Annotated in this window: 44 protein-coding genes (1 of these 44 running past the window's edge); 28 read left to right on the forward strand and 16 right to left on the reverse strand. The window is 61.9% G+C overall.

Annotated features, from left to right (window positions below):
- On the forward strand, positions 1-244 hold a 244-nt coding region (locus ACTJJ6_RS16650; RefSeq protein WP_440827413.1), incomplete at its 5' end, for a TetR/AcrR family transcriptional regulator C-terminal domain-containing protein.
- Here the strand turns inward: ACTJJ6_RS16650 and ACTJJ6_RS16655 are convergent.
- Positions 234-659, reverse strand: a complete 426-nt coding sequence (locus ACTJJ6_RS16655) for a GNAT family N-acetyltransferase (protein ID WP_049299312.1) — start codon at positions 657-659, stop codon at positions 234-236. The genes ACTJJ6_RS16650 and ACTJJ6_RS16655 overlap by 11 nt on opposite strands.
- A gap of 47 nt (positions 660-706) precedes the next feature.
- Complete coding sequence (locus tag ACTJJ6_RS16660) at positions 707-2,437, reverse strand: ABC-F family ATP-binding cassette domain-containing protein (RefSeq protein ID WP_440802397.1); 1,731 nt, start codon at positions 2,435-2,437, stop codon at positions 707-709.
- 448 nt (positions 2,438-2,885) lie between these two features.
- On the opposite strand from ACTJJ6_RS16660, the gene ACTJJ6_RS16665 reads away from it, so the two are divergent.
- Positions 2,886-5,315, forward strand: a complete 2,430-nt coding sequence (locus ACTJJ6_RS16665; RefSeq protein ID WP_049299428.1) for a DUF3772 domain-containing protein — start codon at positions 2,886-2,888, stop codon at positions 5,313-5,315.
- A gap of 48 nt (positions 5,316-5,363) precedes the next feature.
- On the opposite strand, the gene ACTJJ6_RS16670 is transcribed toward ACTJJ6_RS16665, so the two are convergent.
- Positions 5,364-5,528, reverse strand: coding sequence for a hypothetical protein (locus tag ACTJJ6_RS16670; RefSeq protein ID WP_228009709.1), 165 nt, complete (start codon positions 5,526-5,528; stop codon positions 5,364-5,366).
- Positions 5,529-5,657: 129 nt separating this feature from the next.
- On the opposite strand from ACTJJ6_RS16670, the gene ACTJJ6_RS16675 reads away from it, so the two are divergent.
- On the forward strand, positions 5,658-6,473 hold the full coding sequence (locus ACTJJ6_RS16675; protein ID WP_079449743.1) for an alpha/beta fold hydrolase: 816 nt from the start codon (positions 5,658-5,660) through the stop codon (positions 6,471-6,473).
- A 50-nt stretch (positions 6,474-6,523) separates the two neighbouring features.
- On the opposite strand, the gene ACTJJ6_RS16680 is transcribed toward ACTJJ6_RS16675, so the two are convergent.
- Positions 6,524-8,584, reverse strand: coding sequence for a TonB-dependent siderophore receptor (locus tag ACTJJ6_RS16680; protein ID WP_440802393.1), 2,061 nt, complete (start codon positions 8,582-8,584; stop codon positions 6,524-6,526).
- 465 nt (positions 8,585-9,049) lie between these two features.
- Between ACTJJ6_RS16680 and ACTJJ6_RS16685 the strand changes: the two genes are divergently transcribed.
- The 5 genes from ACTJJ6_RS16685 to ACTJJ6_RS16705 all read left to right on the forward strand — a co-directional run bounded on the left by ACTJJ6_RS16685 (position 9,050) and on the right by ACTJJ6_RS16705 (position 13,595).
- Positions 9,050-10,492: a GGDEF domain-containing protein gene (locus tag ACTJJ6_RS16685; protein ID WP_176063126.1), complete on the forward strand. Its 1,443-nt coding sequence runs from the start codon at positions 9,050-9,052 to the stop codon at positions 10,490-10,492.
- Positions 10,493-10,596: 104 nt separating this feature from the next.
- Entirely contained in the window at positions 10,597-10,947 is a 351-nt protein-coding gene (locus ACTJJ6_RS16690; protein ID WP_025302905.1) for a DUF1428 domain-containing protein, read from the forward strand.
- Positions 10,948-10,958: 11 nt separating this feature from the next.
- Positions 10,959-11,432, forward strand: coding sequence for a VOC family protein (locus ACTJJ6_RS16695; RefSeq protein WP_015377932.1), 474 nt, complete (start codon positions 10,959-10,961; stop codon positions 11,430-11,432).
- A gap of 26 nt (positions 11,433-11,458) precedes the next feature.
- Entirely contained in the window at positions 11,459-12,148 is a 690-nt protein-coding gene (locus tag ACTJJ6_RS16700) for a VIT1/CCC1 transporter family protein (protein ID WP_016927654.1), read from the forward strand.
- Between the two features lie 109 nt (positions 12,149-12,257).
- Positions 12,258-13,595, forward strand: coding sequence for a D-serine ammonia-lyase (locus ACTJJ6_RS16705; RefSeq protein ID WP_440802387.1), 1,338 nt, complete (start codon positions 12,258-12,260; stop codon positions 13,593-13,595).
- A gap of 48 nt (positions 13,596-13,643) precedes the next feature.
- Here the strand turns inward: ACTJJ6_RS16705 and ACTJJ6_RS16710 are convergent, their stop codons facing one another.
- The 4 genes from ACTJJ6_RS16710 to tet(41) all read right to left on the reverse strand — a co-directional run bounded on the left by ACTJJ6_RS16710 (position 13,644) and on the right by tet(41) (position 18,550).
- Positions 13,644-15,080, reverse strand: a complete 1,437-nt coding sequence (locus tag ACTJJ6_RS16710) for a 6-phospho-beta-glucosidase (protein ID WP_139375584.1) — start codon at positions 15,078-15,080, stop codon at positions 13,644-13,646.
- A gap of 128 nt (positions 15,081-15,208) precedes the next feature.
- Positions 15,209-15,943, reverse strand: a complete 735-nt coding sequence (locus ACTJJ6_RS16715) for a MurR/RpiR family transcriptional regulator (protein ID WP_016927659.1) — start codon at positions 15,941-15,943, stop codon at positions 15,209-15,211.
- A 259-nt stretch (positions 15,944-16,202) separates the two neighbouring features.
- Positions 16,203-17,177: a sulfonate ABC transporter substrate-binding protein gene (locus ACTJJ6_RS16720; protein ID WP_206194731.1), complete on the reverse strand. Its 975-nt coding sequence runs from the start codon at positions 17,175-17,177 to the stop codon at positions 16,203-16,205.
- 194 nt (positions 17,178-17,371) lie between these two features.
- Positions 17,372-18,550, reverse strand: coding sequence for a tetracycline efflux MFS transporter Tet(41) (tet(41), locus tag ACTJJ6_RS16725; protein ID WP_071525934.1), 1,179 nt, complete (start codon positions 18,548-18,550; stop codon positions 17,372-17,374).
- Between the two features lie 64 nt (positions 18,551-18,614).
- Between tet(41) and tetR the strand changes: the two genes are divergently transcribed.
- The 5 genes from tetR to ACTJJ6_RS16750 all read left to right on the forward strand — a co-directional run bounded on the left by tetR (position 18,615) and on the right by ACTJJ6_RS16750 (position 24,162).
- A complete protein-coding gene (gene tetR, locus ACTJJ6_RS16730; RefSeq protein WP_049299297.1) occupies positions 18,615-19,256 on the forward strand; it encodes a tetracycline resistance transcriptional repressor TetR in 642 nt (213 codons plus the stop codon).
- A 175-nt stretch (positions 19,257-19,431) separates the two neighbouring features.
- Complete coding sequence (locus ACTJJ6_RS16735) at positions 19,432-19,905, forward strand: (2Fe-2S)-binding protein (protein WP_049299295.1); 474 nt, start codon at positions 19,432-19,434, stop codon at positions 19,903-19,905.
- Positions 19,902-22,160: a molybdopterin cofactor-binding domain-containing protein gene (locus tag ACTJJ6_RS16740; RefSeq protein ID WP_440802380.1), complete on the forward strand. Its 2,259-nt coding sequence runs from the start codon at positions 19,902-19,904 to the stop codon at positions 22,158-22,160. Before ACTJJ6_RS16735 ends, ACTJJ6_RS16740 begins: the two co-directional genes overlap by 4 nt.
- 28 nt (positions 22,161-22,188) lie before the next feature.
- Positions 22,189-23,487, forward strand: a complete 1,299-nt coding sequence (locus ACTJJ6_RS16745; RefSeq protein WP_337055299.1) for a c-type cytochrome — start codon at positions 22,189-22,191, stop codon at positions 23,485-23,487.
- A gap of 69 nt (positions 23,488-23,556) precedes the next feature.
- Complete coding sequence (locus ACTJJ6_RS16750) at positions 23,557-24,162, forward strand: nitroreductase family protein (protein WP_016927666.1); 606 nt, start codon at positions 23,557-23,559, stop codon at positions 24,160-24,162.
- Between the two features lie 210 nt (positions 24,163-24,372).
- Here ACTJJ6_RS16750 and ACTJJ6_RS16755 read toward each other — a convergent pair whose 3' ends face one another.
- Positions 24,373-25,269, reverse strand: coding sequence for a DMT family transporter (locus ACTJJ6_RS16755; RefSeq protein ID WP_440802377.1), 897 nt, complete (start codon positions 25,267-25,269; stop codon positions 24,373-24,375).
- Between the two features lie 129 nt (positions 25,270-25,398).
- Between ACTJJ6_RS16755 and ACTJJ6_RS16760 the strand changes: the two genes are divergently transcribed.
- Complete coding sequence (locus ACTJJ6_RS16760) at positions 25,399-25,968, forward strand: helix-turn-helix domain-containing protein (protein WP_176063136.1); 570 nt, start codon at positions 25,399-25,401, stop codon at positions 25,966-25,968.
- 122 nt (positions 25,969-26,090) lie between these two features.
- Positions 26,091-28,016 (forward strand): DUF3857 domain-containing protein, encoded by a 1,926-nt coding sequence (locus tag ACTJJ6_RS16765; RefSeq protein ID WP_049299288.1) that lies wholly within the window; start codon positions 26,091-26,093, stop codon positions 28,014-28,016.
- A 67-nt stretch (positions 28,017-28,083) separates the two neighbouring features.
- On the opposite strand, the gene ACTJJ6_RS16770 is transcribed toward ACTJJ6_RS16765, so the two are convergent.
- The 3 genes from ACTJJ6_RS16770 to ACTJJ6_RS16780 all read right to left on the reverse strand — a co-directional run bounded on the left by ACTJJ6_RS16770 (position 28,084) and on the right by ACTJJ6_RS16780 (position 33,282).
- Positions 28,084-30,381, reverse strand: a complete 2,298-nt coding sequence (locus ACTJJ6_RS16770) for an FdhF/YdeP family oxidoreductase (RefSeq protein ID WP_197834884.1) — start codon at positions 30,379-30,381, stop codon at positions 28,084-28,086.
- Between the two features lie 202 nt (positions 30,382-30,583).
- The gene (gene ggt, locus ACTJJ6_RS16775; RefSeq protein ID WP_016927671.1) at positions 30,584-32,257 is read right to left on the reverse strand and encodes a gamma-glutamyltransferase; all 1,674 of its coding nucleotides are present in this window, start codon (positions 32,255-32,257) and stop codon (positions 30,584-30,586) included.
- A 161-nt stretch (positions 32,258-32,418) separates the two neighbouring features.
- Positions 32,419-33,282 carry a LysR substrate-binding domain-containing protein gene (locus ACTJJ6_RS16780; protein WP_016927672.1) on the reverse strand — a complete coding sequence of 288 codons (864 nt, stop codon included), beginning with the start codon at positions 33,280-33,282 and terminating at the stop codon, positions 32,419-32,421.
- A 143-nt stretch (positions 33,283-33,425) separates the two neighbouring features.
- Here ACTJJ6_RS16780 and ACTJJ6_RS16785 point away from each other — a divergent pair, with 143 nt between their 5' ends.
- Together ACTJJ6_RS16785 and ACTJJ6_RS16790 are read left to right on the forward strand one after the other, a co-directional pair.
- On the forward strand, positions 33,426-34,565 hold the full coding sequence (locus ACTJJ6_RS16785) for an agmatine deiminase family protein (RefSeq protein ID WP_049299284.1): 1,140 nt from the start codon (positions 33,426-33,428) through the stop codon (positions 34,563-34,565).
- 76 nt (positions 34,566-34,641) lie between these two features.
- Entirely contained in the window at positions 34,642-35,337 is a 696-nt protein-coding gene (locus ACTJJ6_RS16790; protein WP_048797238.1) for a class I SAM-dependent methyltransferase, read from the forward strand.
- Here the strand turns inward: ACTJJ6_RS16790 and ACTJJ6_RS16795 are convergent.
- Complete coding sequence (locus tag ACTJJ6_RS16795; protein ID WP_228009708.1) at positions 35,334-36,002, reverse strand: TetR/AcrR family transcriptional regulator; 669 nt, start codon at positions 36,000-36,002, stop codon at positions 35,334-35,336. The two genes, ACTJJ6_RS16790 and ACTJJ6_RS16795, sit on opposite strands and share 4 nt — an antisense overlap.
- A gap of 82 nt (positions 36,003-36,084) precedes the next feature.
- On the opposite strand from ACTJJ6_RS16795, the gene ACTJJ6_RS16800 reads away from it, so the two are divergent.
- The 5 genes from ACTJJ6_RS16800 to ACTJJ6_RS16820 all read left to right on the forward strand — a co-directional run bounded on the left by ACTJJ6_RS16800 (position 36,085) and on the right by ACTJJ6_RS16820 (position 43,954).
- The gene (locus ACTJJ6_RS16800; protein ID WP_049299281.1) at positions 36,085-37,599 is read left to right on the forward strand and encodes an MDR family MFS transporter; all 1,515 of its coding nucleotides are present in this window, start codon (positions 36,085-36,087) and stop codon (positions 37,597-37,599) included.
- 120 nt (positions 37,600-37,719) lie between these two features.
- Positions 37,720-38,862 (forward strand): efflux RND transporter periplasmic adaptor subunit, encoded by a 1,143-nt coding sequence (locus ACTJJ6_RS16805; RefSeq protein WP_197834865.1) that lies wholly within the window; start codon positions 37,720-37,722, stop codon positions 38,860-38,862.
- 1 nt (position 38,863) lies between these two features.
- Positions 38,864-42,001: an efflux RND transporter permease subunit gene (locus ACTJJ6_RS16810; protein ID WP_079449725.1), complete on the forward strand. Its 3,138-nt coding sequence runs from the start codon at positions 38,864-38,866 to the stop codon at positions 41,999-42,001.
- Between the two features lies 1 nt (position 42,002).
- Positions 42,003-43,445, forward strand: a complete 1,443-nt coding sequence (locus ACTJJ6_RS16815) for an efflux transporter outer membrane subunit (protein WP_440802371.1) — start codon at positions 42,003-42,005, stop codon at positions 43,443-43,445.
- 155 nt (positions 43,446-43,600) lie between these two features.
- Complete coding sequence (locus ACTJJ6_RS16820) at positions 43,601-43,954, forward strand: DUF1493 family protein (RefSeq protein WP_004937980.1); 354 nt, start codon at positions 43,601-43,603, stop codon at positions 43,952-43,954.
- Between the two features lie 7 nt (positions 43,955-43,961).
- Here the strand turns inward: ACTJJ6_RS16820 and ACTJJ6_RS16825 are convergent, their stop codons facing one another.
- Positions 43,962-44,531: a DJ-1/PfpI family protein gene (locus ACTJJ6_RS16825; protein WP_004937978.1), complete on the reverse strand. Its 570-nt coding sequence runs from the start codon at positions 44,529-44,531 to the stop codon at positions 43,962-43,964.
- 135 nt (positions 44,532-44,666) lie between these two features.
- Here ACTJJ6_RS16825 and ACTJJ6_RS16830 point away from each other — a divergent pair, with 135 nt between their 5' ends.
- A complete protein-coding gene (locus tag ACTJJ6_RS16830) occupies positions 44,667-46,205 on the forward strand; it encodes a long-chain-fatty-acid--CoA ligase (protein ID WP_197834864.1) in 1,539 nt (512 codons plus the stop codon).
- Positions 46,206-46,244: 39 nt separating this feature from the next.
- Here ACTJJ6_RS16830 and ACTJJ6_RS16835 read toward each other — a convergent pair whose 3' ends face one another.
- Positions 46,245-47,519, reverse strand: coding sequence for a Glu/Leu/Phe/Val family dehydrogenase (locus ACTJJ6_RS16835; RefSeq protein ID WP_004937972.1), 1,275 nt, complete (start codon positions 47,517-47,519; stop codon positions 46,245-46,247).
- Positions 47,520-48,137: 618 nt separating this feature from the next.
- Here ACTJJ6_RS16835 and ACTJJ6_RS16840 point away from each other — a divergent pair.
- Together ACTJJ6_RS16840 and ACTJJ6_RS16845 are read left to right on the forward strand one after the other, a co-directional pair.
- Complete coding sequence (locus ACTJJ6_RS16840) at positions 48,138-49,595, forward strand: amino acid permease (protein WP_033640271.1); 1,458 nt, start codon at positions 48,138-48,140, stop codon at positions 49,593-49,595.
- A gap of 111 nt (positions 49,596-49,706) precedes the next feature.
- Positions 49,707-50,327 (forward strand): helix-turn-helix transcriptional regulator, encoded by a 621-nt coding sequence (locus tag ACTJJ6_RS16845; protein ID WP_049299274.1) that lies wholly within the window; start codon positions 49,707-49,709, stop codon positions 50,325-50,327.
- 50 nt (positions 50,328-50,377) lie between these two features.
- On the opposite strand, the gene ACTJJ6_RS16850 is transcribed toward ACTJJ6_RS16845, so the two are convergent.
- Positions 50,378-52,567 carry a TonB-dependent siderophore receptor gene (locus ACTJJ6_RS16850; RefSeq protein ID WP_049299273.1) on the reverse strand — a complete coding sequence of 730 codons (2,190 nt, stop codon included), beginning with the start codon at positions 52,565-52,567 and terminating at the stop codon, positions 50,378-50,380.
- A gap of 200 nt (positions 52,568-52,767) precedes the next feature.
- Between ACTJJ6_RS16850 and fes the strand changes: the two genes are divergently transcribed.
- The 3 genes in view from fes to ACTJJ6_RS16865 are tightly spaced (at most 50 nt apart) and all read left to right on the forward strand, a layout consistent with a single transcriptional unit that may run on beyond the window.
- Entirely contained in the window at positions 52,768-54,075 is a 1,308-nt protein-coding gene (gene fes / locus ACTJJ6_RS16855; RefSeq protein ID WP_239505747.1) for an enterochelin esterase, read from the forward strand.
- 29 nt (positions 54,076-54,104) lie between these two features.
- Entirely contained in the window at positions 54,105-54,329 is a 225-nt protein-coding gene (locus ACTJJ6_RS16860; protein WP_033633649.1) for an MbtH family protein, read from the forward strand.
- Positions 54,330-54,379: 50 nt separating this feature from the next.
- Positions 54,380-57,671, forward strand: the 5' portion of a protein-coding gene (locus tag ACTJJ6_RS16865) for an amino acid adenylation domain-containing protein (protein WP_440802364.1). It continues 5,219 nt past the right edge of the window; only the first 3,292 of its 8,511 coding nucleotides appear in the window; it begins with the start codon at positions 54,380-54,382; its stop codon lies beyond the right edge, outside the window.

Here is a 57,671-nt window from a genome sequence, read left to right on the forward strand (position 1 = left end):
CGGGCGGGTGCTTCAGGCGTTAGTGAGGATATTGGAACAGGCGCGGCAGCATGGGCAAATCCAATTTGTCCATGCGCAGCCGCAGGCGATGGCATTTCTGGGCGCGGTTATGGGGTATCCGTTGCCCGCGGTTTTGCTATCCGACCAGTGGCCGACGCCGGAACAATTGCAACACATGACCGAAGCGGCTATCACCGCGTTTCTTTTGGCCTGGCAATATTCGCCGTCTGCCATTACCGAATAACGAAAGAGAACGTGAGCCTGGTGCTTTGTTGCATATGTAGAGCCTCGGCTGGTATCGCCGCCCGCCAAAACGCCAGCCCGCGCGGATTATCCTGGCTGACTGACAGCGACCAACCGCCGGGATGCCGAGCGAACAAGGCGCGGGCAGCCCGTTGCCCCATCCCGTTGCGTCGCCATTCGGGCTTGATGTAGAACTCCGCCATTTCGACGGTGGCGCTATCGAGACGCCTGACCAACGCGAACCCGGCCGTTTGCCGATCGCTCAACATCAAATAGGGGTAGCGGCCGGCCTCGCGCCAGTAGAGCGGCAAATAGGGGTAATCCCCATCGACGCCCAGCTCGCGAAGGCAATCGGACAGCATGGCCGCCAGCAGCGGCCGCTGCGCGAGCGAGGCTTGCTCAAGGGAAAATGCCATGTCGCACTCCGTCAAAAAACAGGCCGCCGGATGGCGGCCTGTCAAGGTTAGCCCAGATTCAACCGGGCGGTGATGTCGGCAATCTCGCGGCGCCAGCGCGCCTGAAGCTCCGGTTTCTGGTGCTTCGGCTTGCGCGCCAGATCGGCCTCCAGTTTGCTTTCGAGGGCAAACAGGGCGGTCAACAGCGCTTCTTCGCCTTTCAATCGCTCGTCCGGCGTTGGGGTATCTGCATCGGCCTTGCCCGCCGTCGGCAGAGCCGGCGTTTCGCCCGCCAGGCGCTGATACACCGGCGCCAGATCGTGCCACTCCTCCAATTTTTGCTGGTCGATCAGCCAAAAGCGGTTGCAGCTCTGTTCGATCAGCATCCGATCGTGGGTGACCAGCATGACGGCGCCGGGGAACTGACGCAACGTTTCCGCCAGCTCCTCTTTGCCGGCCATATCCAGGTGGTTGGTGGGCTCGTCCAGCAGCAGCAACGAATGGTTGGCCAGCGTCAGGCCGACAAACAGCAACCGTGAACGCTCGCCGCCGCTCAACGAACGGATCTGCTGATGGTGGCGCAGGTAAGGGAACCCGGCGCCGATCAGCGCCATTTTCCGCTGTTCCTCGGTCAGCGGCGCGAACTGCGCCAGCGCTTCGCTCAACGTGTCTTCATCGCGCAGCTGCTGCAGGCTCTGATCGTAATAGCCGATGCGCACCCGCGGATGGAACAGCGCCGGACGCTGCGTTTGTTGCTGATACTCGCGCCACAGCAGACGCAGCAGCGACGATTTGCCGCAGCCGTTGCGCCCAACGATGGCGATGCGATCGCCGCTTTTCACGCGCAGATGTTCGAGGTTGAACAGCACCGGCGCATCCGGCGCCGGGCGCACCGCCCAGTGCGGCAGCGCCAGCAGACGATCGGCGTCCAGCGCTTCTCCCTGCAGCCGCAGCCGCCACGGGCTGCCGGCGGTCAGGGTGGTCTGTTCTTCCTTCAACCGATCGACGCGCTTTTCCATTTGCTTGGCCTTGCGCGCCAGATCTTCGTTGTCGTAGACCTTGCCCCAGACCGCCAGCCGTTTAGCGCTTTTTTCCACCCGGTCGATCTCTTTTTGCTCGGCGTGGCGCCGCTGTTCGTCCGCGGCGTCCTGTTCCGCCAGCGCGGTGCGCGCCGCAGAGCAGGGCAACCGGAAGAACTGCAGCGTTTTGTCGCGCAGGATCCAGGTGCAGTTGGTCACCTGATCGAGCAGATGGCGGTCGTGTGACACCAGCACGAAACTGCCGTTCCAGCTTCGCAAGAACTGTTCCAGCCACAGCAGTGTGGGCAGGTCCAGGTGGTTGCTGGGTTCGTCGAGCAGCAGCAGGTCGGGCTGGCGGATCAGCGCACGCGCCAACAACAGCCGCGTATGTTGGCCGCCGCTGAGGGTGCTGGCGGTCAATGTCCAGCTCTCTGATTCAAATCCCAGCTCCGCCAGTAAGGCTTCGCAGCGCCAGCGCTCGCTGAGGTGTTGGCCCGCAGGCAACTGCGCCAGCACGGCATCCAGCAGGGAGCAGGCGTGCAGTTCAGGCGGCAGGTGCTGTTCGATGCGCGCCATCAGACATTGATGTGACAATGTCACTGTTCCGGTGTGCGCAGGCAGGGCGCCGCTGAGGATTTGCAGCAGGGTGCTTTTGCCGCAGCCGTTATCGCCGATCAAACCGATGCGGTCGCCTTTTTTCAGGCTGAAGGATATCTCGCTCAGCAGGACGCCGAACGCGTTGTCGTAACCGACAGATTGTGCAGACAGTAATGTGCTCATTGCTTACTCAAGAGTTACAGGCATGGCAATGCCTATCGTCAAACATCGCTGACGACAACCCGGTAAGCCGGAGGGAAGATCCTGGATTTTAGTAAGCTTCGCTCAAGCTGGGTTATCGCAGCACGATACCGGTAATGCTTGAGCGGCGACGATTACCAAAGAAGTGTGAGTGAAAAACCAATTCACACGTCAGCATAGTAAGTCTCCTTTTATTGGTTGCAGGTTAATCGGTGGCAGGAGTATAGAGCGCTTTACGCCGCGCCGCCAGTAAAAGCGCCTGAATAATCAGCAAGCTAAGGAGAGCGCGGGCGCGTGGCACACAATGGGAATAATTACGGTATTTCGGCCGACATTAAGCAGCTATTATAATTAGCGTTTATGGTTAAGCGACGGTTCATCCGCCGCCTGTTCGTCTGTCTATCAGATAATGATGCTGAGCACTGAATTTATGTTAAAGCCTCGCCCGTTCCTCCTGTTGTTATTATTGCTGTTGGGTTTGCAGCTGACGCCGTTCGGCGCCGTCGCCGCCACTCAGGACGATCCCGCCGCTGAAAGCGCGCCCGATCCCGCTACGCAGCTGAAAGCCGCGCAAAAGCAGTTGGACAGCATGAAGCAGCTGGTTTCCAAAGCGACGACCGACACCCAGCTCAGCAAGCTGCGGTTGGCGACGGACGATCTGGTCGCCAGCATGGACAAACTCGCTACCGATCTGCAGCCGCTGCAGGAAAAACTGCAGGCGCAGCTGGACGTGCTGGGGCCGGCCCCGGCGGCGGGCGCGCTGCCGGAAACCCCGGCCGTCGCCCAGCAGCGCAATGCGCTGAACAACAGCAAGAAGCAGTTGGACGATGCGGTAAAACGCGCGCAGGCCATCAAGACCAGCGCCTTCGACCTGGGCCAGCAGATCAGCGATCTGCGCCGGGTGGCGTTCAAAACCCAGCTGGCGCTGAACACCGGCAGCATTTTGGGCGTCAAATTCTGGACGCCGGTGGTGCAGCCGTCAGCGGATGATGTGCAGCGGCTGGACCAGTTCAATGCCGAGATGAAAGCGGCCTGGGACGCCAGTTGGCAGGATGAATGGCGTTACGGCACGCTGGCGCTGCTGGCGCTGGCGGTGATCGTCTGGTCCTGGGGGCGCTATTTGTCCGAGCGTTTTCTTGCCTGGGTCAGCATTCGCTTCCTGCCGGACGGGCGCCTGCGCCGCAGCTTTATGGCGATCATCACCGTGGCAGTGACGGTATTCACTACCTCGATCGCGCTGAACCTGCTGTATTACGTCTTTATCCGCGTGCAGCCGCTGCCGGTGATGCTGGAAGACTTCGCCGAAGGCTTTAACCGTCTGGGGATTTTCTGCGCGCTGATCGCCGGGTTGGGGCGTGCGGCGCTGTCGCTGAATCGTCCGTCGTGGCGTCTGGCTTCGCTGGACAATGAAGTGGCCGCCGGGCTGCGTTACTTCTCGCCGCTGCTGGCCGGTCTGGCGCTGGCGTTCGGCACCGTGGAGCTGATCAACAACGTCGTCAGCGCCTCATTGGCCACCACCATCTTCGGCAATGGCCTGGTGGCGGGGCTGATCGGCATGGTGCTGCTGGCGGCGCCGCTGCGCGGCCAGCGCATTCGTCGCCGTCTGGAGCAGCAGGGCGCGCACCTGGAAAAACGCACGCTGGTCGGCGGGCTGGTGCACATCGTCACCCTGGTCTGTTCGGTGGTGATCCTGCTTTCCCTGCTCATCGGCTACATTGCCTTTGCCCGTTTCCTGACCTACCAGCTGATCTGGGTGGTGCTGGTGCTGATGGCGTTCTACTTCATGGTGCTGTTCGCCACTGACCTGTGCGCCGCGCTGTTTTCGCCGCAGACCGTCAGCGGCAAGATGCTGAAGAAAACGCTCAGCTTCAAGGACCGCCACCTGGAACAGATGTCGATCATCACCACCGCGCTGGCCAAATGTTCGCTGTTGCTGTTGATGATTGTCGCGTTGTTCAACGGTTCGTTTGGCAGCACCACGCCGGGTTCGCTGATGGAGAAAATCGTCTCCATCCTGACCGGCGAAGGGTTGCAGCGTTTCAACATCGTGCCAGGCAACCTGCTCAACGCCGTGATCTGCCTGGCGATCGGCATCTACATTCTGCGCGCGGTACGGCGCTGGCTGGGCTCTGAGCTGTTGCCGAAAACCATCACGGACGTCGGCATCCGCGCCTCGCTGGTGACGCTGTTCAGCAATATCGGCTATGTGCTGGTGATTCTGATCACCCTGGCGGCGCTGGGCATCCAGTGGAGCAACCTGGCGTGGATCGTCAGCGCTCTGTCGGTCGGCATCGGTTTCGGTTTACAGGAGATCGTGAAGAACTTTATTTCCGGCCTGATCCTGCTGACCGAGCGCCCGGTGAAGGTCGGGGATATGATCGGCATCGGCGGCGTGGAAGGCGACGTGCGGCGCATCAACGTGCGCGCCACCGAAATCCAGCTCAGCGACCGTTCCACCATGATCGTACCGAACTCGCAGCTGATCTCGCAGAACGTGCGCAACGCCACCATGGGCAACGCGCAAGGCGTGGTGACCATCGCGTTGACGTTCCCGACCTCCATCGATCCGGAGCAGGTGCGCAATATCTTGCTCAGCGCCTATAACGAGTACGAAACCATTCTGGATACGCCGGCGCCTTACGTGCGCTTCAGCCAACTGGGGCCGGACGGCATTATCCTGAGCGTGACCGGCTACGTGCCGAGCCCGCGCATGGTTGGCGCCACCAAGAGCGAACTGCTGTTCAATATCCTCAAGCTGCTGCGCGCGCAGGAAGTGAGCCTGTCCAGCCCGCAGGAAGTGGTGTTTATGAAGCAGCAGGCGACGCGATATCAGGCCAACGAAGAGGAACACTCCTCCTAGCGCCGGTCTGAGGCGGCGGGCCGTTAAGCGACGGCCCGCCGAGCGCGGCTAGTACATCGATGGTTCCACCGATTGCGAGCAGTCGCTATTGGCGCTGGATTTGGTGCAGGTGTAAGGTTCATTCGGCGATGCCGAAGGCGCATTCGATGGGCCGCCGCCGCCGATACAACCGCTCAGCATCAACGTCAAAAACACGAGAATTATCTTCTTCATCTCACCGTCCTCCATTGCGATTCCTCCTTTAAGTATATGCAGGGAAAGCGAACGGCACCGTTCGCCGCTGCGATCTATACTCCCTTGATGCCGTGTCGATGCTCAACCTCGGCGAATGAGGGGAGAAAGATGCAAACCGACGACGATTTGACCCGCTTTGCCGCGCAGGGCGCGCCGCCGTTGCCGCCCGGTTCCTGGCAGGGTTTTGTCGAACACGACGGCGCACACATCTGGTATGCGGCCTATGGCGCTGACCCGACGGTGATCCTGCTGCACGGCGGCCTGGGCCACAGCGGCAACTGGGGGTATCAACTGCCGGCGCTGCTGGCCGCCGGGTATGGCGTACTGGTCATCGACAGCCGCGGGCACGGGCGCAGCACGAGCGACGCCCGGCCATACCGTTACGATCGCATGGCCGATGATCTGTTGGCGGTAATGGACGCGTTGCGGATCCCGCACGCCGCGCTGGCGGGCTGGAGCGATGGCGCCTGTGTTGCGCTTATCGCCGCCCACCGGGCGCCGCAGCGGGTGGACGGCGTTTTTTTCTTCGGCTGTAATATGGACGCCAGCGGCGTTAAACCGCCCGCGTCCAACCCCATCGTTGAGCGCTGTTTTGCGCGTCATGCGCAGGACTATGCCGCCTTGTCGCCGACGCCGGATGACTTCGATGCGTTCGTCGCCGCCGTGAGCCTGATGATGAGCAGCCAGCCGGACTACCGCGCACAGGAATTAGCGGCCATTCGCGTGCCGGTGACGGTTGTTCACAGCGAACACGATGAGTTTATCCGCGCCGAACATGCCGCCTACCTGAGCGACAGCATCCCCGGCGCCCGTCTGGTGACGCTGCCGGGTGTCAGCCACTTCGCGCCGCTGCAGCGGCCGGCATTGTTCAACCGCGCGCTGTTGGATTTTCTCGCCGGTGTGATGTGTCGCAAGGCGTTTTGAGGGTCGGCGCAAAGAAAACGGGCGCCAAACGGCGCCCAAGGCGTGACAGGTTAGAAATCGACCGTCGCCTGCAGGCTCAGGCTGCGCGGTTCACCCTCAATCACGCGTAAGTTACCGGCGCTGGAGGCATAGTATTCGCGGTTGAACAGGTTTTTCACATTCAGTTTCAGCTGAGTATGTTTCCCCAGCAGCTTGCTGTCCCAGGCGACAAAGGCATCCGCCACGGTATAGGCCGGCATGGTGAAACTGTTCTCCGGATCGCCGGCGCGGCGGCCGACGTAGCGCGCGCCGCCGCCAATGCGCACCTCGCCGGGCACCACCGGCAATGTCATGCGGTGGCTGAGGTACAGGCCGCCCATGTTGGTTGGGGCGTTGACCAGCCGATTGCCGACGTTGTCCGGGTTGAGGTTGTCTTCGACAATTTCGGTTTTATCGTAGCTGTAGTTGGCGGTGAGATCCCAGTTGCGCGCCACTTCGCCGTTCAATTCCAGTTCGACGCCGGTGGAACGCGCTTTGGGGATACTGCGGGTCACGCCGTTGATAAAGATCGACATGTTGCTTTCATCGATGCGATAGAGCGCCAGCGTGGCGTTAAACGCCGGGGTGATCTGCCATTTTCCGCCTACCTCATAGGTGGTGCCGGTTTCCGGCGTGGCGACATCGCCATTGTCGTCGATGGCGGTGGACGGCGTGAACGAACGGCTGTAATTGCCGTACAGCGACAGACTCGGCGTCAGCTTATACACCAACCCCGCCTGCGGCAAAAACTGGTCGTCTTTGTCATTGAGCGTATTTTTCGGTTTCTGGAAACCGTTGCTGTTGTTCTGATAATACGACTGATAGCGCGCGCCCAGCACCGCGATCCATTGATCGGTGAGATGAATGCTGTCCTTGGCGTACAGGGAACGGCTGAACAGCGTGGCGCGCAGGTTGCTTGACGCGTCACTGTAAGTGGTGCTGTCGGTGACCGGCGTTTCGCCATACACCGGATCGTACATGTTGAAGGTCTTCGAGACCTTGCCGCGATAGGAATAGGCTTTGTAGGTCTGATTCTTCTCGTAGTCCACGCCCAGCAGCAGGTCGTGCTGCATGCCGAACAGCTGCGGCGAGCCGGTCAGATCCCAGGAGTAATAGTGGGTTTGATGATTGAAACCGCGGTTGGCGTCGGCGCGGCGCGAGACGATGCCGGTCGTGGTGTCGACCGCGGTGGCGCGCACTTCGTTGCTGTCGTAACGGCGTTGCAGCCAGGCGTAGTTGAAGCGGGTCGTCCAGATCGGATCCAGCGCGTACTCATAATGGGCGTTCAGACGTTTGTTCTTGCCCCAGGCATGGTTAGCGTAGTCATCCAAGCGGCGGTTATAGGGCACATCGACCGGCTTGCCGTCGATAAATGCAGTGCCGCGATCGTAAGGAATGTCGTACTTGTATTCGCTGTAGGCGATGTTAAAGGAAGCCTGGTCGCCGAACCAACTGAGCGAGGGGGCGACCAGCGTGTGTTCGTCGCTGCCGAAATTGCGCCAGTAATCTGCGTGCTGGCGTTCGGCGATCAGGCGAAAGGCGAAGCCGCCGCCCAGCGGGCCGGTCACATCGACGCTGCCGCTGCCGCCGCCAACACTGTTGGTGGCGCCGCTGATGCGGGTGTTCCAGTCATACTGCGGTTTTTTGCTAATCAGGTTGATGACGCCGCCGGGGCTGAGGATGCCATACAGCAGCGACGCGGAACCTTTCAGGACCTCAACGCGATCGGTGGTGGCGTCCATGCTCAGCCCCTGGTTGCTGCGCACGCCATCGATGAAGACCGAGCCGTCGGAGTTAACCCCGAACCCGCGTTTGACGAAGCCATCCTCCGTGCCGCCGAGCGTGTTGCCCTGGGTGACGCCGCTGACGAACTTCATCGCGTCATTGACGCTTTTGACCTGGAAGTCGTCAATGACCTGAGAGGTGACGACGCTGACCGATTGCGGCACCTCGGCGATCGGCGCGGCGGTCTTGCCGGCGGTCGAGGCAGTGTCGGCGCTATAGCTGCCGGAAGGCTGGGCCGCGGCGGTCACCGTAATGGATTCCTCCGTTTTTGCGCCGGGCGCGGCGGCGATCGCCAGCGCGGGGAACAAACCGGCAAACAGGGGCAGCGTGCGAAGAACGTGATTTTTATTTCTTTGAGTGGGGGGGCGAAGAACTGACTGGTGCATATAATTCCGTGAAAAATAATAAATAGTAACGATTATCATTATAATTATCATTTATGCATTTTGAATAGTGGGCAATGCCTGTATCCCTTCACTGCACGATTTAATTTTGTCTTTACAGTAAAAGACGGCGATTTTGCCGGTAAAAAATCGGCTGGGTGGTAATAACGATCGTAGTGACGGGAGAGTCACGACAGTTTGTTCGCCAGATAGGTGATTACTGTCAATATATTGATACACAAATATATTTTTCCTAGATGAATAAACAGATGTCCGGGCCGGCAAAACTGGCAATAATAGGCGAGTCGGCCGCTTATCTTCTCCTCATCGTCGACGGTTGTGACACGAACAGATTGTCACCTTACGCTAGCGGAAGTCTCTGGATCCAAGATGCAAACCACCTCGTTGTCCGATACCCGGAAAATTTGGCCCGCGCTCATCATTTTTTTGCTGGTGTTCACTCTGTGTCTGTTGGGCATCGTGAGTCGTCCCGGCAGTTTTCTGGCAATATTCTGGCCGGTGAACGCCGTACTGCTGGCGGTTCTGGTGCGGCGGCCACAGTGGGCTACGCGGGCCGGCTGGGGCATGGCGGTGCTGGGCTATCTGGCGGCGGACCTGCTGACCGGCAGTTCGCTGCAAAAGGCGCTGCTGCTGAACGCCGCCAATCTGACCGGCGTCGTGGTGGGGTATCTGTTGTTCATGCGGCTGTCGCCGCCGGCGCGCACGTTGCAGCGTGGCGCTTCCAGCATGTACCTGTTCGGCATCTGCCTGGCTGCCGCCGCCGCGACCGGCGCGGTGGGCGCCGCAACTTCGCAGTGGCTGTTCGGCAGACCGTATCTGACCTCGCTGGCGCTGTGGTTCTCGTCCGAATTCACCAACTACGTCACGCTGATGCCGTTTATTCTGGCGTTTCCCGCCGATTGGCGACGTCGCCTTGCGGCGGCCGGCGCCATGTTCACCCAGCGCAGCCAATGGCCGCGCGCGGGGCGAAAACTCACGGTATTGGCGCTGCTGTTGCTGGCGGCGGTGTGCAGCGTGCTGATCGGCGGCCCCGGGGCGGTGATCTTTCCCATGCCGGTGCTGCTGTGGCTGGCGATGTCTTTCTCATTGTTCTGCACCATGATTGCGGTGCTGATTTATGTGCTGTGGTGCCATCTGGCGATCGATTTCGGGTTGCTTAGCACGACGCTCGACATGAAAGTGTTGCAAAACGCGGTATCGATGCGTTTGGGCATCGCGCTGTTGGCGCTGGGGCCCATCGCCGTGGCCAGCATGAACTATGCGCGTAATGCGCTGCTGCGCACGCTGGAGCACGTGGCGAATCACGATGCGTTAACGCACGTGCTGACGCGCAATGCGTTTATGCAGCGCGGCGAACGGTTGATAGACCAAAAGGGCGAGCTGGTGTGCGTCATGATGCTCGATATCGACTATTTCAAATCGATTAATGACCGTTTTGGCCATGCCGGCGGCGATCAGGCGCTGATGGCCTTTACCCGCGCGATCGCCGCCGATCTGAGCGTCGGTGACCTGTTCGGCCGCATGGGAGGCGAAGAGTTCGCTATCGTTTCGACGCTCGGCCAGCCACAGCAGGGGTTGCAGCTGGCCGAACGGCTGCGGCAACGCATTGAGGCGGAATCGATCACCATGCCGGCCGGCCATCCGCTGCAGATCACCGTCAGCATTGGCATGGTGACCTGCCCGGGCGGTTCCGGCCACAGCCTGGCCGACCTGCTCAAACTGGCGGATCTGGCGGTATACAAAGCGAAAAACGCCGGCCGTAACCGGGTCGCCACGCCGGAATCTTACCCTCCGAACGATCCTGACCGCTGAACTTCCGATCCGGGTTGCGCGCCCGCCGTCTAAACTGGTAGGGGGCGCAGGCAACGTCGCCCGCGCTGAACCGACTGTCCTTAATCAGACAAGAGGATGCCAGGATGAAATACGTAGACGGTTTTGTGGTGGCGGTGCCGGCCGCCAACAAGGAGGCCTATCACCGGTTGGCGGCCGCAGCGGCGCCGCTGTTCAAAGAGTTTGGCGCCACGCGCATCGTGGAGTGTTGGGGCGATGACGTGCCCGATGGCAAGCTCACCGACTTTCGCGGCGCGGTGAAAGCCCAGGAAGACGAAGTGGTGGTGTTCAGTTGGATAGAGTACCCCTCCAAGGCGGTGCGCGACGCCGCCAATGAGAAAATGATGAACGATCCGCGCATGAAAGCGCTGGGCGAGATGCCGTTCGACGGCAAACGCATGATCTTCGGCGGTTTCGCGCCGATCCTCGATGCGTAAAGGAGGCGCAGATGGCCAGAATTACGCAACATCTGTGGTTTGAAAAAGACATGGAAGCGGCGCTGAATTGCTATGTCGCGCTGATCCCCGGTTCGTCCGTGAACTGGTTTTCCGACCTGCCGGCGGATACGCCGAGTGGCCCGGCCGGCAGCGTGAAGCTGGCTTCCTTCACGCTGGGCGACCAGCGCTACGCGGCGATCGAAGCCGGGCCGCTGGATCCGTTTAACCACAGCTTCTCCGTGATGGTGGAATGTGACGATCAGGCGGAAGTCGACCGGCTATGGGATGCCTTGAGCGAGGGCGGCGAGGCGGAGCAGTGCGGCTGGCTGCGCGATCGCTGGGGGCTGTGCTGGCAGATCGTGCCGCGGCGCCTGACGGAGTTGATGAACGATCCGGACGCCGCTCGTGTGCGGCGGGTCACGGAAGCGATGCTGCTGATGGGCAAAATCGACATCGCCGGGTTGGAAGCGGCGGCGCGGGGCTAGCGGAAAGAGAACGAGGGAGAGAAAGGATGCATCGAGAACGGCACAGTATCGAACGCATCGGTTGGCTGCGGGCGGCGGTGCTCGGCGCCAACGACGGCATCGTTTCAACGGCCAGCCTGCTGCTGGGCGTCGCGGCGGCCAGCGCCTCGCATTCCGCGCTGATGATCGCCGGCGTCGCCGGGTGGGTGGCCGGCGCAATGTCGATGGCCACCGGCGAGTATGTGTCGGTCTCGTCGCAAGCGGATACCGAAAAGGCCGCGCTGGCGGAAGAGCAGGCGGAGCTGCTTGAAGACTACCCGGGGGAGTTTCGCGAACTGACGTCAATCTACGTGCATCGCGGTCTGGATCCGGCGCTGGCCCGGCAGGTGGCGGAAAAGCTGATGGCGCATGATGCGCTGGAGGCGCACGCGCGCGACGAGCTGGGCATTTCCTCCGCTACCCGCGCCCGGCCGCTGCAGGCCGCGTTGGCGTCGGCCTTGAGTTTCTCCCTCGGCGCGCTGCTGCCGCTGCTGGTGGCGCTGTGGGCACCGGTCGCCTGGACGCGGCCGGCGCTGGTGGGCTCGGCGCTGATTTCCCTCGGCGTTCTCGGCGGCATCGCGGCGAAAACCGGCGGGGCGCCGATCTTGCCGGGCGTGGCGCGCATTCTCATCTGGAGCGCACTGGCGATGGCGGTTTCTTCCGGCGTTGGCCTGCTGTTTGGCGTGACGGCCGGCTAACGCCGCGCTTGCATCAATCTATTGCACCTCAAGCTCAGAATTTATCATTTGTCAGCCGTCGGCGTTCGCGGCAAGGTGACGGCAACGCCAACATCAGTCAGGGACACTTATGCAGAAATCACAGATCCTATCGTGGGTCGCCCAGCATCCGCTGTTGCAACGCATGGTCGCGCTAGAGCCGCTCACCTGGTTCAATCCGCGCGCGACAACGTTGGCCGCAGGGCTGCCCCACGTCGGGTTGACCGCCGCCGACGTCGCCGACGCGGAGCAGCGCCTGGCGCGATTCGCGCCTTATCTCGCCGCGGCCTTCCCGGAAACCCAACCGACAAAGGGGATCATCGAATCCGAGCTGGTGGCGATCCCCGCCATGCAGCAGGCGTTGGATCGGCGCTATGGGCAGTCGTTGGGCGGGCGCCTGCTGTTGAAAAAGGACAGCCATCTGCCGATTTCCGGCTCAATCAAGGCGCGCGGCGGCATCTATGAGGTGCTGACGCACGCGGAAAAGCTGGCGCTGGAGGCGGGGCTGCTGCACACCGGCGACGACTACGCCCGGCTATTTTCCGACGAGTTTCGTCAGTTCTTCAGCCAGTACCGCATCGCCGTCGGCTCGACCGGCAATCTGGGATTATCCATCGGCATCATCAGCGCCCGGCTGGGGTTTGACGTCAGCGTGCACATGTCGGCGGATGCGCGAGAGTGGAAAAAACAGAAGCTGCGCGACAATGGCGTGAAGGTGGTGGAATACGCCGACGATTACGGCGTGGCGGTCGAACAAGGGCGCCAACAGGCGGCGAACGATCCGAATTGCTTCTTTATCGACGATGAAAATTCGCAAACCCTGTTCCTCGGCTACGCGGTGGCCGGCGGCCGCCTGAAGCGGCAGTTTGCCGAACAGGGCATCGTGGTGGACGCGCAGCATCCGCTGTTCATTTATCTGCCGTGCGGCGTCGGCGGCGGGCCGGGCGGAGTCGCCTTTGGCCTCAAGCTGGCGTTCGGCGATCACGTTCACTGCATTTTTGCCGAACCGACCCATTCCCCCTGCATGCTGCTCGGCGTCTACAGCGGGTTGCATGACGGCATTGCGGTGCAAGATCTCGGCATCGACAACCGCACGGCGGCGGACGGACTGGCGGTGGGGCGCGCCTCCGGTTTTGTCGGCCGGGCGATGGAGCGCCTGCTGAGCGCGTTTTACACCCTGAGCGACGAAGAGATGTTCGCGTTGCTTGGGTTGTTGGACAGGCACGAGCATATCCAACTGGAACCCTCCGCCCTGGCCGGCATGGCCGGGCCGTGGCGCGTTGCGGCCCATGCGGGGGAGCTCAGCGAGCAGGGCGTGAGCGCCGAGCACCTGGCCCAGGCGACGCATCTGGTATGGGCGACCGGCGGCGGCATGGTGCCGACGGCGGAAATGGCGAAGTATCTCGCCGCCGGGCAGGCGGCGGAGTAAGGCGCAGTAAAAAGGGGCGAAAATCGCCCCTGATTGTCTGTCGTGCGGTTACAGCTGTTCGCCGTTGCTGGCGATCACCCGGCGATACCAGTCGAAGCTTTTCTTGCGCGAACGTTCGAGCGTGCCGGTGCCGTCGTCGTGTTTGTCGACGTAGATGAACCCGTAGCGTTTGCTGTACTCACCGGTGGTGAACGACACGCAGTCGATGCAGCCCCACGGCGTATAGCCGATCAGGTCTACGCCGTCTTCAATCACCGCTTTTTTCATCTCTTCGATATGTGCGCGTAGATAGTCGATGCGATAGTCATCGTTGATCTGGCCGTCCGCATCCACCTTATCGAAGGCGCCGAAGCCGTTCTCCACGATAAACAGCGGCTTCTGGTAGCGTTCATACAGCACGTTCAGCGAATAGCGCAGCCCGACCGGATCGATCTGCCAGCCCCAGTCGGAGGCCTTGACGTACGGGTTCGGCACATTGCCCGGGAAGCCGAACATGCCGTCGCTGCCTTCCACCGCGTTGGCCTGCAGCGCGTTGCTCATGTAGTAGCTGAAGCCGATGTAGTCGGTGCAGCCCTCGCGCAGGATCTGCGCGTCCTGCGGCTGCATCTCGATCTTCAGCCCTTTGCGTTCCCAATCGCGCAGCAGGTAGCTGGGATAGTAGCCGCGCATCTGCACGTCGGTGTACAGATAGCGCTGGTGCATCGCTTCCACGGCGTACATCACGTCGTCCGGCTTGCAGGAGTAAGGGTAAAACGGCACGCAGGCCAGCATGCAGCCGATCTTGAATTCCGGGTTGATCTGATGACCGAGTTTGACCACCTGCGCGCTGGCGACGAACTGGTGGTGCAACACCTGGTACAGCGCCTGCTCAGGGTTGTCTTCCTGGGTGTAGTCCACGCCGGAACAGCAGTAGCCGAACAGCGGGTAGCGGTAGTTGCTCTGGTTGTTGATTTCGTTGAAGGTCATCCAGTACTTCACTTTTTCGCGATAGCGGCGCATCACCACTTCGCTAAAGCGCACGAAGAACTCCACCACCCGGCGATTTTTCCAGCCGCCGTAGGCTTTCACCAAATGGTAAGGCATTTCGAAGTGCGACAGGGTGATCACCGGCTGGATGCCGTATTTCAGCAACTCGTCGAACAGATCGTCGTAAAACTGCAGGCCGGCCTCGTTTGGCGTTGCTTCGTCGCCGTTCGGGAAGATGCGCGTCCAGGCGATCGAAGTGCGGAAGCATTTGAAACCCATCTCGGCGAACAGCGCCACGTCCTGCTTGTAGCGGCCGTAGAAGTCCACCGCTTCGTGGTTGGGATAGCGATAGCCGTCGAGCACGCCGTCGGTCATCACGCGATCCACGCCGTGCGAACCGCCGGACAGCACGTCGGCGATGCTTGGCCCTTTGCCGCCCCGATCCCAACCGCCTTCAACCTGGTGCGCGGCGACCGCGCCTCCCCACAGAAAATCTTTCGGCAACTGTTTCATCGTCAATGTCTCATCTTATTTAATGAAGGATAATAACGTTTGCATTGCCAATAGAGTAACAAGACCGAAAGAAATGTCACGATATAACAAATCGCCGTGCAAAGTGATTTGTCACAATAAAAAAACAGCCTGTTTTATTTTTCCGAATTAATATGCCCAAGCCGTTTGCCGATGGTTTCAATAATGTAAAGCACGGGGATCTGCGTGGTGATATTGTGATGCCCGCCGATCAAATGCTGCGGCACGTGGTAGGAGAGATTAAAGTCCGCCAGCCGCGCCAGTGAAGAGGTTTCGTTGTTGGTGATGCTGATGATCTTGCAGTGGTGCAGGCTGAACTGGCTCGCCAGTCGCAGGATCTCTTCGGTCTCGCCGGAGACCGACAACATGATCGCCACCGCGTTTTTATACATATCGCTGTTGACGGGATAATAAGGATCGTCGATATGGGTGCTGAATTTCCCGACGTTGGAAAAGAAACGCGCGCCATATTTCCCCAAGGCGCCAGAGGTGCTGATGCCGACGAAAATAATCCGCTCGGCGGCGGCGATATGGTGCGCCGCTTCATCGAGTAACTGATTAAATTCGTCGTTGCTGACGCTTTTAAAAAAACTGAGAATTTCGCCGATGCCGGAATCGACCGGCGGCGCATCGGTTTGCTCCAGATACAGTTTGAAACGGATGCGAAATTCTGAATAACCGTCACAACCCATTTTTTTGCAAAATCGCAGCACGGTGGTGGTGGACACGCCGGCGGCCTCGGCCAGCTCGCGGATGGTCATGTACATCACTTGATTTTTGTGTTTGCTGACGTAGTTATAAACCATCAGCTCCAGGGCGTTGAGCTCGGCGATTGCTTTATGGGTAAACATGAGTCGATCCGGCGGCTGAAAACGGGACATTTATCTGCGGGTTACCATAGCAAAATTCGCCGCTGCCGGCACTGCCGAACAAAAAGAAAAGCCGCACCAGTCAGGGGCGGCCCAGGGTTCACGACGAACAAATTAAAGCAAAAACGTTCCGGAAGACATGCCATGAAAACGCGTTTCATCACACAGAGTTAGCATAGGCCAACTGATGCCGGCGGCAAAATGCCGGTTTCTGCTTTCTAAAGCCAACGCGCGGCAAAAGCTATGGCGCCTCGGGTTTATCTTCTGACCAGCGGGCGGCGTTGACATCCACCTTAACCGGCAGCAGCCCGATGGCGGTGAATTTATCCGCCAACTGTTGTTGCTGCCTGAACACCTCCGGCGACATGCGCTGGCTGCCGAACGGCATGCGAGCGATGGCTCTGGCCCAAATGGCCTGATCCAGGCCGGTGCTCTGAGCGAGGATCGCCGCCGCCTCCTGTGGATGCCCGTTGGCCCAGTCGCTCAGCGCGCCGAGCTGTTGAATCACCTGTTTGGCGCTGTCCGGGTACGTTTCGGCAAAGCGGCGGCTGGCGAGATAGAAGGTGTAGTGCGGCACCAGGCCTTCCGCGTCTTTCAGCAGGCGGGCGTTGGCACGGGTTTCCACCTCGGCGTAGTAGGGATCCCAAATCACCCAGGCGTCGACGCTGCCGCGCTGGAAGGCGGCGCGGGCATCGCTCGGCGGCAGGTAGACCGGCGTGATGTCCTTGTAGCTCAAGCCGGCCTGTTCCAGCGCGCTCACCAGCAGGTAATTGACGTCAGATCCTTTGTTCAACGCCACGCGTTTGCCTTTCAGATCGGCCACGGAGCGGATCGGCGAATCCTGCGGCACCACGATGGCTTCGGTTTTCGGGCTGGGCGGCGAATGCGCCAAATAAACCAGATCGGCCTTGGCGGCTTGCGCGAAGGCCGGCGGGGCGTCGCCGGTCGCCGCCAGATCGATGCTGCCGACGTTCAACCCTTCCAGCATCTGCGGGCCGGCGGGGAATTCTATCCAGCGAACCTTGACGCCCTGCGGCTCAAGGGCTTTTTCCAGCGTGCCGCGGTATTTCAGCAGCGCAAAAATGTTGGCTTTCTGGTAACCGATGGTGATTTGCTGCGGTTTCTCCTGCGCGCCGGCCGGCAGGCTAAACAGGCTAAACAGGCTAAACAGGCCGAGCAGCAGGGCGGCGATCAGCGGCGTTGTGAGTTTTCTCATCCTGATTTTCCGATAGGCAAGTGAACGATAGCGATGACGCGCTGGGCGTAACGCCATGAAACGGCATTTAAATTTTCCTGCGGCGGGATAAGGGCGATGATAATGAGCGGCGCAGTGGCGTGTAAAGCGCCCGCTTATGCTGAATAATGCCTTGTTTAGCCATAAATGAGCTTAAGCGGGAGAGGGGCATGACGCTATGCCGCGTCACGCTCGCGCGAACGCCCCAGCAACAGCGGCACCAGCAGATACAGGGCGGCGGCCGACGCCCAGACCAGGCCGGGCCAGACATCGCGCGTGGCGGCATACAGCGCCGTCGCCACCAGCGGACCCGCGACGCCGATCAGGCTGCCCATGCTGGCCAGCGTCCCTTGCAGCTCGCCCTGATGGTCGTCGTCCACCTTGTGCGCCATCAACGCCTGCAGCGCCGGCAGCGCCATGCCGCCCGCCGCGAAGAACGGCAGCAGCGCAAAGGGCGCCCAGCCGCGCGTGGCGATCGATAACAGCATCAGACCCAGCGCGTCGGCCGCCAGGCCGATCAGCAGCGCCTTGCGTTCGCCGAGCCGTGCGACCAGCGGGCCGATGGCGAAGGCCTGCGACAGCGCGTGGCAGGCGCCGTAACCGGCCAGCGACAGGCCCGCCACCATCATGCTCCAGCCGAAACGATCCTGACCGTATAAAATCCATAGCGTGGCCGGCGCCTGTGAAACCAGCGCCATGATCAGGTAAATGCCGGCCAGCGGCAACAGGCCCGGTTTGCCGTGCAGCCGTCGCAATGACGAAAAGGGATTGAGGCGGATTTTCTCGGCGGCGCGGGCGCGGGGTTTGCGCGATTCCGGCAGCAGGAAAAACGCCATGATCAGGTTGAGGGCATTCATCGCCGCCGCCGCCAGGAAGGGCGCATGCAGATGCCATTCGCCCAGCGAGCCACCGAGCAGCGGGCCGACGATAAAGCCGACGCCGAACACCGCGCCCACCAGGCCAAAACGCCGCGCGCGCTGGCCGGCAGGAGTAATATCGGTAACGTAAGCGGTGGCGACCGCCATGTTGGCGCCGGTGATGCCCGCCAGTAACCGGCCCAGATAGAGCCAGGCCAGCGTCGGTGCGAACGCCATCAGCAGATAGTCGGCCGCCGCGCCGGCGAGCGAGATGAGCAGCACCGGCCGCCGGCCGAAACGATCGCTCAGCGCGCCGAGGATCGGCGAGAACAGAAATTGCATTAACGCATAGGCCGCCAGCAGGGCGCCGTAGTGCAGGCTGCCGGCGTCAAGACCGCCCAGCGAACGTAACAACGCCGGCAGAATCGGCATGATCAGACCGATGCCCACCGCATCCAGCAACACCGTCAACAAAATAACCAGCATGGGTTTTTTCAAAATTGTGACTCTAACAGTGATAGAGTATTGAGTATTCCACAGTTACCCTATCAGTGATAGAGATATGAACGAAAAAAATACTGCGACACGTTTAACGCGAGAAACCGTCCTGCGCGGGGCGCTGGCGTTGCTGAACGACATCGGCATCGATGCCCTGAGCACCCGCCGCCTGGCGCAACATTTGGGCGTGCAATCTCCCACGCTCTATTGGCATTTCAAGAACAAGGCCGAGCTGCTGAAGGCGATGGCGGAAACCATCATGCTGGATCACCGTGAAGAGGTGCCCGCCGACATGCCCTGGCAGGATTGGGTTGTCACCAATGCCGGCAACTTCCGTCGGGCTCTGCTGGCTTACCGCGACGGCGCGCGTCTGCACGCCGGCACCCGGCCGCAGGAGCCGCAATTCGCCATTATCGAGGCCAAGGTGGCGCTGCTGTGCCGGGCGGGCTTGACGCCGGAACGCGCCGTTAATCTGCTGTTCGCCGTCGGGCGCTTCGTGGTGGGCTGGGTGCTGGAAGAGCAACAAATGCAGCCGGACGATGCGCTGAATGACGCCGATCGCCGGCGTTACCCGCTGCTGTGCGAAGGCTGGGAAACATTGCAGGATAAGGGGGCAGACGCGCTGTTCGAAGCCAGCGTGCGGTTGTTGGTTGACGGCGCCGAGGCCGAATTGATGATCGACAATAATCACGGCAAGCAATCATAAAACCGGGCTTATCTATCGGAAATTTATAGAAAATACCCACTTTTCGTTAAAGCCATGGCGGCTACATTCCCTTAACATCATCAAGTCTTTTGATGATAATTATTAGCATGCTGCTCAATTATTCGCCGCAGTGATGTTACGGATTAAATCCGTTTGTTTAAGGGATAGTTTCACCATGGAAATCAATGTTAATGGCCGGGTGGTTCCACTCGGCAATCTCGCGCCCGAGACCCCGCTGTTGTACGTTTTACGCAACGATCTGCACTTGAATGGCCCCAAATACGGCTGCGGCCTGGGGGAGTGCGGCGCCTGCACGGTGCTTATCGACGGCGTCGCCGCTCGCTCCTGCTCAATGCCGCTGGCCGCGGTAGGAAGCAAGTCCGTCACTACGCTGGAAGGCCTGGGAACAGCGGAAACGCCGCACCCGGTGCAGCAAGGGTTTATCGATGAGCAGGCGGCGCAGTGCGGTTACTGCGCCAATGGCATGATCATGACGCTGGTCGCGTTGTTCGAACGCGAGCCGGATGCAGATGAACAGACAATCAAGAAAGAGCTGGCCTACAACCTGTGCCGCTGCGGCACCCACCTTGAGATCTTGCGCGCCGCCGAGCGCGCCCGCGATCTGCTGGCTGCGCGGAGGCAAGCATGAGCCGCCTCGAACTGACCCGCCGACAGTTGTTGCAGGCCGGGGGTGTGGTGATGGTCAGCAGTCTGCTGCCCGCGCCGTTTAACGCCTTCGCCGCCGAGGCGGTTTCATCGCCTGCCGATCTGCCGCTGGATCGGGTGGACAGCTTTATCAGCCTCACCGCCGACGGCCGGGTGACGGCCTTCAATGGCCACGTCGATCTCGGCACCGGCATTCGCACCGCGCTGGCGCAGATCGTCGCCGACGAAATTTGCGCGCCGTTCGAGCACGTCACGATGATCCTGGGCGATACGCAACGCACGCCGGATCAGGGGCCGACCATCGCCAGCGCCACCATCCAGGTCACGTCGGTGCCGCTGCGCCAGGCGGCGGCGCAGGTGCGACATATGCTGACGGCGCTGGCGGCCAAAGCCTTCGAACTGCCGGCCGACCAGCTGACGGCGGCCGCGGGGCAGGTGTTTGTGACCAAGAATCCGGGGCGCGCCTTGAGCTATGCGCAGCTGGCGAGCGGGCAGAATCTGCACGTGGCGCTGGATAAAAACGTGCCGCTGAACGGTGAACAGCAGAATCGCTACGTCGGCCGCGCCGTTGCCCGAGTCGACATTCCGGCCAAAGTGAGCGGTGGGCTGACCTACGTGCACGATCTGCGTTTGCCCGGCATGCTGCATGGCCGGGTGGTGCGCCCGCCTTACGTAGGCGCCGACAGCAGCGCCCCGCTGGGCGGCGGCCTGTTGTCGGTGGATGAACGTTCGATCGCGCACCTGCCGGGCATCGTGAAACTGGTGGTGATCAACGATTTCATCGGCATCGTGGCCGAGCGCGAAGAGCAGGCGGTCGCCGCCATGCGCCAGCTGAAAACCGAATGGAAACCCTGGGCCGGCTTGCCGGATCTGTCGCCGGAAGCGCTGCCTGCCGCGCTGGAGGCCAACCCGAAAACCGACCGCGTGCTGCGCGACGATGCGGGCACGGATGCCGCGCTGGCGGCGCTGCATACTGAAGTGCGGGCTGATTATGTCTGGCCCTACCATCAGCACGCCTCGATCGGCCCTTCCTGCGCGGTGGCGGAGGTTAAAGACGGGCGGGCGCAGGTGTGGTCCGGCACGCAAAACCCGCACGATCTGCGCAAAGACATCGCCACGCTGCTGGAATTGCCGCCTGAGCAGGTGCACATCACCCGTATGGAGGCCTCCGGCTGCTATGGCCGCAACTGCGCCGACGACGTCTCGGCGGACGCGGCGCTGTTGGCGCGGGCGACCGGCCGCCCGGTGCGGGTGCAGCTGATGCGCGAACAGGAATCCGGCTGGGAGCCGAAGGGCACCGGTCAGCTGATCCGGGTGCGCGGCGGCCTCGACGCGCAAAACCGAGTGGCGGCCTACGAGTTGAAAACCAGCTATCCGTCCAACAATGCGGTGACCTTGCCGCTGGTGTTGACCGGCAAGATGGCCAACCGGGCCGACGTGCAACAGATGGGCGATCGCACCGCCATTCCGCAATACGCGTATCCGCACATGCGGGTGATTTGCCAGGACGCCGCGCCGATCGTGCGGGCGTCGTGGATGCGCGGCGTTTCGGCGCTGCCCAACGTGTTCGCCCATGAGTCCTGGATCGACGAGCTGGCCTGGCGCGCCGGCGAGGACCCGATCACGTTTCGCCTGCGTTACCTGAACGATCCGCGCGCGGTGGCCTTGATCGAGGCTCTGAAGCGCCAGGCGAACTGGCAAGACGGCCCGGCGCACCGGTCGCGCGCCGCCGGCGCCGAAGTGGCGAGCGGCCGCGGCTTCGCCTATGCGCGCTATTTCCACAGCAAATTCCCCGGCTTTGGCGCCGCCTGGGCGGCCTGGGTGTGCGATCTCAGCGTCAACCGCCTTTCCGGGCAGATCACGCTCGATAAAATTTTCGTGGCGCATGACTGCGGCCGGATGATCAACCCGGCCGGGGTGCGCCATCAGGTGCACGGCAACATTATCCAATCCGCCAGCCGGGTACTGAAAGAGTTTGTGACCTTCAACGAGACGGGGGTGACGTCATTGGACTGGGGCGGCTATCCGATCCTGCGCTTCGACGAATTGCCGCAGGTCGATATCCAGCTGATCGACCGCCCGGACGAAGCGCCGATGGGCGCCGGAGAGTCCGCCTCGGTGCCGAGTGCGGCGGCGATCGGCAACGCGCTGTTTGACGCGCTCGGCGTGCGCCTGCGGGAGGTGCCGTTCACACCGGCGCGGGTGCTCGCCGCGCTGCGCGCTCAGGCCGGCCATTAACCCCCCGTAACGAACAAGGACAGCAAAGATGAGTAAGATGAAAAAAATCGTCGGGTGGGGCGGCGTCACGGTGATCGCCGTTGTGGTCGCCGGCGTGGTCGCCAGTTGGCAGCCGGAAATCGCGCCGCTCGCCGCCGATGCGACCCACAGTTTCAGCGAGGCGCAGATCGCGCGCGGCAAAACCCTGGCCGATCTCGGCGACTGCGCCGTGTGCCACACCCGTGCGGGCGGTGAGCGCAACACCGGCGGGCTGGCGATGGAGATCCCCTTCGGTACCATTTACACCACCAACATCACGCCGGATGTGGAAACCGGCATCGGCAGCTGGAGTTACGCGGCGTTCGAGCGCGCCATGCGCCACGGCGTCGATCGCCAGGGCCGCTATCTCTATCCGGCGTTTCCCTATACCGCCTTTACCCGCACCCGCGACGACGATCTGCAGGCGCTGTACGCCTACCTGATGTCACAGCCGGCGGTCAAATACCGGCCACCGGCCACCGATTTGCACTTTCCGTTCAATATTCGCCAGGGCATCTTTGCCTGGAACCTGCTGTTCCTGACGCCGGGCGCGATGCAGGACGAGGCGGCCCAGAGCGCCGACTGGAACCGCGGCGCGTACCTGGTCGAAGGGCTGGGGCACTGCAGCGCCTGCCATTCGCCGCGCAACGTGCTGTTCGGCGAGAAAACCGGTGACGACCATCTGGACGGCGGCGTGGCGGAAGGCTGGACGGCGCCGGCGTTGACCGGCCGCTCGCCCGCGCCGCTCGATTGGACGCAGCAGGATCTGGTCGAGTTTATGCGCACCGGCTACTCGGCCAACCACGGCGTCGCCGCCGGCCCGATGGCGCCGGTGATCGAAGAAGGCCTGTCGCGCTTGCCGCAGGCCGATCTGCAGGCGATCGCCGTCTACTTGCGCAGCTATCATCCTGAAACGGCGGCGGGCGCTACGGCGGCAACGTTAAACGCTCAGGCGGAACGGCAGGTGGAGCCTCTGAGTTCGGAAGGGGCGCGGCTGTTTTCCGGCGCCTGCATGGCGTGCCATGCGCAGGAAAAAGGCGCGCAGATGGCGGGGGTGCGGCCGTCACTGGCGCTGAACACCAACCTGTTCGCCGACGCGCCGGACAACGCCATTCGCGTGGTGCTGAACGGCATACAGCGGCCGGCGAACGCCGAGCTGGGCTATATGCCGGGCTTTCGCCATAACCTGAATGACGCGCAGATCGCCATCCTGCTCAACTACCTGCGGCAGCATTACGCCGGTCAGGCACCGTGGCCCGATTTGACGGCGCAGGTCGGCCGCTTGCGCGCCGAAACCGCGCAGAAATAGCCGCCGGGGGCTGGACAGCCGCGCCGTGTTGGCGACAATAGCGCTTTTCACATGGACAGAGGCAGTAAAATGAATACGTTAGACGCAATCCGTCAGCGCCGCGCTACCAAGCAGTTTGATACGCAGCACGTGATGACGCTCGAAGAGAAAAAAGCGCTGTTGAACATTGCGCTGCAGGGCGCACCCAGCGCGTTTAACCTGCAGCACTGGCGTCCGCTGCTGATCGAAGATCGCGCACAACGCGAGAAAATTCGCGAAGCGGCGTGGGGGCAGGCGCAGGTGACCGACGCATCGATGCTGGTCGTGCTGTGCGGCGATCTGTCGAGCTGGGAGTCACAGGTAAAAACCGTTTGGGCCGAGGCGGCGGAGCCGGTACAGCAGTTCATGATCCCGGCCGTCGATCAGTATTATCGCGGTAAGCCGCAGGTGCAGCGCGACGAGGTGATGCGCAGCAGCGGCATCTTCGCCCAGACGCTGATGCTGGCGGCCAAGGCGCAGGGTTACGACTCTTGCCCGATGGACGGGTTTGATTTCGACGCGGTGGGCGAGATTATCAACAAACCGGCTCACTATCAGATCGCGCTGATGGTCGCCATCGGCAAGGCGGTGGGGCAGCCTTATCCGCGCATCGGCAAACTGCCGTTCGACGAGGTGGTGAAAACCGATCGCTTCTGAGCTGAACGGTGAATGACAAAAGGGAAGGCTTGCGCCTTCCCTTATTTTTTTGTGACGCACAGTTCGTTCCAGTAGCTGAAACGGATGCGCCGTTGCAGGCGGTGATGCCACATAGAAAAACTCCTTCTACCCTACACGGTTTAAATAAATAGCACCGCGCCGGACACAAGGCGAATGCCTTATTGTGCATAGCTTGCCCATCGGGCGGGATTAACTGATTTTACCGGCCCGGTGCGCGGCGGGCGCCCATCGCCAGCCGAAGTTCATGCCCGCCGCCGCGCCGAGAATGGCCAGCGTGCCCAGCAACTGCAGCAGGCTGAGACGGTGCCCGAACGCCGCCCAGTCCACCACGATCGCCACCGCCGGGTAGATGAACGACAGCGTGCCGACCAGAGCGGTGGGGATTTTCTGGATCGCACCATAGAGCAACGTGGACATCACCCCGGTATGCACCAGGCCGAGGGTTGCCAGCAGCAGCCAGTCGGTCTGTTTCGCGGGAAGGTGGGCCAAAGCGGCGAACGGCGCCATCGCCAGCGCGCCGACGGTCAGCTGAATCAACACGAGCAGCTGCGGCGGCAGCGCGGCCAACTGTTTGACGATCGCCGCCGCCAGGGCGTACATCAGGGCCGCGCCCAGCGCCAGCGCCACGCCGAGCAGATAGTCGCCCTCGCCGCCACCGCTCTGCCGGCCGGTGACGATCAACACCATCCCCGCGAATGCCAGCAGAAGCCAGCCCAGCCGGTTAGCCGTCAGTTTTTCGCCGAACAGCAGCGCCCCCAGCGCCACCAACATAAACGGCTGAACGTGGTAGGTCACGGTGGCGACAGCGATCGAAGCGTGCTGATAGGCAGCAAACAATAGCGTCCAGTTGAGCACCAGCGCGATACCCCCGAGGATGGCGACAGCCAGCTGCCGCCGGTTGATCGCGCCGGGTTTCAACTGCCCAAGCGCGGCGCAGGTCGCCAGCATCGCCAGCGCGCCGAACGCGCAGCGCCAAAACACCACCGTGGCGGGCGGCTGCCCTAAAACAAGTACCGGCCAACCGACGGTGCCGGAGATTGTCATGGCGAGGATCATTTGCACTGCGCCGCGCGTTGTCGTTTTCATGTCATTTTCCTCGTTGCCTGGCCGTGCTTGTGATGAAGCCGCTTAGTCATTAAAATGAACAACTGGACATTATGATGAACATGGTTGACGGTGTTCGTCAAGTCGAACAATTGAATGGTATAATGAACAATGAGCGATAACCTGATGCAGAACATCACGCCGATCGGCCTCTTGTCGGCGGCAATCCGCCGCGAGCGGGAGCGATTGAATCTGTCGGTGACCGAGCTGGCGAAGCGCGCAGGCATCGCCAAATCCACGCTGTCGCAGCTCGAAGCCGGCAGCGGCAATCCCAGCCTGGAAACGCTGTGGGCGTTGGCGATGGCGCTGGATGTGCCGGTCAGCCGGCTGATTTCACAGCCGAGCAGGCCAGTGCAAGTGATCCGCGCCCATGAAGGAACGCCGGCGCTGTCGGAGCAGGGCAACTACGCCGCCACGCTGCTGGCCACCTGCCCGCCGGGCGCGCAGCGCGACATTTACCGGCTGCGGGTGCAACCCGGTGAAACGAAATGCTCGCGGCCGCATCCGCCGGGCACCGTCGAGCACGTGATCATCAGCAGTGGACGGGCGCGCCTTGGCCCGGTGGATCAGCCGCAGGTGCTGAGCGCCGGGGATTACATCAGTTACTCCGCCGATCGCGAGCATATTTTCGAAGCGCTGGAGCCGGAGACCACCGCCGTCATGTTGATCGAGCAGGGCTAGCGCGGCGTTGATGGTTCGTTTATTGAAAATGATTCTCAATTATATTAGTGTGCCCGCCTGTTTTGACGCCGGGACGGGCGTATGGCCCGGTGTCGCTGCTTAACGCCCTTCAAGGACCGAAGATGAAAATCGCTATTCCTTCCATACTGTTACTCGCCGGTTTGACGGCGACGCACCCGGCCACCGTGTTGGCCGCTGCACCGCCCGCTGCGGCGGATCAGGGCCAGAACGACACGGCCAACAACGATTTCAGCTTCGTGCGCTATCGTGCGGATTATCGCGTTAACGCCAACGCCACCAACGTGAAGACGGAAAGCTACGAAGTGCTGCTGAAAACCAAGGCGGCGGTCGAAAAATTCAGCCAGATCCGCCTGAGCTACAGCGAGAAAATGGAAACGCTGGAGGTGGTCGCTGCCTATACGCTGACCGCCGACGGCCAGCGCCACGATGTGGCGCCCGATCGCATCTACACCCAGGAGAGCTACTCCAGCGCCACGGCGCCGCTGTATGCCGACCGCAAAGTGCGCGTCATCGTGTTCTCCAACCTGGCGCCGGGCTCGCGCGTGGTGTACGAACTGCGCCGCACGCAGAACACCCCGTATTTCCCTGACTATTTCGGCCTGTGGGAGACCTTCAGCGTTTTCGATCAGTTCGACGACGCCGAAGTGACCCTGCAGGCGCCGGCCAAGCTGCCGATGCATATCTTCACGCGCGGCGTCGAGGGCGGGGACCAACCGCAGATCCGCAACGGCCAAGCGCACTGGCGCTGGCATTATTCGCGCAGCGCGCCGATGAAGGCGCAAAACTGGGCGGCGGACAGCTGGACCTTCAGCCCGACCATCATGGCCAGCACCTACCGCGAGTGGCCGCAGTTGGCCAAGGCCTACCAGCTGAAGGCCGGCGCGGCGGCGAAGGTGACGCCGGGCATTCAGGCGCTGGCGGACAACATCACCGCCGGCATCAGCGATCGGCGCGAGCAGGCGGAGGCGCTCTATCGCTGGGTGGCGCAAAACATTCGCTACGTGGCGGTGTACCTGGGCAACGGCGGGCTGGAGCCGAATTCGGCGCAGAGCATTCTCGATAATCACTATGGCGACTGTAAGGATCATGTGGTGATCCTGGAGGCGCTGCTCGCCGCCAAGGGCATTGAAAGCTCGCCGGTGCTGATCGGCATGGATGAAGGCCCGATACTGCCTAATGTGCCGCTGCTCGGCCGCTTTAATCACGCCATCACCTACGTGCCTGAATTCAATTTGTACCTGGACTCAACCAATCCCTGGGCGCGGTTCGGCCAACTGCCGGAGGGGGATCTGGGGGCGCCGGTGCTGCTCACGCGCGACGCCAAACTGGCGCGCACGCCGGGCAGCGACGAGCAGCCGGTCAACAGCGCGCTGAGCGTCGATTTTGTGTTCGACAAGGCGGGCAATCTGCATGGGCAAACCGAGCGCCGGCTGAGCGAAGTGGAAGAGATTGACCTGCGGGGCTACTTCTCGCAGATCAACCGCCAGAACCGGGCGCAGGCCGAAGCGACGATCATGTCCGCCTCCGGCATCGACGGCAGCGGCGAGGTGGCGATGAACAGCGATCCGCTGGATCTCAAAAAGCAGTTCGGTTACCGCTTCCGCTTCAAGGCGGACGACTACGTCGATTTCGGCGTGGTGGGCGGCATGACGTTGCCCAACCCGCCCGGCGGCAAATCGTTCCGCACGCTGTATACCACCACGGCGGCGCCGGGCAACGAAACCCCGTTCTACTGCAGCGCGCAGCGCTACGACGAAACCTACCGTCTGCAGCTGCCGGCCAACGTGCCGATTATCGCCATTCCGCAAGACAGGCAGTTCCGCAATGCGGCGGGCGACTATCGCGTGGCGTGGCGGCGCGACGGGCAGCAGGTGACCGTCAATCACCGCCTGCAGGTGAACGCCATTCGCGGCAAGGAAGCGCTGTGCCAGGCGCAGGATTACCCGGCGTTCCGCGAGCTGTTCCAGCAGGTGCGGCGCGGTTTCCGCGGCCAGGTGGTGTACGGCGAATTGGCCAACGGCAAATAAGCCGCTGCCCCGTAGTCGGATAAAAATGGCCCCCACTCAGATGCCAGTGGGGGCCGTAGCGTTCCCACTAAGCGATCTTAACCGCGCGCACCTCTTTGGATCTCAACTTCACGCGGATTGGCACCGATTTGTACGAAGGCGTGCCGCTCTCCTCATCGATGTAATGCAGCGGCACCAGCACGTTGGCTTCTGGGTAGTAGGCGCCGACCGAGCCGGCTGAGATGTTGTAGGCGATCACCGTGATGCCTTCCAGGCGCTGGGTGCTGCCGGGCAACGCCGTTTCCAGGTCGACCACGTCGCCATGCTCCAGCCCCAAACGTTGCAGATCGCTGTCATTCATAAACAGCACGTCGCGCCGGCCGAAAACCCCGCGATAGCGGTCATCCAGGGCATAAATGGTGGTGTTGTACTGATCGTGGCTGCGCAGGGTGATCAGCCGCAGCGTATTTTGTTCCGCCGCAATCTGGTCTTCGTGTAACCCGCTGAACACCGAAAACATCGCCTTGCCCGTCGCCGTCGGCCACTGGCGTTCGGTCGGCGGCAATGGCATGCGGAAACCGCCGGGTTGGCGAATGCGCGCGTTGTAATCGTCGAAGCCCGGAATGGTTTTTTCGATCAGATCGCGGATCACGTCGTAATCTTCGATCAGTTCATCCCAGGGCACCTTGCTGGCGGGCATCACCGCTTTGGCCATGCCGGCCACAATGGCGGGTTCCGAACGCAGCAGTTCCGACGCCGGTTTTAATTTGCCGGACGAGGCATGCACCATCGACATCGAATCCTCCACCGTCACCGATTGTCGCCCGCCGGCCTGCATGTCCAGTTCGGTGCGGCTCAGGCAGGGCAGAATGAGGGTTTCTTTCGCCACCAACAGATGGCTGCGGTTGAGTTTGGTGCCGATATGCACGCTTAACTCCAGCGCTTTCATCGCCGGGAAGCTCTGATCGGGGTCCGGCAGCGCTACGGCGAAGTTGCCGCCCAGGCAGATCAACGCCTTCGAGGCGCCGTCGATCATCGCCTGCATGCATTTCACGGCATCGTGACCGTGGGCCTTGGGTGGCGTGAAGCCAAACACCGTTTCCAACTTCGCCAAAAATTCGGCCGAGGGTTTTTCGGTGATGCCGACGGTGCGATTGCCCTGCACGTTAGAGTGGCCGCGCAGCGGGCAAATGCCGGCGCCCGGTTTGCCGATGTTGCCGCGCAGCAGCAGCAGGTCAGCGATCAGGCGCACGTTGGCGGTGCCTTTATTGTGTTGCGTAATGCCCATACCGTAGGTCACGATGGTGGCATTGGATTTCGCGTAAGCGGCGGCGACCTGTTCCAGATCCCGGCGCGCCAGGCCGCTCTCCGCCTCAATCGCATCCCAACCGGTGGCCTTCAGGTCGGCGGCGAAAGCCGTAAACCCTTCAGTGTGCTCGGCAATAAAGGCGTGATCCAGCGCATTGCCATGCTCATCATCCAGCTGCAGCAACGCTTTGGCGATGCCTTTGAGCGCCGCGGCGTCACCGCCGGCTTTGACCTGATAGTAGGTTGAAGCGATCGGGGTCGAACTGTAGGTCGCCATTTCGATGACGTTTTGCGGATCGGTGAAACGTTCGAGCGCCCGCTCGCGCAGCGGGTTAAAGACAATGATCGGTACTTTTTTGCGCGCCAGCTCATGCAGCGTGCCCATCATGCGCGGGTGGTTGGTGCCCGGATTGTGCCCGATGGAGATAACCAGCTCCGCGCTGTCAAAGTCGTCCAGCGAGACGGTGCCTTTACCGATGCCGATCGATTGCGGCAGGCCAACGCTGGTCGGCTCATGGCACATGTTGGAGCAGTCGGGAAAGTTATTGCTGCCAAATTCACGCGCAAACAGCTGGAACAGGTAGGCCGCCTCATTGGACGCCCGGCCGGAGGTATAAAATTCCACCTGTTCCGGCGGCAGCGTCTGCAAGACGGCGGCGATGCGTTGGAACGCCTCGTCCCAGGCCAGCGGGCGCAGGGTGTCCGTCCCGGCGTCATAAAACAGGGGCGTGGTCAGGCGGCCATAGTCTTCCAACTGATAATCGGTTTTTTGCAGCAGTGAGGTCACGGTATTTTGCGCCAGGAATTCGGGCGTCACGCGCTTGCTGGTCGCTTCCCAGGTCACCGCTTTGGCGCCGTTTTCGCAAAACTGAAAGGTGGAGCGATGCTCTTTATCCGGCCATGCGCATCCCGGGCAGTCAAACCCGTCGGGCTGGTTGGTGCGCATCAGTGTCACCGGCGCTTCTAAGGTATCCATCTGTGTGCGCACGGCGATGGCCGTCGCTTTCAGCGCGCCCCAACCGCCGGCGGGCCCATCGTAGGGATGGACACCGGGTACTGCTCGTCTTTTCGCCATTATTGATTGCCTCCGACACCGCTTACGACAAATGCAGGTGATTGATTTAAAGATAATATTTTCGTTATCGTCTAAGAAGGAAGGCAGACACCGCCGTCGTCAAACGCGCGCCTGTCGCTTCAGTATAGATGAGTAAGAAAGGGTGCAGCGGCAGTCAATGCGGGGAAGTAGCGGCCCGTCTAATCGAAGGCGGGCCGCCGGGGCGTTACTTTTTCACCACCAGGCCCACGCCGCGGCCACGCGGATCGGACGCGGTTTCCGGCGTGCGGCCATCGATGCGGATGACCTGAATATCCCCCATGTTCCAGCCCTGGTCTTCGAGGGTGTAACCCATGGCCTTCAGCTCGTCCGCCGGTTTGCCGGTCAGCGGCGCAAAGCTGTCATAGTAGACGGTATCCTTCGGCAACAGCTGATGGTGCACGCGCTGGGCGGCCACCGCCTGCGCCAGCGGCAGGTGGTAATCGTAGAGGTTGTTGATCACCTGGAAGATCGAGGTGAAGATGCGTGAACCGCCCGGGGTGCCGATCACCAGGGTGACGTCGCCGTCGCGGGTGATGATGGTCGGGCTCATCGAGGAGAGCATGCGTTTGCCCGGCTCGATGGCGTTGGCGTCGCTGCCCACCACGCCAAAGGCGTTGGCGACGCCGGGTTTGGCGCTGAAGTCGTCCATCTCGTCGTTAAGCAGGAAGCCGGCGCCTTTGACCACCACGCCGCTGCCGAAGTCCCAGTTGAGCGTATAGGTGTTGCTGACCGCGTTGCCGGCCGCATCGACGATCGAGAAGTGGGTGGTTTGGTGGCTTTCCAGCCCCGGCCGCACCCGTTCGGTCGGCGAGATCGCCTGCGGATTGATCTCGGCGGCGCGTTTTTGCAGGTAATCAGGGGCGATCAGCTGCGCTTCCGGCACGTTAGTGAAATCCGGGTCGCCAAGGTAGTCGGCGCGATCGGCGAACACGCGTTTTTCGATTTCCGCCAACAGGTGGATATAGCGCGCCGAGTTGAGCGGCACGCCCTTGAAGTCGGCCGCGCGATCTTCTTTGATCCCCAGCAGCTGCGCCAACGCAATGCCGCCGGAGCTGGGCAGCGGGGCGGTATACACGGTGTTGCCGCGCCAGCTGATGCGCATCGGTTCACGCCATTTCACCCGATAGTCGGCCAAATCCGCCGCGCCGATCAGCCCGTTGTCGCGCTGCATTTGCGCCACCAGCAGGCGGGCGGTTTCGCCGTGATAAAAATCGTCGGCGCCCGATTTGGCGATGCGCTCAAGGGTGGCGGCCAGCTCCGGCTGTTTAAACACCGTGCCGGGCTTCATGGCGCCGAAATAGTCGCCGAAGTTGGTTTTACCGGCGAACAGTTTGTTGGCGTCTTCACGGTACTGATACTGCTGGTCCGCCACGGTGAAACCTTGCCGGGCGTAACCTATCGCCGGCGTCAGCAGTTCGGCCCACGGCAGCTTGCCGAAACGCTTATGGGCTTCCCACAACCCCAGCACGGTGCCCGGCACACCGGCGGCGCGGCTGCCCACCAGGCTGAGATTTTCGATCACTTCGCCTTTCTCGTTCAGATACATGGTCTTGCCGGCGGCCTTGGGCGCCACTTCGCGGTAGTCGAGGAAATAGGGTTTGCCGTCGACGTACAACGTCATAAAGCCGCCGCCGCCGATATTGCCGGCTTCAGGGTAGGTCACCGCGAGGGTAAAGGCGGTGGCGACCGCCGCGTCGACCGCGTTGCCGCCGGCCTGCAGAATGTGCGCGGCGACCTTGGCGCCATACTGATCCGGGGCGGCGACCGCGCCGGCGGTCAGATCGGCGGCAAAGGCGGCGGGAACGGTGCAGGCAAGGGCCACGCTCAGAGCTATCGTTTTCAATAAACCGGCAGACATAGAAGATCCTTTTAGCGATGTTCAGTTATCAGGTGAATTCAACTAATTATTTTGAAACAGCAGGTTAGCGCGTTTTCTTCGGGTTGTTGCGACGCTTTATTGAAGGTAGCAGCGGTCAGGCGGGGCCGCCTGACCAGAGTAGCAAATCGTGACGTGGCGCGTTATGCGCCGGCGGACAGCGCCGACTGGAGCCATTGGCAGAAGTGCCGGGCGAGCGGATTGTGTTCGCTGTCGCGGTGCAGCAGCCACGCCCAGTTGGCGCCGCGCACGCGTTGCTCGGTTAACGGTTGCAGCAGCCCGACGTCGCGCGCATGTTGCGCCAGCAGTTGGCTGACCAACGCGATGCCGAGGCCATTGCAGGCGGCGTCCAGCAGCAGACCAGGATCGGAGAAGTTCAGCCCGCTGTCGCGTTGGCCGACGTGCGCGCCGCCCGCCACCGCCCAGTGGCTCCAGTCCATCTCACGTTCGCCGTGCAAGGTCACGCGCTGCTCCGGCGTCAACGCCAGCAGGCTGGGGTGGCAGGCGGGGTAGAGCCGGTCGGTACAGAGAACCTTGAAGGTGCAGTCCGCCTGCGCGCTGAGATCGTCGCGGATCGCCAGATCGATGCTGTCCGTCGCCATATCCGGCGGTTCAAAGCTGGTGAACAGCCACAGATCGATCTGAGGATGTCGCCGGTTGAAATCGCCCAGCCGCGGCGTCAGCCAGTGGCGGGCAAAGGCCGGGGTGGTGTTGACGATCAGCTGGTTGGGTTTGCGGTACTGATCCAAACGGCGAATGCCGACGGCCAGCTGTTGCAGCATCACCTGTGCGGTGCTGAACAGATCGTGGCCGGCGTCGGTCAGCGTTACGCTGCGGCCGGTGCGGAAGAACAGCGGCTGTTCCAGAAACGCTTCGAGGCTGCGGATCTGCTGGCTGATGGCCGATTGGGTCAGGTGCAATTCTTCGGCGGCCTGATGAAAACTGCCCAGGCGCGCCGCCGCTTCGAAACCGCGCAGGGCGCTCAAAGGAGGCCAGTGTTTTAACATTATCGATAAGCCTGTCTAATCAGATATCCACTAAATATATCGTTTGTCGCGGTGGCAGGGGAAGACTAGCATGGGATTCAAGCGCCGGAGCGTAAAGAAACCGGATAACCATTTGAATTTAAATTAATTTAAAGAGGCCATTTATGGCAACGCGTCGCACCTTTATCAAGCAGTTTTCGGCAGTGGCCGGCGTGGGTTTGGCGGCATCGCTGGGCATTTCGTTACACGGTCACGCGAAAGCTGCGCTTAACCCGGTCTGGCGCCTGCCCGACGAAGGGGAACCGCAGCAGCGGGCGTTTCTCGCGTTCGGCGCGCAGCGTGCGATTTGGGGCGGGTTCACGGCGGACGTGCAGGCCGCGCAGGGGCGCATCGCCCGCGCCATCGCCGAGTTTCAGCCACTGACGGTATTTTGCCGCGCGCACGAACGGCAACTGGCGGAAGCGACCTGCGGCAGCCATAACGTCAGCTATGTCGTCACCGAGTTGGATGACATCTGGATGCGCGACATCGGCGCCAATTTCGTCGTCAACGACGCCGGTGCGCTGGGCGCGGTGGATTTCAACTTCAACGGCTGGGGCAATAAACAGCGACATGCCAAGGATGCGCGTCTGGCGGCGTTCGCCGCCAAAAAATACGGCGTCGCTCAACCGCGCCGCAGCGCGCTGGTAGGCGAAGGCGGCGGCATCGAAGTGGATGGGCACGGCACCGGCATCATGACCGAGAGCTGCTGGGTGAATGCGAACCGCAACCGGGGCTGGAGCCGGGAGCGGGTTGAGCGGGAGCTGAAAGCGATGCTCGGCCTGCGCAAAATTATCTGGCTGCCGGGCATTAAAGGCCGGGATATCACCGATGCCCACGTCGATTTTTACGCCCGTTTCGTGCGGCCGGGCGTGGTGGTGGCCAACCTGGATACCGATCCGGCCTCTTATGATCATGCGGTTACCCAGGCGCATCTGGCGATCCTCAAGACAGCGACCGACGCCGATGGCCGCACGTTGCAGGTGCATACGCTTTCGCCGCCGCTGGCACCGCGCGACAGCCGATTCAGCCGCCGCAATCCCGATTTCGCGGCGGGCTACATCAACTATTTCGTGATCAACGGCGCGGTGATCGCCCCTGAATTTGGCGACCCGCAGGCGGATAAGGCGGCGTTTACGCTGCTGTCGGCGCTCTATCCGCAGCGCAAGGTAGTACAGTTGGAGATCGACGCCATCGCCGCCGGCGGCGGCGGCATTCACTGCGTGACCAGTCAACTGCCGGTGCATGGCAAGCCAGAGCAGTGAATGTTCAAAAAATGCGCACGCGGTTGTTTGTCGCCCTAGGCTGTGGTTGGCTGAGTGGAAACATAAGGAGGCCATAATGAACGACTCCCCCTTGAGCATCCCCACCTGGTATCGCGATCCGCACGCAGAGCAGGCCATGGCGGAAGGCCATGCGCCTATCTGGCGGCATCTGCTAACTCTGGTGCCGGAACACGAACTGTCCGGCGTCAGGGTGCTGGACTTCGGCTGCAATCAGGGCGGTTTTCTGCGTCTGTTGCACCAAATCCGGCCATTTCGTGAAGGGCTCGGCGTCGATATCGCCCGCCAGTCCGTCGAACACGCCAACCGCCTGAAAGGAAACCTGCCGATCGGTTATCAAACCGACACGCGGCTGACGGGCTGGGATGACCATTTCGATATCGCCTTCAGCCATGAAGTCATCTACCTGATCGAAGATATCGCGCAGCATGCCGCCGATATGCTGCGGGCGCTGAAGCCGGGCGGCGTTTACTATGCGGTGACCGGTTGCCACACCGACAACCCGCTGTGGCCGCAATGGCGCGCAAGGGTAGCTGAACAGACGCATACCGTGGTGCAGGATCGCTCGCTGGATGACTATGCGCGCATTTTCTCCGGCGCGGGGTTCCAGGTTTCTGCCCGCAGGCTGGGTTTTTCCGGCTTCGTACCCTATGAGCCGGACGGTTGGATGCCGAATATCGCGGCGGCGATCGACTACTATTGGCACACCAAAACGGTGTTTCGGCTGGTTAAATCCCCAGAGCCAGTGAGTTAACGCGCCGGGCCGATGCCGTAGCGCAGCAGGGCGACGGCGTGGCGGGCGATATCTTCGGCGTTTAGCTGGCCTTTATCCCGTTCGCGCCGCCATTTGGGCGCGGTGGCCAGCGGCAGCAGCGTGATGCCGAACAGGGTGAAGAACAGCAGGGCAGGCTCGAGATCGGGATTAAGTTTACCCTGCGCCTGCCAGCGCGCGATGGCTTGCAGCGCGATCTGATGGCGTTCATTACCGAAGCGTTCATCCATGCGCTGTTTCAGCACGCCGCTTTCACTCATAACCTCCCGCAGCCACAGCGGGGCGAACCAGGGGTGTTCCAACGCGATGTCGATAAAACGTTGCGCCAGCAGGGTGAAGGCGGTGACGGGATCGTCCGCGTTGGCGTCGAATACTTCGCCGGCCATCTTGCGCACTGGCAGAAAGCGCTCCTCGATCAGCACGTCCAGCAGCTGATCGCGGTTATGAAAGTAGTAGTGCAGCATGGCCGGGGTGACGTTTGCCTCGCGCGCAATGGCGTTCAACGAGGTGTCTACGATCCCCTGGCGGGCAAACAGGTTCAGTGCGGTATCAAGCAAATGCTCGCGTTTGTCAGCCCCTTTGGCACCGCCGCTCGGCCGGCCGGGGCGGCGAGGCTTGGCGGGAGTTTGAACGTTTCGTGCTGTCATCGCGGTGAGATCCATTGACCGGAGAAAAGGATGACTCATATATTAATTATGCGATTAATTAATTACAAGTGAACTGACTTCGATGGAGATAGAAAACCCGACAATCCGGCCCGATCAGGGCGGGGCGCCAGCCAAGGCGCCTTCGCTCCCGTTGCTGTTTTCCGCGTTGCTGCTGGTGATGCTGCTGGCGGCGCTGGATCAAACCATTGTCTCCACCGCGCTGCCGACCATCGTCGGCGAGTTTGGTGGGCTTGAGAAACTGTCCTGGGTGGTGACGGCCTATCTGCTGTCTTCCACTATCGTGGTGCCGCTGTACGGCAAATTTGGCGATCTTTTCGGCCGCAAGATTGTGCTGCAAATCGCTATTTTGCTGTTTTTGCTTGGGTCGGTACTGTGTGGGCTGGCGCAAAATATGACGCAGCTGATTATGATGCGCGCGCTGCAAGGGTTGGGCGGCGGTGGGCTGTTGGTGGTCACCCTGGCGGTGGTCGGCGACGTGATCCCGCCGGCGGAACGCGGCCGTTATCAGGGGCTGTTCGGCGGGGTATTCGGCCTGGCCACGGTGGTGGGGCCGCTGATCGGCGGCCTGTTGGTGCAGCATTTTTCCTGGCGCTGGATTTTCTACATCAATCTGCCGCTGGGCCTGTTCGCCCTGCTGGTGATTGGCGCAGTGTTTCAGTCGCAGGTTAATCGAGTGCGGCATGAAATCGACGTCCTGGGCGCCGGTTACCTGGCGATGGCGCTCACCTGCATCATCCTGTTCACCAGCCAGGGGGGCACGGTAATGGCCTGGTCGGACGGCCAGCTGTGGTGCATTCTGGCCTTTGGCCTGGTGTCGCTGGGCGGCTTTATCTATGAGGAACGGCTGGCCGCTGAACCGATCATTCCCCTCGGGCTGTTTCGCAACCGCACCTTCGTGCTGTGCGGCCTGATCGGCTTTATCGTCGGCATGTCGCTGTTCGGCTCCGTGACTTTCCTGCCGCTGTATCTGCAGGTGGTGAAAGGCTCGACGCCATCGCAGGCCGGGATGCAGCTGCTGCCGTTGATGGGCGGCATTATGGCCAGCTCGATCATCAGCGGGCGGATCATCAGCAAACGCGGTAAATATCGCCTGTTCCCGATCGTCGGTACCCTGTGCGCGCTGGGGGCCATGACGCTGCTCGGCACTCTGACCAATAACACGCCGGTGCAGCAACTGTATCTGTATCTTTGCCTGCTGGGATTGGGGCTGGGCATGGTGATGCAAGTGATGATTTTGGCGGCGCAAAACAGCGTGGAGCCCCGACATATCGGGGTCGCGACGTCCAGCGCCACGCTGTTCCGCTCTATCGGCGGTTCGATAGGCGTGGCGGTGTTCGGGGCGATTTTCACGCAGGTGTTGCACACCCGTTTGGCGGCGCTGTTGCCGGAAGGCGCGCAGCTGCCGCGCTCGCTCGGCGCAGAAGCGGTGCACCATTTGCCGACGGCGCTGCAGCAGGATTACCTGCAGGCTTTCGGCGGGGCGATCCATTCGGTGTATCAAATTGCCGCCGGGGTGATGGCGCTGGCTTTTGCGCTGACCTGGCTCTTGAAAGACGTGCCGCTGCGGCACAAATAATCGCGATACCGGCCGGCTCAGCCCGACGGACTTTTACCGAATCCTTACGCAACCCTTTCAGAAGCGCATCGCGGCATTCGATATATTGAGAATAGTTATTCTCAATAGGATCGTATTGCAATGCAGAGGAAAACGCTTTTAGCGCTGGGGCTGTCGCTGTCGCTGGCCGCCTGCGATGGGCAAAACGCCGGCGCGCCGTCGGGCGCAGGCGGTGAACGGGAGGTCGGCGTGGTCACGCTGCGCGGCCAGTCGGTGACCCTGAGCAGCGAGCTGACCGGCCGGGTCAACGCCACCATGACCTCCGACGTGCGACCGCAGGTCGATGGCATCATCAAGCAGCGGCTGTTTACCGAAGGGGCCGAGGTGAAAGCCGGGCAGGTATTGTATCAAATTGATCCCGCCAGCTATCAGGCCAGCTACGATCAGGCCGCCGCCCAGTTGAAAAACGCCCAGGCCACGGTGCAATCCACCCGGCTCAAATCGCAGCGCTATGCGGCGCTGGTGAAAGAAAACGGCGTTTCCAAACAGGACGCAGACGACGCCAAAGCCGCGTATCTGCAGGCCGTGGCGTCGGTGGCGCAGTATCAGGCGGCGCTGGAGACGGCGCGCATCAATCTCGGTTATACCCAGGTGCGTGCGCCTATCGCCGGGCGTATCGGCATCTCATCCGTGACGCCGGGCGCGCTGGTCACCGCCAGCCAGACCGATGCGTTGGCCACCATCCGCGCGTTGGATCCGATCTATGTCGATCTGACCCAGTCCAGCGCCCAGATGCTTAAGTTGCGACGCCAGCAGGCGGCGTTACAGCGCGGCGCGGTCACGCCGGTCGCCATCAAGCTGGAAGACGGCACGTCTTATGCCCACGCCGGCAAGCTGGAGTTGACCGAGGTGGCGGTGGATGAGGCCACCGGTTCGGTCACGCTGCGCGCGGTGTTCCCCAACCCCGAACATGAACTGTTGCCCGGCATGTATGTCCACGCCACGGTGGATAACGGCGTCGATTCTAAAGCCATTCTGGCGCCGCAGCAGGGCATCACCCGCAATGCCAAAGGGGAAGCCACCGCGTTGGTGGTGGACGAGCAAAATAAAGTGGCGCAGCGCACCGTCACCGCCGAACGGGTGGTGGGCAGCAACTGGCTGATCGGCAGCGGGCTGAACGAGGGCGATCGCCTGATCGTCGAAGGCACCAGCAAGGTGACGATCGGCGCGGCGGTGAAGCCGGTCGCCGTCTCGCTCGACAAAGCCCAACGCGGGGAGCAGTGATATGGCGCAGTTCTTTATCCGCCGCCCGGTGTTCGCCTGGGTGATCGCCATCATCATCATGCTGTGCGGCCTGATGTCGATCAATTCGTTGCCCATCTCGCAGTACCCGGACGTGTCACCGCCGCAGATTTCCATCTCCGCCACTTATCCGGGCGCGGACGCGGAAACGCTGGAAAACAGCGTCACCCAAGTGATTGAACAGCAGCTCACCGGTCTGGATGGCCTGCTGTATTTCTCTTCGACCAGCAGCTCCAGCGGCTCGGTCAGCATCGACGTCACCTTTGATCAGGGCACCGATCCGGATATCGCGCAGGTGCAGGTGCAAAACAAAGTTCAGCAGGCGGAAAGCCGCTTGCCGAGCGCGGTCACCGCCCAAGGCGTGACGGTCAAGAAATCCCAGAGCAGCTTTCTGCTGATCGTCGGGCTGTATGACGAGAACGACAAGGCGACGATGGCCGATATTTCCGACTATCTGGTCAGCAACCTGCAGGATCCGCTGTCGCGCATCGAGGGCGTGGGGGACGTGCAGGTGTTCGGTTCGGAATACGCGATGCGCATCTGGCTGGATCCGACCAGGCTGGCGAGCTATGCGCTGATGCCTTCCGACGTGCAGACGGCGATCGAGGCGCAAAACACCCAGGTGTCCGCCGGCAAGGTAGGCGATCTGCCGGCCGCCGCCGATCAGCAGCTGACCGCCACGGTGAAGGCGCAGTCGCGGCTGCAAACGCCGGAACAGTTTCGCAATATCATCCTGAAAAGCGACAGCAGCGGCGCGCTGGTACGGCTGGGCGACGTGGCCCGGGTTGAGCTGGGCAACGAAGATTACTCCGCCAGCGCGCACCTCAACGGCCACCCGGCGGCGGGGATCGCGGTCAAGCTGGCGGCGGGGGCCAACGCCCTCAACACCGCCAAGCTGGTGAAGGCCAAGGTGGCGGAATACCAAAGCGCGATGCCGCAGGGTTATAAGGTGGCTTACCCGAAAGACAGCACCGACTTCATCAACATCTCGATCGAGGAGGTGGTGAAAACGCTGTTCGAAGCGGTGGTCCTGGTGGTGGTGGTGATGTTCGTGTTCCTGCAAAACCTGCGCACCACGCTGATCCCGACCATCACCGTGCCGGTGGTGTTGCTGGGCACCTTCGGCGTGCTGGCGGCGTTCGGCTACTCGATCAATACCCTGACGCTGTTCGGCATGGTGTTGGCGATCGGGCTGTTGGTGGACGACGCCATCGTGGTGGTGGAAAACGTCGAACGCGTGATGCGTGAAGATAAACTGCCGCCGCGCGAGGCGACGGAGAAATCGATGCGCGAGATCACCGGCGCGCTGGTCGGCATCGCGCTGGTGCTGTCGGCGGTGTTTCTGCCGATGGCGTTCTTCGGCGGTTCCACCGGGGTGATCTACCGTCAGTTTTCGATCACCGTCGTCTCCTCGATGGTGCTGTCAGTCGTGCTGGCGTTGACCCTGGCGCCGGCGCTGTGCGCCACATTGCTGAAATCGACGCATGAAGAACAGACCGACAAAGGGCTGCTGGGTAAATTCAACCGCGGTTATAACCGGCTGCAGGAGAAGTACGCCGACAAGGTCGGCGGGGTGATCCACCGGCCGACGCGCTATCTGCTGCTGTACGGCCTGCTGCTGATCGCCACCGCCGTGATGTATCTGCGTTTGCCGACCGGTTTCCTGCCCAATGAGGATCAGGGTTCGGTGATGGTGCAGTACACCTTGCCGGCCGGCGCCACCAACGCCCGCACCTCGGCGGTGAGCGAGGCGGTCACTGCCTATTTCCTTGAGCAGGAAAAGGCCAACGTCAGCACCATTTTCACCATCAACGGCTTCGGTTTCAGCGGCAGCGGGCAAAACGCCGGCATGGCGTTCGTCAGCCTCAAAGACTGGAGCCAACGTGGCGGCAGCGAAAACACCGCCGACGCCATCGCCAAACGCGCCATGGCGCACTTCGCCTCGCTGCGCGACGCCCAGGTGTTCTCCATGAGCCCGCCGGCGATCGACGGCTTCGGCCAGTCCGACGGCTTCACCTTCGAACTGCAGGCCAAAGGGGCGACCACCCGCGCCGAGCTGCAGGCGATGCGCGATCAGATCGTCGCCGCCGCCGCCGGCAATCCATCGCTGTTGGCGGTACGCGCCAACACCTTGCCGGACACGCCGCAGCTGCAGGTGGAGATCGACAGCGGCAAACTGCAGGCGCTCGGTCTGAGCGCCGGCGACGTCAACAGCACGCTCAGCAGCGCGTTCGGCAGCACCTACGTCAACGACTTTATCGATCGCAACCGGGTGAAAAAAGTCTATATGCAGGGTGACGTAGCGTATCGCGCCAAGCCGGAAGATCTCGACAAATGGTTTGTGCGCGGCACCAACGCGGCGGGAGACAGCAGCATGACGCCGTTCTCCGCTTTTGCTTCCTCACACTGGATCTACGGCCCGGAAAACCTGTCGCGCTATAACGGGCTGTCGTCGTTCGAGATCACCGGGCAGGGCGCCGCCGGCGTCAGTTCCGGCACGGCGATGAGCGAGATGGAGAAACTGGCGGCGAAATTCTCCGCCGGCAGCAGCTATTCCTGGAGCGGGCTCTCCTATCAGGAGCGGCTGACCAGCGGCCAGGCGTCGTCGCTGTACGCCATTTCGCTCATCGTGGTGTTCCTGTGCCTGGCGGCGCTGTATGAGAGCTGGTCGATTCCGTTTGCGGTGATGTTGGTGGTGCCGATGGGCATCGTGGGTTCGCTGTTGGCAATCACGCTGCGCGGGCTGGAGAACGATATCTACTTCCAGGTGGCGCTGCTCACCATCGTCGGTTTGTCGGCGAAAAACGCCATTCTGATCGTCGAGTTCGCCGAGGAAATGCATCAGCGCGGTGAAACGCTGATTGGCGCGGCGGTTCACGCGGCGCGCATGCGCCTGCGGCCGATCCTGATGACCTCACTGGCGTTCACTGCCGGGGTTCTGCCGCTGGCGGTATCCAGCGGCGCCGGCGCCAACAGCCGCATCGCCATCGGTACCGGCATTATCGGCGGCACCCTTACCGCCACCGCATTGGCCATCTTTTTCGTCCCGCTGTTTTATGTGCTGGTGCGCCGCGTGTTTAGCCGCCGCTTCGCCAGCCGGCCGCCACAGGCAGGAGAATAACGTGTTGCAACGAGTCATGATGTTAACTTTGCCGCTGCTGTTGGCTGGCTGTATTTCGCTGGATCCTGATTATCAGCGGCCGACGGCGCCGATAGCGGCAACGCTGCCGCAGGGCGAGGCCGCCAGCAAGCAGGCGTTGAGCTACCCGGACATCGCCTGGCGCGACTATGTGCAGGACGCCAGGTTGCGTCAGGTGGTGGCGATGGGGCTGAGCAGCAGCCGCGATCTGCGCGAGGCGATCGCCAATATCGCGTCGGCGCGCGCGCTGTACGGTGAGCAACGCGCGGCGCTGTTGCCGACGATCAACGCCACCGCCGACGGCAGTCGCGGGCGTTCGCTGACCGGCAACGGCAATGCCACCGCCATCAGCCAGAGTTACGAAGCGCAGGCCGGCGTCAGCGCCTTTGAGCTGGATCTGTTCGGCAAAAACGCCAGCCTGTCGCGGGCGGCGTTCGAAACTTACCTGGCGAACTCGGAGGCGGCGAAAAGCACCCGCCTGACGCTGATCGCCGATATCGTCACCGACTGGGTGGCGGTGGCGGCCGAGCGCAGCAATCTGGCGGTGGCGCAGCAGACGATGGAAAGCGCCAAACGGTCGCTGGAGGTGACGCGCAAGAACCAGCAGCACGGGATTTCATCGTTGGTTGATGTGGCGTCGGCGGAGACCGTTTATCAACAGGCGCGATCGGACGCCGCCAGCTATGCGACAAGCGCCGCGCAGGCGAAAAACGCGCTGGATTTGGCGGTGGGGCAAAGCGTGCCGGAAAACCTGCTGCCCGGCGGCATCGACGCGCTGGGCGGGATCATGCGCGACCTGCCGGCCGGGGTGTCTTCGCAGGTGCTGCTGACGCGGCCGGACGTGCTGCAGGCCGAGCATAATCTGAAATCCGCCAACGCCAATATCGGCTCGGCGCGGGCGGCGTTCTTCCCGTCGATCAGCCTGACCGCCAGCGGCGGGGTGGGCAGCGGTGAACTCTCGTCGCTGTTCAGCCACGGCGCGGGCGTTTGGTCATTCGCCCCGAGCATCAGCCTGCCGATTTTCAGCGGCGGCTATAACACGTCGCAACTGAACTACAGCAAAGCGCAGAGAGATCTGTATGTCGCCACCTATGAGAAAGCGGTGCAGACGGCATTTCAGGAAACCGCCGACGCGCTGGCGCGCAAAGCCACGCTGCGGGAACAGCTGGCGGCGCAAACCGGCTATGTGGCGGCGGCGCAGCAATATTATCGTCTGGCCGAACTGCGCTACCGCCAGGGCGTGGACAGCTATCTGACCGTGCTGGACGCGCAGCGCACGCTGTATACGGCGCAGCAGTCGCTGATCGCCGCGCAGCAGACGGCGTACGATAATCAGGCGACCCTGTATAAAGTGTTGGGCGGCGGGGTTGCCGCCGAGCGGCAGGGGGATGGCGTCATCGCCGACAAGACGACGCTCAGCCGCTAACCTTCGACCGCGCGCGCCGGGCGTTTGGCTGCGCGCGCTTTTTATGGAAAGTGTAAAGAAACGGAAAACCCGCGCGGCGGCCCGAACTCGCCGCGGCGGGCAGAGTCAGACAGGTAATTGCACTCACTTTTTCTTCATATCGGCTCGAGGTCGTCATGGCAGAAGACATTCAGCAACAGGTCATCGCGCTTATCGCCGCCTTCAACGCATCAGGGCGGCTGCAGAAGGGCGTGGCCATCACCCCGGAAACCGAGATTAACACCGTGCTCAATCTGTCGTTCAGCGACTCCAACACGCTGATGCGCCGCTACTTCGACACCTTCGGCGTCGACAGCGGCAACTATAACCACGAGCTGTATTTCCAGCCGCCGAGCAATACCGGGCGCTGGTTTTCCCCCTCCGCCTGTAAAGAACACACCCGGCCGCTGTGCGTGTCTATGCTGGTGCGCTCCGCGCGCGCCAAACGCTGGCTGTACGACATCCATTTTCTGATCGAGCAGCTCCGTTAGCGCCGCATTACTGCTCCAATACCTCAGCGAACTTCGCCAGCCACTGCGGATGCGCCGGCCAGGCCGGGGCGGTGACCAGATTGCCGTCGACGTGCGCCTGATCGATGCCGATCTCCGCATAATGACCGCCGCCGAGCCGCACCTCCGGTGCGCAGGCCGGGTAGGCGCTGCAGGTGCGGCCTTTCAACACTCCGGCCGCCGCCAGCAGCTGCGGACCGTGGCAAACGGCGGCGATCGGTTTTTTCGCGGCGTCAAACGCCTGTACCAGCGCGATCACGTCGGGGTTCAGACGCAGGTATTCCGGCGCCCGACCGCCGGGGATCAAGAGCGCATCGTAGTGCTCTTCTTTGGCGGCGGCGAAGTCGGCGTTCAGGGTGAAACGGTGGCCGGGTTTCTCGCTGTAGGTCTGCGCGCCGTCAAAATCGTGGATCGCGGTCTGGATATAGTCGCCGACGGCTTTGCCGGGGCACACGGCGTCCACCCAATGGCCGATCATCTGCAATGCCTGGAACGGCACCATGGTTTCGTAATCTTCGGCGTAGTCGCCGACCAGCATCAGGATCTTTTTCTTGCTCATGATCACAACTCCTGCAGGAGGGGGAATGCCTAAGGTATAGCCCAGCCCCCCTTGGAATGCGAACCGCAAAGCGCCTATCTATACTCGTGATACTGCGGCGCTTTTCTCGTCGCTCAACCCCAGGGAGAATCCCCGATGCTGAATCTGGCAACCTTGCTTGAAGAGAGTGCGCGTACCTGGCCGGAGCGGCCGGCGGTGATACAGGACGATATCCCGCTCAGCTATCGGGCGTTGAATGAAATGGCCAACCGGGTGGCGAATTTGCTGGTCGCGCGCGGCGTGCAGCCCGGTGAACGGGTGGCGCTGGCCTGCACAAACCGGCCGGAGTTTCCGGCTATCTACTACGGCATCCTCAAAAGCGGCGCCGTGGTGGTGCCGCTGAATATTTTGCTTAAAAGCGCCGAATTCGACTATTACCTGGCGGATTCGGCGGCGGTGGCGCTGTTCTGTTTCGAAGGCAGCAGCACTCTGCCGTTGGGGGAAGAGGCGCTGCGGGCGGCGGCGAAGGCGGAACAATGCCGCGAGGTGTTTATTATCGGCGATCGGCTGCCGCTCGAGGGGGAGCGTTTCAGCCAGGCGATAGCCGCACAGTCCACTGAGTTCGCGTCTGCCGCGACGCTCGAAAGCGACACGGCGGTGGTGCTCTATACCAGCGGCACCACCGGCCGGGCCAAGGGTGCGGAGTTGACCCACGCCAATCTGGTGCTCAACGCATTGGGATCGGTGCGGCTGTTCGACGGCTCAGAGGCGAATCCCGATCGTCACCTGGTAACCTTGCCGCTGTTCCACACGTTTGGTTCGACGGTGCAGATGAACGCCGGATTTGCCGCCGCCGCCACCCTGGTGCTGGTCGCGCGCTTCGACGCCGCACAGGCCATCGCGCTGATGCAACGGCACGGCATCACCTTTTTCGCCGGGGTGCCGACCATGTATTGGGCGCTGTTGAATGCGCTGGATGAGCACACGGATATCGAACGCTTGCGCAGCACGCTGCGTATGGCGGTGTCCGGCGGCGCCAGCCTCCCGGTGCAGATCCTGGAGGATTTCTCGCGCCGCTTCGGCGTCAACATTCTCGAAGGGTATGGGCTGTCGGAAACCAGTCCGGTCGCCACCTTTAACCATCCGCACCGCGTGACCAAACCCGGCTCCATCGGCCAACCGATCTGGGGCGTGGAGGTTCGCTTGCTCGACGTCACCGGGCAGCCGATCGACGGTGTCGATCAGGTGGGGGAGATCGCGGTGCGCGGTTACAACATCATGAAAGGCTATCTGAATCGTCCCGAAGCGACGGCGGAGGTGCTGGAAAACGGCTGGTTTCGCACCGGCGATCTGGCGCGCCGCGACGCCGACGGCTTCTATTTTATCGTCGATCGTGCCAAGGACATGATCATTCGCGGCGGGTTCAACGTCTATCCGCGCGAGATTGAAGAGGCGCTGATTCGCCATCCGGCGGTGTCGTTGGTGGCGGTGATCGGTGTCGAGCATCCTTCGCTGGGCGAAGAGATCAAAGCGGTGGTGGTATTGAAGGAAACGGAAGAACCGATCGAGGAAGAAGCGCTGATCGCCTGGAGCCGGGAGCGGCTGGCGGCGTTCAAGTATCCGCGTATCGTCGAGTTTGTCGAACGCTTGCCGATGACCAGTACCGGTAAGGTGTTGAAACGCTGTTTGCGCTGAGGAAAATCCGGCCTGCCGGGGCAGGCCGGAATACGGGTATCAACCTGGGTAGATGCCGCGCTCTTTACGTGCGGTCAGGATGCGCTCACAGGCCACGATGTAAGCGGCGGTGCGCAGGCTGCACTCTTTCTCGGCGGCCTTGTTCCAGACGTGGACCATCGCGTCGGTCATGATCTTGTCCATACGCTCGTTGATCTCGGACTCGCTCCAGAAGTAACTCGCCATGTCCTGCACCCACTCGAAGTAACTGACCGTTACGCCGCCGGCGTTACAGATAACGTCCGGAACCACGGTGATGTTGCGGGAACGCAGAATGTCGTCCGCTTCTGGGAAGGTTGGGCCGTTAGCCCCTTCCAGCACCAGTTTGGCGCTGAGGATTTCGGCGCGCTGGCGGGTAATCTGGCCTTCCAGCGCCGCAGGGATCAGGATGTCCATGTCGACCGACCAGAACGCTTCGCTCTCGATCTCGCTGGCGCCAGGGAAGCCGGCGATCTGCTTGTGCTTGGCCTGGTATTCGGTCAGCGCGGCCAGGTCGATGCCGTCGGCGTTGAACAGGGTAGCGGAGTGGTCCTGGATGGTGACGACGCGCGCGCCGACGCCGACGAACAGACGGGCCGCTTCGCTGCCCACGTTACCGAAGCCTTGTACCGCCACTTTGGCGCCTTCGATCTGCACGCCCAGACGCTTGGCCACTTCGCTGCCGGTGACGAACACGCCGCGGCCGGTCGCTTTCTCACGGCCCAGGGAGCCGCCGAGGTGGATGGGTTTGCCGGTGACCACGCCGGTGATGGTGGTGCCGTGGTTCATGGAGTAGGTGTCCATCATCCAGGCCATCACTTTGGCGTTGGTGCCGACGTCCGGCGCAGGAATGTCTTTCTGTGGCCCGATGATGAAGCCGATTTCACTGGTGTAGCGGCGGGTCAGTCGCTCCAGTTCACCTTCAGACAGTTTGAACGGGTCGACGCGGATGCCGCCCTTGGCGCCGCCGTACGGCAGGTTGACCGCGGCACACTTGATGGTCATCCAGGCGGACAGGGCCATCACTTCGTTCAGATCGACGTCAGGGTGGAAGCGGATGCCGCCTTTGCCCGGCCCACGCGACAGGTTGTGTTGTACGCGGAAACCTTCGAAGTGACGGATGGTGCCATCGTCCATCTGCAGCGGGATATCGACAATCAAAGCGCGCTTAGGGTGACGCAGCGTATCAACCCAGCGTGACAGGTCGCCGAGGTAAGGGGCGACGCGATCGATTTGTTGCAGATATGTAGCCCAAGCGGTGGTGCTGCTGTCTGAAGCGTAGGATAGCTTTTCCATAACCAACCTTTATATATTAGAGGTATTTATTTCGTTTAACCGTGGATTAGCAAGCGCATAACACTTTGCGACGCTAAATTTACCACTAATTATGCCGGTTGTTAGCCCCCCTCTCATCGGGCCAGCGGACGCTTTTTCGCCGCCTGCAGAGCGGTAAATGAATAGTTAATTACTTTTTGTCGACGGTGAGCGATCACATGCATAATTTATGCATATAAAGCGCATAAAAACCCTTTTTATCTATTTTTCAGAAGCTTGAATGTGATCAAAAAGTTTCATTTTATTTAACTGCCATGTTGACAATGGCATTTCCCCTCGCCAGAGTTAAATTAATGTTAAAACGGCTCCGGCGTCGTTTTTTTGTTGCACAAGGGAAAGTATAACCATTTGATATTGTAGTGTTTACCCACCACGCTCAGGCTTTGTACGCCAACCGTGGGCGATACGACGGCTCACGAGAGCATTTTCTTGGTACCCATTATTATTACCTCCCTGTCACAACGGGGCGGGCAGCGTTTGGTCTCAATTTTTTGCCGGTTAGAGCGCCCGCGGGCGTTTCATTCCTGCTGCAACCGCGCATCGGTTGCTTAATCGCCTTAACGACGGACAGGTAACACCATGACAAAAAACCACTGCGATCGGCTGAGCCCAGGTTCAGCCGAGGGGCCTCACTGTGCCCAAACTTTGCAGCGCGGGCTGAGCGCGCGCCACATTCAACTGATTTCGATCGGCGGCGCCATCGGCACCGGGCTGTTTATGGGCGCCGGGAAAACCCTCGCGCTATCGGGCACCTCCATCGTACTGACTTACGCCATCGTCGGCTTTTTCATGTTCATGGTCATGAGGGCGATGGGGGAACTGCTGCTCACGCGGCTCGATTACCGCTCATTCGCCGATTTTGTCTCCGAATACCTGGGGCCGCGCGCCAGCTTTTTTCTCGGCTGGTCCTACTGGCTGAGCTGGGTCGTGACCTGCATTGCCGACGTGGTGGTGTGCGGCGGCTACGTGCAATATTGGCTGCCAGACGTCTCGCCCTGGTTGCCGGCGCTGCTGACGCTGGGGTTTCTGTGTCTGTTCAACATGCTGTCGGTCAAGATGTTCGGCGAGGCCGAATTCTGGTTCGCGATGATCAAGGTGGTGGCGATCGTCGCGTTGATCGCCACCGGCGCCTGGATGGTGTTCAGCGGCTGGACTTCGCCGGACGGCGTGACCGCTTCGCTGCATAACGTCACCGATCCCGCCATTTTCATGCCGCACGGCATCTTCGGCTTTTTCGCCGGTTTCCAGATCGCCATTTTCTCCTGCACCGGCATCGAGCTGCTGGGCACGATGTCGGCGGAGACCAAAAACCCCGAGAAGGTGCTGCCGAAGGCGATCAACGCGATCCCGGCGCGCATCATCGTCTTCTACGTGTGCTCGATGCTGACCATTATCGCCGTCACCTCATGGAGCCACATTTCGCCGGACAGCAGCCCGTTCGTGATGCTGTTCGATCGGGCGGGACTGCCGGCCGCCGCCGCGGTGATCAACTTCGTGGTGCTGACTTCGGCGATGTCCTCGGCTAACAGCGGGGTGTATTCCAGCACCCGCATGCTGTACAGCCTGTCGATGGAAAAGCATGCCCACGGTCAGTTCCGCATTCTGTCTCGCACCACGGCCATTCCGATCCGCAGCCTGCTGTTTTCCTGCTTCTGCATGGTGGCCGGCACCTTGCTGCTGGTACTGGTGCCGAACGTCATGACGTTGTTCACCATCGTCTCTACCGTGGCGGCGATCCTGGTGGTTTACAGCTGGGGCATGATTTTGGTCGCCTACCTGGTGTATCGCCAGAAGCGGCCGGATCTGCACGCCGCTTCGCACTTCAAAATGCCGGGCGGGGTAGCGATGGCCTGGCTGACGCTGGCATTCTTCGCCTTTACGCTGGTGCTGATGGTGTTCGATAGCGATACGCTGATCGCGTTGTGCAGCATGCCGCTGTGGTTTACCACGCTCGGCCTGATCTGGCGTTATCGGGTCCGCGACAGCGTGGCGCGCGAGAGCTACGTGTTTTATCGGCGTGGCGCCGAGGCGGAATAACCGGCGAAGGATGCGCCGCTTGCCGCCGCTCCACTCGGCAAGCGGCGGCAACTGCGGTATGCTAAGCAGCTGAACAGCCAACCAAACCGGGCCATACGGAGATACCCCAGCGTGCCGAACTCTTCTTCTCAACTCGAACTTTTGCGCTCGGTCGCTGACGGCATCGCGGCGCTGTTTTTCCCGAATGCGGAAGTGGTGATCCACGATCTGGCCACCAACAAGATTGCCTATCTGGCGAACAACCTGTCAAAGCGTAAACCGGGCGACGACGCCGGGCTGGAAGACTTCGAGCTCGATGGCGGCGCCGGCGTGAGCGGCCCCTATGAGAAGCTGAACTGGGACGGCAAAAAGATGCGTTCGGTGAGCATTGCCGCACGCGACGAGCAGGGCAAGCCCAGCTATCTGCTGTGCATCAACCTGAGCACCGCGATGTTCGAGGACGCCCGCAACGCGCTGGACATGTTCCTGTCGGTCACGCGGCTGCAACCACAGCCACAAGAGCTGTTCAAAGACGACTGGCAGGAGAAGATCAATACCTTTCTGCATGACTGGCTGCGCCGCGAAAACGCCGCGCTCGGCGCGCTGAGCCGCGAACAGAAACGGCGGCTGGTCAGCGATCTCTATCATCAGGGCGCGTTCAAGGCCAAAAGCGCCGCGGACTACATCGCCAACGTGCTGTCGATGGGGCGCGCCACGGTGTACAAGCACTTGCGGGAATTGAAACAGGAGTAAAGGCGGCGGGAAAGGCGGAAGAAAGGGGCGGCGATGGCCGCCCCTTGTCGTTACCAGCGGTAGTTGACCGAAGCGATGATGCTGCGGCCGCTGCCGTAGAAGCAGGCGTACTCGCCGCTGCAGGATGAGACGTATTTCTTGTCCGTCAGGTTCTGCACGTTGAGCTGGAGCGCCGCGCCACGCAGCGCCGACGAAGCCTGGCCGAGGTCATATTTCACCATGGCGTCGTACAGCGTGTAGTGCGGCACGTCGTACTGGCCGGTGGCGTCGGCCGGCGCATCGCCGATGTAACGCACGCCGCTGCCGACGGTCAGGCCGTTCAGCGCGCCGCTCAGGAAGCTGTAACTGCCCCAGGCGGATGCCGCGTGGCGCGGGATGCCCGCCGGGCTGTGGCCGATTTCGTCCGCCGAGTTGGAGTCTTTGGTCACGACGTCGGTGTAGGTATAGGCGGCGGTCAGCTTGATCTCCGGCGTTGGTTGGGCGTGCACTTCCGCCTCAATCCCTTTGGATTTCACCTCCCCGATCTGCTCATAGGCGGAGGTGAGACGGTTGTAAGACGCCACATTGCGCTGGGTAATGTCGAACCAGGAGAGGGTCAGCAGGGTATTGCCGCCCGGGATCTGGTACTTCACGCCCACCTCGGTTTGTTTGCCGGTGGTCGGCTTGAGCGGATCGGCGCCCGGCGCGCTTGGGTACAGGTTAGGATCGAACGAGGTGCTGTAGCTGACATACGGCGAAATGCCGTTGTCGAAAGCGTAGAGCAGGCCCGCGCGGCCGGTGAACTGGGCATCGTTGTAGGTCTGTTCCTTTCCGCCGCTGGTGCGATCGCGGGTGTTGACCTGTGACCAGTCCTGACGGCCGGACAGCAGCAGGTTCCAGTTATTCCACTCCAGTTGGTCCTGCAGATACACCCCGATCTGATTCAGCGTCTTCAAGTCGCTGGAAGCCAGCGCCAGCGTGCTGCCATCGATGCTGGGGCGAACCGGGTTGGCCCAGTCGATCGGGTAATCGTTGCCGCGATCGCGATACATTTTATAATCGCTATGGCTGTAGCGGTAATCCAGCCCGCCCAGCACGGTGTGTTTCACTTCGCCGGTATCGAACAGGCCCTTCAGCTGGTTATCCACGCCAAACTCGTTGGTCATCTGCGTTTCATGCTGCGCCATGCGGGTGACGGTGTGGTCGTTGATCTTCGAGTTTACGTTATAAACCAGATACTTATAGTCTTCATCGCGGTGGGTGAAGCGCAGGTTCTGGGTAAACGACAGCGCATCGCTGAAGTTGTGCTCGAGGCTGTAGCCGATCGACGCCTGCTCGCGCCGCGACTTGTTGAAGCTGGGTTCGCTGACGTTGAAGTCATAGGGCACGTAGCCCGCGCTGGTCGGGAACAGCGTGCCGGCGCGCGGCAGGAAGTTGCGCGACCCGGCTTTCGGATCGTTCTGGTAGCTGGTCAGCAGCGTAAAGCTGGTGTCTTCGTTCGGCAGCCAGGTGAAGGCCGGCGCGATGGCCACCCGTTGCTGCTTGCTGTCTTTGACGAACTCGTGCTCGGTTCTGGCGATACCGTTCAGGCGATAGAACAGGGTGTTGTCGTCGTTGAGTTTGCCGCCGAAATCGAACGCCGTTTCCGCCAGATGGCGGTTGCCGGTGCTGAATTTGACTTCGTGAATGCTCTGGGCGGTAGGGCGTTTACTGGTCATCACCACCACGCCGCCGGGGCTGACCTGGCCGTACAGCACCCCGGCCGGGCCGTGCACCATCTCCACGCGCTCCAGCAGCCAGGGGTCGATCTGCCCGGCACCGCCATTTTGGCTCGAGAGGCCAAAGTGCAGACCGTCGAGCAGTTTGGGCGCATAGCGGAAGCCGCGGCTGATCACTTCGTCATTGCGGTTGGAGTTGCCGCGGTAGGTGGTGATCACCCCGCTGGTGTAGTTCAGCGCGTCGGCGACCGACGCCGGCTCCTGGTCGTTCATTTGCTCGCGCGTGACCACCGAGATGGACTGCGGCGTCTTGCGCAGAGAGGCGGCGGTCTTGGTGCCGGCGGCGCTCTCTTTGGCGACGATCCCTTTGACCGGCGCGGTCACGCTATTTTGCGCGTCGGCGGTCACCAAAATCGTTTCGTCCGCTGCCGCAGACGCGTGTTGCGCCAAGGGCAATAACGCCAGCGCCGATCCCAGCAACAGACGCCTGGCGGACATCGCCTCCGCATTCCCGTTAGCTATCCCTTTGTTTTTAATCTTCATTATCTCTCCTGCATACCTGCGTTGTGTGTTATGCCACCCTGATAAACCCCGAAATATCGGCGAGCGGTATTCACCCGTCGACGCGGAGACGCCGTATGTGCACGACGGTAAAAATCCGACAAATAGTATTGAAAATGATAATGAGTATCAATACGATTGTCAGGTTTTGTAAAAATCACTCATGTTATGTAAGAGGCGCTATGGAGTTTTTGCCGGAAAAGAGGCCAGGAAACGACCTTGAGGGATTGGCGGCGCAATGGCTGCGTGAAGAGGCGGCAGGGCAATCCGCGTGGTGGCAAAAGGTTGCCGCGCAGGGCACGCCCATCGTCGACGCGCTCGACGAACGCCACGTCAAAATGACCTGGCTATGGCGCGACCCCGCCGGCGATGAACGGCACTCGCCGATATGCCGCGTTTACGCCGATATCAACGGCATTACCGATCACCACAGCACGTCCCCCAGCAGCCTGACTCGGCTCCCCGGCACCGACGTTTGGTACGGCTCGGCCGTTATCGATCGCCGCTGGCGCGGCAGCTACAGCCTGATCCCCATTACCGAGCGAGACCTCCCCCCCGTCTTCAGCGACGACGAAACGTTACGCGACCGCCAGCAGCGTGCCTGGTGGGTATCGCTGTTCCCGTTGGCGATCGCCGATCCTCTGAATCGCCTCTCGCTGGGGCCGTCTCATCGCCCGCGGCCCGTATCCCTGGCGCAAGGGCCGGATGCCGACGATCAAAGCGCCTGGCAGGCCGCCGATCGGCCGCTGGATGAGGCGCGGCTACAGCTATTTCAGTGGCGCAGCGAACGGCTGGGTAACCAGCGGCGCGTTTGGCTGTATGCCAGCGGCGACGCGGCGGTGAAAGCGAACCGCCCGCTGGTGCTGCTGCTCGACGGCCAAAACTGGATCGAAAGGCATGCGCTGCTGCCGGTGATTGAGAACGAGACCGCAAAAGGGCAGTTGCCGCCCGCGTGCTGGTTGCTGATCGATGCGATCGATGGCGAACACCGGGAAAACGAGCTGCCCTGCAACGCCGTCTTCTGGCAGGCGGTGATCGACGAACTGCTGCCGCAGGCGCAGCGCCGCGAAGCGTTCAGCGAGACTGGGGCGCGCACCGTGGTCGCCGGCCAGAGCTACGGCGGGCTGGCGGCGTTATACGCCGGTTTGCACTGGCCAGAGCGCTTCGGCCACGTGCTGAGCCAGTCCGGCTCTTTCTGGTGGCCTACAGTGCAATTTGTTACCCAGTTCGAAAAACGCCACGAACTGGAGGAAGGCTGGCTGATACGCCAGGTTCGGCAGCGCAACGCGGCGGCACCCAAGCTCACCGTGATCCAACAGGCCGGCGATCGCGAGGCGGACATCGAATTCGTCAATCGCCAGATGCACCAGGCGCTGACGGCGGCCGGGCACCGCGCCGACTACCGCGTGTATTCCGGCGGACATGACGCGCTCTGCTGGCGCGGCGGCTTGGTGGACGGCGTGCGCCGGCTGCTTTCCGCAATGAAGTAATCCCACATTTTGACAGACAGGTAATGAAAATGACTCAGGAACAACAAAACCCGTTCGATGACGAAAGCCTCCGTTTCTCCGTGCTGGTCAACGCGCAGCAGCAGTATTCGCTGTGGCCGCAGTTTGCCGATACGCCGCAGGGGTGGCGCGTGCTGATGGGGCCGGCGTCGCGCGGCGAGTGCATCGACTACATCGAAACGCACTGGCAGGACATGCGGCCGGCGGCGCTGAAAGCGACGGATGCGGCGCGTTAAGCGCCTGGCAGTCAATCGATATATTCCGTTTGAGGGAAAGGACAGACACCATGTCAGAAACGCTTTCTTTACCGGATACTCAGGTCGAGTATCGGGATTATCCGCTGGTTGCTGCGCAACCGGGGATCTGGATCGCCGACCAAATCGCGCTGCGCCGCAACAGCTTCGCCGTGGCGCACTACACCGAACTGCACGGCGCTATCGATCGTTCGGCGCTGGAGCGCGCGATCCGTCAAGGGCTGGCCGAAGCGGATACGGTTCAGGCGCGATTCTTTGAGGCGCAGGACGGCCAGCCGGTGCAGCGTTTACCGTTGATAGCCGATCCCGCACGCGTGCAGGCGCCGGAGTGGTTCGATTTCAGCGCGCGGCCGGACGCCGAGCAGGCGGCGCTGGCGCTGATGAACGACGATCTGGCGCAGGATCTGCCGGCGGACGGCGAACGGCCGCTCTATCGCCATGCGGTGATCCGCGTCAGCGCCGATCGCTGGTTCTGGTACCAGCGCTTTCATCATCTGACCCTGGACGGCTTCAGCTTCGAGGCCATCACCCGCCGGATCGCCGATATCTATCGCGCGCTGCGTCACGGGCTGTCGCCGGCGGCATCGCCGTTTACCCCGTTCGGCAAGGTGGTGGAAGAGTTTGAGCAATGGCAAACGTCGCCGGCGCGCCGGCGGGCGGCCGAGTTCTGGCAACAGCATCTGCGCGATTTGCCGTCGCCGCTGTCGTTATCGACGGAGAGTCGGGAGGTTGAACCGGGTGCCCGGCCGCTCAAACAGGCGCTGGTGCTGCCGGAATCGCTGTTTGACGAAGCGCTGCGCGATGGCGCGCTGCAGTCGCTGCAACCGGCCGATATCGTCACAGCGGCGCTGGCGATGTATCTGGCGCGCATGAGCGGCGAAACCCGTTTTTCACTCGGTTTTCCTTTCATGCGCCGTATGGGCTCCCAGGCGCTGGCGGCGGTCGGCCCGGTGGTTAACGTGCTGCCGCTGCTGCTGAATGTGACGCCGGATATGTCGCTGGCGGACGTCTGCCAGGCGACCGTGGCGCAAATCAAACAGGCGCGCCGCCATCAACGCTATGAAGCGGAGCAGATCAAACGCGATCTCGGCCTGGTCGGCGGCCATCAGGAACTGTACGGCCCGGTGATCAACGTCAAGGTCTACCACAGCGCCTTGTCCTTCGACGGCCAGGCGGCCGTTACCCATACGCTGGCGATGGGGCCGGTCGATGACCTGGAGTTTGAGATCGGCTTTCGCAACGGCGTGCTGACGCTGTCGTTGGTCGCCAACCCGGCCAAATACTCGCCGCGCACCTTGCATCACCACGCGGAGCGCATCGGCCATTGGCTGCAGCAACTGGCGCGGCAGCCGCACCAGCCGAACGGTCAACTGGCGTTGATCGGCGAAGGGGAGTTAAAACAGCTCGCGGCCTGGGGGCGCGGCGCGCATCTGACACCGCCGGCGGGCATGGTGTCAATCATGGATGCGTTTCAGCGCCAGGTTGAGCGGCAGCCCGAGGCGCTGGCGGTGGCCTGCGGCGATGTGCGCCTCAGCTACCGTCAGCTCTCCGAACGGGTGATGCAGCTGGGGCGAGTGCTGATCGAAAGCGGCATCGGCGCGGAAGACGTGGTCGCCATCGGCATTCCGCGCTCGGTGGACACGCTGGTCGCGCTGTTCGGCGTGTTGGCCAGCGGCGCGGCCTATATGCCGCTCGATCTGGATTACCCGCGTGAACGCCTGGCGCTGATGTGCGACGACGCGCGGCCGGCGATGTTGCTGACCCACCGCGCTACGCAGGCCAATATGCCGGATCTGCCACAGGTATTGTGCCTGGACGACGCAGCGTGCCTGGCGCGCTGCGCGGCCGCCGAAGCTGCGCCGATAACGGATGCCGAACGGCGTGCGCCGCTGAACGAGGCGCATCTGGCCTATATGATTTACACCTCCGGTTCGACCGGCAAACCCAAAGGCGTGATGTCCACGCACCGCGGGCTGCTGAACCTGTTCCTGTCGCATCAGGCCTCGCTGTTTGGCCCGGCGATCGAAAAATTCCAGGCTCGCCATGCGCGCCGCCTGCGCGCCGGCCATACCGCTTCGTTCTCTTTCGACTCCTCCTGGGAACCGCTGTTCTGCATGATGATGGGCAGCGAACTGGTCATCTTCGATGAGGAGCTGCGCCGCGACCCCTGGGCGCTTCTGGAACAAACCCAGCAGACGCCGATCGATCTGCTGGACATCACGCCGTCGTTCTTCTCGCAACTGGTGGACTGCGGCCTGCTGAAAGGGCAGTTCCCGCTGCCGGCGTTCGTGATGATCGGCGGCGAGGCGGCGACGCCGACGCTGTGGAACCTGATGCAGCAGCATCCGGAGGTGGAGATCCACAACTATTACGGCCCGTCCGAATACACCGTCGATACCCTCGGCGCGCCGGTCACGGCCGCCGAACAGCCGGTGATTGGCCGTCCTCTCGCCAATACCGAAGTCTGGCTGCTCGACGGCCGCCTGCAGCCGGTGCCGATCGGCGCGGCGGGCGAGCTGTACATTTCCGGCAAAGGCATCGCGCGCGGTTACCTGCGGCGCCCGGATCTGACGGCGGCGCGCTTTGTCGCCAATCCGTTTGTCGAGGGCGAGGTGATGTACCGCAGCGGCGATCTGATGCGCTGGAGCGCGGAGGGCCAGCTGGTGTTCATTGGCCGGACCGATCACCAAATCAAGGTGCGCGGCTTCCGCGTCGAGCTGGGTGAGGTGGAAAGCGCCTTGGCCGCCTTGCCGGACGTGGGGCGGGCGGTAGCGATCGCCGAGCCGATCGGCGCCACCTATCGCCTGATCGGTTATTGCTCGGTGCAGAATGACGCGCGGCGCGCCTCACCCACGCTGCAAAGCGAACTGCTGGGGCAACTGGCGCAGCGTCTGCCGGATTATATGGTGCCGGCGATCCTGGTGGTGATGCCGGAGCTGCCGCTCAACGTCAACGGCAAGATTGATCGTCAGGCGTTGCCCAAACCGCAGGAGACGCTGGCGCAAAGCATTCGTGAACCGGCCACCGAGCAGGAAAGGCTGATTTGCCACGCCATGGCGCAGCTGTTGGGGATGGATCGCGTCGGCGCCGACGACGATTTCTTCGCGCTCGGCGGCGACAGCATCTCGGCGATGGGGCTGGGCACCGCCCTGCGGCGCAAAGGCTATCTGCTGCGGCCGCGCGAGATCTTCGCGCTGCACACCCCCGCGCGCATGGCGCAGGCGATGCAGCCGCTGGTAGTTGGCTCTCAGGTCGCACGCAGCGTACAGCAAGGCCCGATCGACGGGCTGCCGATCCTGCACTGGTTTGCCGAGACGGGCGATA

The sequence above is a fragment of the Serratia sp. 22278 genome (assembly GCF_052045405.1).
Taxonomy (GTDB): Bacteria; Pseudomonadota; Gammaproteobacteria; order Enterobacterales; family Enterobacteriaceae; genus Serratia; species Serratia marcescens.

Bases quoted from the DNA above. Each gene is read 5' to 3' on its own strand.
- ACTJJ6_RS16785 (WP_049299284.1), top strand. From the start codon at position 33,426: ATGGCAACGCGTCGCACCTTTATCAAGCAGTTTTCGGCAGTGGCCGGC.
- tetR (WP_049299297.1), top strand. From the start codon at position 18,615: ATGAACGAAAAAAATACTGCGACACGTTTAACGCGAGAAACCGTCCTG.
- ACTJJ6_RS16795 (WP_228009708.1), bottom strand. From the start codon at position 36,002: ATGACAGCACGAAACGTTCAAACTCCCGCCAAGCCTCGCCGCCCCGGC.
- ACTJJ6_RS16780 (WP_016927672.1), bottom strand. From the start codon at position 33,282: ATGTTAAAACACTGGCCTCCTTTGAGCGCCCTGCGCGGTTTCGAAGCG.
- ACTJJ6_RS16805 (WP_197834865.1), top strand. From the start codon at position 37,720: ATGCAGAGGAAAACGCTTTTAGCGCTGGGGCTGTCGCTGTCGCTGGCC.
- ACTJJ6_RS16665 (WP_049299428.1), top strand. From the start codon at position 2,886: ATGTTAAAGCCTCGCCCGTTCCTCCTGTTGTTATTATTGCTGTTGGGT.
- ACTJJ6_RS16790 (WP_048797238.1), top strand. From the start codon at position 34,642: ATGAACGACTCCCCCTTGAGCATCCCCACCTGGTATCGCGATCCGCAC.
- ACTJJ6_RS16850 (WP_049299273.1), bottom strand. From the start codon at position 52,567: ATGAAGATTAAAAACAAAGGGATAGCTAACGGGAATGCGGAGGCGATG.
- ACTJJ6_RS16825 (WP_004937978.1), bottom strand. From the start codon at position 44,531: ATGAGCAAGAAAAAGATCCTGATGCTGGTCGGCGACTACGCCGAAGAT.
- ACTJJ6_RS16700 (WP_016927654.1), top strand. From the start codon at position 11,459: ATGCATCGAGAACGGCACAGTATCGAACGCATCGGTTGGCTGCGGGCG.
- ACTJJ6_RS16670 (WP_228009709.1), bottom strand. From the start codon at position 5,528: ATGAAGAAGATAATTCTCGTGTTTTTGACGTTGATGCTGAGCGGTTGT.
- ACTJJ6_RS16745 (WP_337055299.1), top strand. From the start codon at position 22,189: ATGAGTAAGATGAAAAAAATCGTCGGGTGGGGCGGCGTCACGGTGATC.
- ACTJJ6_RS16760 (WP_176063136.1), top strand. From the start codon at position 25,399: ATGAGCGATAACCTGATGCAGAACATCACGCCGATCGGCCTCTTGTCG.
- ACTJJ6_RS16755 (WP_440802377.1), bottom strand. From the start codon at position 25,269: ATGAAAACGACAACGCGCGGCGCAGTGCAAATGATCCTCGCCATGACA.
- ACTJJ6_RS16695 (WP_015377932.1), top strand. From the start codon at position 10,959: ATGGCCAGAATTACGCAACATCTGTGGTTTGAAAAAGACATGGAAGCG.
- ACTJJ6_RS16675 (WP_079449743.1), top strand. From the start codon at position 5,658: ATGCAAACCGACGACGATTTGACCCGCTTTGCCGCGCAGGGCGCGCCG.
- ACTJJ6_RS16800 (WP_049299281.1), top strand. From the start codon at position 36,085: ATGGAGATAGAAAACCCGACAATCCGGCCCGATCAGGGCGGGGCGCCA.
- ACTJJ6_RS16715 (WP_016927659.1), bottom strand. From the start codon at position 15,943: ATGTTTACCCATAAAGCAATCGCCGAGCTCAACGCCCTGGAGCTGATG.
- ACTJJ6_RS16835 (WP_004937972.1), bottom strand. From the start codon at position 47,519: ATGGAAAAGCTATCCTACGCTTCAGACAGCAGCACCACCGCTTGGGCT.
- ACTJJ6_RS16860 (WP_033633649.1), top strand. From the start codon at position 54,105: ATGACTCAGGAACAACAAAACCCGTTCGATGACGAAAGCCTCCGTTTC.
- ACTJJ6_RS16750 (WP_016927666.1), top strand. From the start codon at position 23,557: ATGAATACGTTAGACGCAATCCGTCAGCGCCGCGCTACCAAGCAGTTT.
- fes (WP_239505747.1), top strand. From the start codon at position 52,768: ATGGAGTTTTTGCCGGAAAAGAGGCCAGGAAACGACCTTGAGGGATTG.
- ACTJJ6_RS16720 (WP_206194731.1), bottom strand. From the start codon at position 17,177: ATGAGAAAACTCACAACGCCGCTGATCGCCGCCCTGCTGCTCGGCCTG.
- ggt (WP_016927671.1), bottom strand. From the start codon at position 32,257: ATGTCTGCCGGTTTATTGAAAACGATAGCTCTGAGCGTGGCCCTTGCC.
- ACTJJ6_RS16705 (WP_440802387.1), top strand. From the start codon at position 12,258: ATGCAGAAATCACAGATCCTATCGTGGGTCGCCCAGCATCCGCTGTTG.
- ACTJJ6_RS16740 (WP_440802380.1), top strand. From the start codon at position 19,902: ATGAGCCGCCTCGAACTGACCCGCCGACAGTTGTTGCAGGCCGGGGGT.
- ACTJJ6_RS16810 (WP_079449725.1), top strand. From the start codon at position 38,864: ATGGCGCAGTTCTTTATCCGCCGCCCGGTGTTCGCCTGGGTGATCGCC.
- ACTJJ6_RS16685 (WP_176063126.1), top strand. From the start codon at position 9,050: ATGCAAACCACCTCGTTGTCCGATACCCGGAAAATTTGGCCCGCGCTC.
- ACTJJ6_RS16690 (WP_025302905.1), top strand. From the start codon at position 10,597: ATGAAATACGTAGACGGTTTTGTGGTGGCGGTGCCGGCCGCCAACAAG.
- ACTJJ6_RS16820 (WP_004937980.1), top strand. From the start codon at position 43,601: ATGGCAGAAGACATTCAGCAACAGGTCATCGCGCTTATCGCCGCCTTC.
- ACTJJ6_RS16840 (WP_033640271.1), top strand. From the start codon at position 48,138: ATGACAAAAAACCACTGCGATCGGCTGAGCCCAGGTTCAGCCGAGGGG.
- ACTJJ6_RS16735 (WP_049299295.1), top strand. From the start codon at position 19,432: ATGGAAATCAATGTTAATGGCCGGGTGGTTCCACTCGGCAATCTCGCG.
- ACTJJ6_RS16765 (WP_049299288.1), top strand. From the start codon at position 26,091: ATGAAAATCGCTATTCCTTCCATACTGTTACTCGCCGGTTTGACGGCG.
- ACTJJ6_RS16655 (WP_049299312.1), bottom strand. From the start codon at position 659: ATGGCATTTTCCCTTGAGCAAGCCTCGCTCGCGCAGCGGCCGCTGCTG.
- ACTJJ6_RS16660 (WP_440802397.1), bottom strand. From the start codon at position 2,437: ATGAGCACATTACTGTCTGCACAATCTGTCGGTTACGACAACGCGTTC.
- ACTJJ6_RS16830 (WP_197834864.1), top strand. From the start codon at position 44,667: ATGCTGAATCTGGCAACCTTGCTTGAAGAGAGTGCGCGTACCTGGCCG.